The organism is Rhodococcus sp. IEGM 1370, from assembly GCF_033142325.1.
Lineage (GTDB): Bacteria > Actinomycetota > Actinomycetes > Mycobacteriales > Mycobacteriaceae > Rhodococcoides.
Window position 1 is genome coordinate 1 of sequence record NZ_JAWLRY010000027.1, and the last position, 53,918, is coordinate 53,918.

Genomic DNA, 53,918 nt, shown 5'->3' on the forward strand with positions numbered 1-53,918 from the left:
GGGTGGGGACTTTTATCTGGCCACCAGTGGGGACCTCGACCTGGCCACCAGTGGGTACTTTTTCATGGCCACGGACACCACGTACGCCCCGGCTGCGCGAGACGGACGCCACCACCGACAACGCGCATCCTCAATAACGCGCCACGGTGGTCCCTACCCTCTGGCAATCAGGTGGTCCCATCAACCTGGCAAGCGACAGCGGGCGCTCAACCTCCCAGTAGAGCCAAGTCCGGCGCTCCCGCATAGATGCCGTCAAGGCTCAGCAACGGCACCTCCTTGGAGATCGCGCATGCTGCAATCCAGCGATCGCCGGTGTGAATCTTGTCGTGCAGCGCATGACCTACACGCCTGCATGCAGCGGTCAAAGACGCGTAAGCATCCACGACTCCAGTGTCGATCGAAATCGTAGGGGCCGAATCGAGCTTTGCCCGGGTGTGAGCCAATTTGCGCTCACCCCAATTGCCCACCATCGCTCCCGCGAGTACCTCTGCCCTCGTCTGGAAGGCAATCACAACCTGAAGTCCAGCCAGTTGTGCACGGAGTTGTTCGACAGGAAGGCCACGATTCGCAGCCTTGACCGGGTCGATGTACAGGATGCTGAATACGTCGGTATCAACGAGAACAGCACCCCGACTCACGGGCCGGGTCATAGACCGATAGCCGCAAAGAACGCGTCAGCTTCATCGTCGCTCACCCCGTCTATCCCCCCGGGCTCGATACCGGATGCAGCAGCCAGGATGTCTTCGAGGGAGACCGGGTCGGAGACACCTGTCTCCGCTATTGCTTCAGGAAGGGCAACCATCCTGGCGTTCAACAGCCTCTTCAACTGTCCGCCCGCGTCGGCTTCCGGGCTACCGGTAACGGTTACGTACCTGCCGAGCAACGGACCGAGTCCCGAGTCGTCGGCCACGTCGGGGAGAGCGACCTGGTTGCCGGCGTCATCCTCCACCTGAAAGCGGTGTGTATGTAGGTTCGCCGAGTACAGGCGTCCGATAAAGGTTCGGAGTTCGGTCGACACGCCAGTTGCGACCTGCCAGGTCTCGGGTCGAAGTGCAGCCGTATCGAATGTCTGCAAGGTCAGTCCATCGGCTTTGAACTCGACCTCCGGAGCAGCACGACGAAGCGCCGATGCCAATTCGCCAGCCGCGCTCGAAAGCGAATCACTCACCCAGTCCGGCCGATGGTCGAGACCGATCGATTCCACCAACTTCTGGAATGTTGCGTCGAAGCCTTCCTCGTCTGCCAGATCGAAATCCAACGCATCCGCACCAGCTCCTGCGCGGCGAACAAGAAGTTTGGTGCTGCCAGGGGTCAACCCGATGACCAGATTGGCAACCCGGTGCACTCGTGAGGGTGCGCGGCCGAGCCGATCGGCATCGGTCTCGCTTCGGCCGATACTCATAGCAACTGCCTTGAGACCCATTACGAGAGCAATCAGGTCGTTGGCATCCAGCTCGCCCTCAGGTGCAGTCACTCCCTTCAGTCGAAACTCGAACTGAGTGGTCACGGCTATCACCTTCTCACTGGGGCGCATTCTGACGTCTTCGTCCATTGTGCGCGATCGACACATATCCCGCGTCGAAGATCATTGCAGTTGCCTCCGACACGTCCATTGCCGCGAGGCCCCGGTGTCCTAAGGTGACACCCGTGCCGCAGAGCAACCACTATCACCACTTGATGTTCGGCCCTGCTGCGATTGCGCGGCAGAAGGTCGACGGCAGTTACACCGCCTACGGCTCACAGACCGAACGACCAGATGACGGCCCGACGCCTCTCGACACTCGTGAGAAGGCCATGATTCGCGCGCTCGATCAGTTCCAGATCGCCACTGTCGCCGAGACCGGGTGGCCCTACATCCAGTACCGAAGTGGCCCGAAAGGCTTTCTGCAGGTTCTCGACGATCGCACGTTGGGTTTCGCCGATTTCGCCGGTAACCACCAGTACGTGACGGCTGCCAATCTCGATCACGACGATCGCGTCGCACTGCTTCTGGTGAATTACCCTCTGCGCCAACGCCTGAAGCTCTACGGACGGGCACGCACCGTCGAGGCGGCCGACGACCCCGAACTGCTGGACCGGCTGAGAAAGATCGGCGACATGACCGTCGCCGCCACGTGCGAACGAAGCGTCGTCATCGACGTCGAGGCATTCGACTGGAACTGCACTCGCAGCATCATCCCCCGGTACGACGCGGCCTACCTCGCGGAGCTGTCCGAGGTCTACCAGCGCAAGGCAGGCGAGCGGGAACAGGAACTGCTACAGCGCATTTCGGAGCTCGAAGATCAGCTCACGCAGTCTTCGACGCATAGAAGCGACCCAGAAACTCCGTCTTGAATTCTGCGAAGCGTCCCTGATCGATGGAGGCGCGAATGTCGTCGACCAGCTTGACCGTGAAGCGCTCGTTGTGGATGGTGCACAGCGTCGAGGCGAGCATTTCCTTGGCCTTGAACAGGTGATGGATGTACGCGCGGGTGTAGTGCGCGCAGGTGTAGCAGTCGCAGTTCTCGTCGATCGGGGTGAAGTCGCGTCGATGCTTGGCGGTGTTGATGTTGAAGCGTCCCGTCGGCACGTAGATCGCCGCATTACGTGCCACGCGTGAGGGATTGACGCAGTCGAACGTGTCGGCGCCGTTCTCGATGGCGGTGAAGAAGTCGTCCGGCTCGCTGATGCCGAGCATGTGCCGCGGCTTGTGTTCGGGCAGTTCCTCGTTCACCCACCGGGTGATGGTTCCCAGGTTCTGCTTCTCGAGTGCGCCGCCGATGCCGTAGCCGTCGAAGCCGCGACCCGTCTCTCCGGTGATGGTCTCGAGATCGTGTGCGGCCTTGCGTCGTAGATCCTCGTACTGCGCGCCCTGCACCACCCCGAACAGCGCTTGATACGGCTTGTCGGCGCGCTCGACGGTCAGTCGCTCGTGCTCGAGGACGCATCGCTTCGCCCACGCCTGGGTGCGGTCGACCGACTTCTCCTGGTAGCCGCGGGTATTCATCAGCGTGGTCAGCTCGTCGAACGCGAACATGATGTCTGCTCCGAGGCGATGTTGAATCTGCATCGACACCTCGGGGGTGAATCGGTGCTTGGAGCCGTCGAGGTGAGACTTGAACGTCACCCCGTCGTCGTCGACGTGCGCGAGGCGTTCCTTGCCCTCGGCGATGACGTCGTCGGACTGCACGCGCGTGGCGTCCATCGAGATGACCTTCTTGAACCCCACGCCGAGCGACATCACCTGAAATCCGCCGCTGTCGGTGAACGTCGGCCCGTCCCAGTTCATGAACTTGCCCAGCCCACCCGCCTCGTCGACGATGTCCGAGCCCGGCTGCAGATACAGGTGGTAGGCGTTGGCGAGCACCGCCTGCGCGCCGAGCTCCTTCATCGCCTCCGGCAGCACCGCTTTGACGGTCGCCTTGGTTCCCACCGCGATGAACGCGGGGGTGGCGATGTCGCCGTGCGGGGTGTGGATGGTGCCGGTGCGGCCCAGCTCACCGTCGAGCCGGGTGCCGATATCGAAGCCGAAACTGGAGGAACTCACCGCGTCAGTATGCCGCTGCGCGGCAGTGGTGCGGTTAAGTGCCCTCGGCGGCACCTATTCCTGCCACTGCGGCGCCAGCCGCATTCAGGCGGAAGTAGGCACCCTTGGCCGCGAGCAGTTCCTCGTGATTGCCCTGTTCGACGATGCTGCCGTTCTCCATCACCACGATGGTGTCCGCGTCGCGGATGGTCGAAAGCCGGTGCGCGATAACGAAGCTGGTGCGGTCGGTGCGCAGCTTCGCGGTGGCCTTCTGCACCAGCAGTTCGGTACGGGTGTCGACCGAGCTGGTGGCCTCGTCGAGGATGAGGATCAGCGGCTTGGCCAGGAAGGCGCGGGCGATGGTGATCAGCTGCTTCTCACCGGCGCTGACGTTGTTGCCCTCCTCGTCGATGATGGTGTCGTAGCCGTCGGGCAACGAGTGGACGAAGCGGTCGACGTAGCTCACTCGCGCGGCCTCGAGGATTTCCTCCTCGCTGGCACTCGGGTCGCCGTAGGCGATGTTGTCGCGAATGGTTCCGCCGAACAGCCAGGTGTCCTGCAGCACCATTCCGGTGCGAGCGCGTAGTTCCTCGCGGGTCATCTTGCGGGTGTCGACGCCGTCGAGGGTGATTCGGCCGGAATCGATCTCGTAGAACCGCATGATGAGGTTCACCAGGGTGGTCTTGCCCGCGCCGGTCGGTCCGACGATCGCGACCAGATGCCCGGGATCGGCCACCAGCGAGAGGTTCTCGATGAGCGGGCGGTCGGGAGAGTAACCGAACGAGACGTCCTCGAATTCGACGCGTCCTCGGCGCTCGGTTGGACGCACCGCATCGGCCGGGTCGGCGTCTTCTTCCTCGGCGTCGAGGACCTCGAAGATGCGCTCGGCCGACGCGACACCCGACTGCACCAGGTTCACCATCGAACCCACCTGCGTGAGCGGTTGCGTGAACTGACGCGAGTACTGGATGAACGCCTGCACCTCACCGAGCGTGAGCGTGCCCGACGCGACCCGCAGCCCGCCGACCACGGCGATGACCACGTAGTTGATGTTCCCGAGGAACATGATGACGGGCATGATCATGCCGGAGATGAACTGCGCCCGGAAGCTCGACTGGAACAACTTCTCGTTGCGCTCGCCGAATTCGCGCTCCACCTCGGCCTGACGACCGAAGGCCTTGACGATCTCGTGGCCCGTGTACGTCTCTTCGATCTGCGCGTTGAGTTTGCCGGTGTGCTTCCACTGCGCGACGAAGTGCGGTTGTGAACGCTTGGCGATGACGGCGGTCACCGCGAACGACGCCGGAATGGTCAGCACCGCAACGAGAGCCAGCAACGGCGAGATCCAGATCATGACGCCGAGGATGCCCAGGACGGTGAGAATGCCGGTGATCAACTGACTGAGCGTCTGCTGGAGGCTCGTGGAGACGTTGTCGATGTCGTTGGTGACGCGGCTCAGTGTCTCGCCGCGAGCATGGTTGTCGAAGTACTTGAGCGGCAGCCGATGCACCTTCGCTTCGACGCTGCCGCGCAGCAACAGGATTCGACGCTGCAGCGCGATGTTGAGGATGTATCCCTGCGCCCAGGCCAGCACCGCAGAGAGCACATACAGAACCAGGACCCACAACAGCACGGTTCCCACTGCACCGAAGTCGATTCCGGCTCCTGGGGTCAGGTTCGTCCCGGACACCAGATCGGCGACGGAGTCGTTCCCCTCCGCCCGGAGCTGGTCGATGGCCTGGTCTCGGGTCAGACCCGGATCGAGCTCGCGACCGACGACGCCGTTGAAGATGAGGTCCGTCGCGTGTCCGAGGACGCTGGGTGCCGCGACGGTCAGCACGGTGCTGGCGATACCGAACGCCAGCATCACCGACAGGAGCAGTCGCTCGGGAGCGAGCAGGCCCACCAGACGCTTGAACGAACCCTTGAAGTTGCGGGCCTTGGTTCCCGGCTTCACAGTCTTGGAGACGGGGGCGATCTCCTCCTCTTCCGTCTTCTCCACCTGCGCGGTCACAGTGCACCCACTGCGTGCTGCGAGTCGACGATCTCGGCGTAGGTGGGGCAATCGGCCATCAATTGGTCGTGGGTACCCACACCTACCGGCTTTCCGTCGTCGAGTACGAGTATCTGATCGGCGTCGATGATGGTCGAGACGCGCTGAGCGACAACGATCATGCAGGCATCTCTCGTCACTGCCTTCAGAGCCCCGCGCAGATTGGCGTCGGTGGTGAGGTCGAGTGCGGAGAACGAGTCGTCGAACAGATAGATGCTGGGTTTGCGGACCAGCGCGCGGGCGATGGCGAGGCGTTGCCGCTGACCGCCGGAGACCGTCGTACCGCCCTGCGCTACGGGAGTGTCCAATCCCTCCGGCATGGCGCGGACGAAGTCAGCTCCCTGGGCGATCTCGAGTGCCTCCCACAGTTCCGCGTCGGTGGCGTCGGACTTGCCGTAGCGCAGGTTGCTCGCGATGGTGCCCGAGAACAGGTACGGCTTCTGCGGGATCAGACCGATCTCGGAGCGCAGCAGATCCAGATCGAGTTCGCGGATGTCGACTCCGCCGACGCGAACCTCACCGCCGGTGACGTCGATGAGTCGCGGAATCAGGTTGACGAGGGTGGACTTTCCCGAGCCGGTGCCGCCGATGATGGCGGTTACCTTGCCGGCCTCCGCCCGCAGGTTCACTCCGCACAGCACCGGATATTCGGCACCGGGAAAAGAGAATTCGGCGTTCACGAGCTCGACCGTTCCCGGCGAGGCAGCGAAAGTCTTGGGCTTGTCCGGCAACACGACCGACGATTCGGTCGCCAGTACCTCACTGATGCGATCGGCACACACCGACGCGCGGGGAACCATCATCGCGATGAAGGAGGCCATCATCACCGACATGAGAATGAGCATGATGTAGCTCAGAAGTGCTGTGAGAGAGCCGATCTGCATCGTGCCGTCATCGATCGCATGGCCACCGAACCAGATGACGGCAACGCTGGTGACGTTGCTGATGAGCATGACCGTCGGGAACATCAATGCCATGAGCCGTCCGACGCGCAGGGCGGTATCGGTGAGCGCGGCGTTGGCCGACCCGAAACGGTCGATCTCGAAATCCTCGCGAACGAAGGCTCGCACCACGCGAATTCCGGTGATCTGCTCGCGCAGGACACGATTGACGGCGTCGATACGCTTCTGCATCGAGCGGAACGCCGGGACCATCTTGACGATGATCAGGCCCATGGAGATCGCGAGCCCCGGCACCGCGATCATGAGGATCCACGACAACCCGAGATCCTCGCGCAGCGACATCACGATGCCACCGACGCACATGATCGGTGCCATCACCACGATGGTGAACCCCATGACGATCACCAGCTGCACCTGCTGAACGTCGTTGGTGTTGCGGGTGATCAGCGACGGCGCTCCGAACTGGCCGACCTCACGGGCGGAGAACGTGCCGACGCGATGCAGGATGGCACCGCGCAGGTCGCGTCCGACACCCATGGCCGCGCGCGCACCGATGAACACCGCGGCCATCGAGCTGATGATCTGCACTGCCGAGACCAGCAACATGACTCCGCCGGCCGAGAGGATGTAGCCGGTGTCGCCGGTGGTGACGCCCTTGTCGATGATGTCGGCGTTGAGACTGGGCAGGAACAGGGCGGCCAGCGTGGCCACGAGTTGCAGCAGAATCAACGCGACGATCGGCATCTTGTACGGAGCCAGATACGTGCGCAGCAGGGGGATCAGCATGATGACCGAAGATTACTCGTACACATGGATAACAGTCTCTCCGTTCGAGTATTACGGGTAATCTTCGGCCTCTCAGCTGCGACGCGAGTACTACGCGCGCTTCTCCGGGGCCGTCTTCAGCTTGGCACCTTCGATGTCGACGTTGGGCAGAATCTTGTCCAGCCACTTCGGCAGCCACCAGGCCTTGTCGCCCATCAGCGCCATCACCGACGGGATCAGCACCATGCGCACGACGAAGGCGTCGAAGAACACGGCTGCGGCGAGCGCGAATCCGATGGACTTGATGAACGAGTCCGGCTCGGCGATGAAGGCGGCGAACACCGAGATCATGATGACTGCGGCCGAGGTGACCACGCGTGCGCCGTACTTGAAGCCGTTGACGACGGCGTCCTTGGCGGCGGCTCCGTGCACGAACTCCTCACGCATCCGCGAGACGAGGAACACCTGGTAATCCATCGCCAGGCCGAACACCACACCGATGAGGAAGATCGGCATGAAGCTGACGATCGGCTGCGGGTTGGAGATCAGGCCCAGCCCGCCCTCTTGGAAGATGAACACCGTGGCACCGAACGTCGCGAGCACGCTGAGCAGGAAGCCGAGTGTCGCGGTCAGCGGCACCAGGATCGAGCGGAACACGAGCATCAGCAGCACGAACGCCAGGCCGACCACCACTGCCAGGTACGGAATCAAGGCGTCCTGCAGTCGTTCGGAAACGTCGAGCTCGAGCGCCGTCTGACCGGTGACGCCGTACGAGACGCCGTCGCTGGCCTGCACGCCCGGTTCGGCGTTGCGGATGTTGGCCACCAGGTCCTTGGTCTGCTCGCTGTTGGGCGAGGAGGACGGGGTGACGAGGATCTGAGCGGTGTCACCGGCCGGGTTGACGGCGATGATCTGCGCGTTGGTGACGTCGGACTGACCGGTGATGGTCTCGACGACCTTGCCGAACGAGGCAGTCCGGTCGGCCTCGGCAACGCCGGACGCGTCGGCGATGACCAGCAACGGTCCGTTGCGTCCCGGCCCGAAGCCCTCGTCGACGACGTCGTAGGCCTGACGTGCGGGCGTCGACGGGTCGGCGGTGGCCGTGGACGGCAGCGCCAACGACAGGCTGGTGGCCGGTCCCGCGATGACACCGAGCAGAACGATGCCGCCGATGAGACCCAGCGCGGGCCTCTTGACCAGGAACCGCGCCCAACGCAGTCCGTTGGTGGCCTTGGCGTTCGGGTCCTCGGGATCGGTGGTGTTGACGAACTTGACCTTGCCCGCGAAGGCCTTGCCCTTGTAGAGACCGAGCATGGCCGGCAGGAACGTCAGTGCGATCAGGACCGCGATGAACACCGCGAATCCGGCTGCCGCACCCATCTGGGACAGGAACGGAATGCCGACGACGCGCAGCGCGACGAGGGCGATGAGCACGGTCGCGCCGGCGAACACGACGGCCGAGCCTGCGGTTCCCACGGACCGTCCGACAGCTTCCTCGCGGTCGTCGGTGAGCGTCAACTCGTGTCGATAGCGGGCGAGAATGAAGAGCGAGTAGTCGATGGCGACGGCCAAGCCGATCATGATGGCCAGAACCGGCGTGAACGACGACAGGTCGGCGAAACCGGATGCCGTGGTGATCGCCAGACTCGAGATGCCGATACCGACGATGGCGGTGATGAGCGGCAGGCTGGCGGCCGCGGCGGAGCCGAACATGATGAGAAGCACGACTGCGGCGACGGCGAGACCGACGAGTTCGGACGTTCCACCGGGCGAGACGTTCTCCTGTGCGACGGTGCCGCCGAGCAGAACCGTCAGGCCTGCGTCACGGGCGGGCTGCGCGGCCTCGTCGAGCTGGGTGCGGATCTCATCGGTGACGTCGGCCAATTCGACGTTGATCGGCACGGTGACCGTGCCGACGTTGCCGTTGGGGCTCAGCGGTGACGTGGCAGCGGCGTCGGCGGCTACCTGATCGGCCGGGGTGCCTGCCTCCGTTGCCGCTTCGGTGTACCGCTCGATGATCGACTGGTTGGCTGCGACCGGATTGGCCAGTGCCGGAGCGCCTTCCGCAGGCTTGGCCGCGTCGATCTTCTCGATTTCGGCGATGCTGGCATCGATGGCCGAGGTGTACTGCGGGGTGTCCAGCGTCTGCCCGTCGGGTGCCTGGAACACGTACTCGGCACTGACCGCGGTGAGCGGATCCTCGGCGTTGCCGAAGCGCTCCTCCTGCAGGTCCAGTGCGGCTTGGGCGGGCGTACCCGGAATGGAGAACGAGTTGACCGTCGGGCCGGACAGCGTCGCTGCGCCCACCCCGGCGAGAACCAGAATCGCCAGCCACAGTCCGAGGACCATGCCCTTGCGTCGGTACGCGAATCTTCCGATTCGGTAGAGATAGGTGGCCACTGTCAAGCTCCTCGGTTGTGTTCGGACGAGTGGGGGTGGGGTTCGGGAAGTCCCGCGCGGAGTTGGTCGAAGGCGTCCTCGATGAGCGCCCTCGGCGTCGATGCGCCTGCGGAGTCGGTGACCCAGATGTTCAGTGCTGCAGTGACGGCACCACCGACGGCCATCTGGAGCAGGTTGGGGTAGAGATCGGTGTCGATATCGGTGCCGGTTCGTTCGGCGATGGCTTCGCCGAGTTTGCGGGTCAGCGATTGGTGCATCTCGAGCTTGCGGGCCATCAGGGCGGGGTTCGCTTCGATCAGCCGCGCTGCCGCAAAGGTGTCGTCCAGATCCCGGCCGGGGTCCGCGACGAGGTCGATTGCGATGTGCCGCAACGAGTCCCAGATCGGTTCGGTCGCCGGCCTGGCGCGCAGGAGCTCGAACCATTCGAGGGCAGACACCTCGATGTGATGGAGAACTGCTTCTTCCTTGCTGGAGAAGTAGTTGTGGAACGTACGGGTGGAGACTCCCGCTTCGTGCGCGATGGCGTCGGCGGTGACCGCGTCGATGCCGTGCTCCTTGCCCAGACGCACGGCGGCCATGCCGAGTGCGTCGCGGGTTGCGGCCTTCTTCAGATCACGAAGGCCCGTCGGAGAAGTCACGACTACCAACCTACGGAACTTGCACTGTTCTGCAAGTTTGCAGTGATGTGCAATATTGTCGATCGTGCCACACCGAAGATCGGATGTGACTCACGTCATCGACGAGCCCATGCGGTCGGCTCGCTGATGAGCTCCCCCACGAAGTCCGGTAAGTCGTTCTCGACGATGTCCGCCAGCGAGACCGCCTCGAGCACCGCCCGCAGATTGGCGCGTACGGCGAGCCACACCCGGGTGAGCGGCTCGGCCGGGCCGGAGTACTCCGCATCCTCGGGTCGCTGACCGCGCACCGACGCCAACGGGCCCTCCACGGCCCTCATCACGTCGGCAACAGAAATGTCCGACGCCTCCCGCGCCAGCCAGTAGCCGCCGTCGGGTCCCCTTCTACTGCACACCAGATCTGCTCGACGCAGATCGGAGAGCACCGATTCGAGAAACTTGTGCGGAATTCCCTGCGCCAGGGCCAGTGCCTCGGCCTTCGCGGGTCGCTGCCCACCGACCGCCGCGAGTTCGACGAGCGTCCGAACTGCGTAGTCCGCCTTCGCCGTGATGTGCACGCTCAATTCCTACCATTGCAATAGGGAATTAGCGAGCAGTTGCCGGAATGCCCCGAAGCGTCAGGAACCGTCCGGTATCGCCACGACCACCTCGTTGCGACGTAGCGGCGGCAAGGTCCACGGAGGATCGTAGAACCAGGTCATCGGCTCACCGAGCATCTCGATGCCGTGTGCACGCAGCGCTTCGACCAACGCGGCCATCTGTGGTTCGACGTCGCCCCGGCTGCGACCTCCGCTGAAACGCAGCACGGCCACCGTCTCCGCCGGGACCTCCGTCAATGTCACCCGGTCGTCGTCGGGCGTGGGCAGCGTGTCCATCGTCCACTCGGCCGGCATGAAGAACCGGACGACCCAGCCGTCGTTGCCGGGCGTGCTCGACACGGGGGCAGTCATCGCGATCTTCCTTGAGCCTGCGGGCGACTGACTGACGGGAGCGGTCATGGCAACCTTCTGCTTGCCCCCGTTTCCACCGAATATGTACCCGGCGAGCCGACGGAAACCTTCCTGGCGTGCCTCGTCCTCATCGGCGTCGACCGTGGTCTGCGCCGCGATGCGTGGTGAGTAACGGCGGATCTCCACCGCATCGGTCAGTCGACGGCTCGTGTGCGGCGGTTCCTCGGTACCGACCCGAATGCCGACGACACTCAACACGGACTCGCCCACCTGCCCGACCGTGGACGCGATTTTCTGCAACATGTCCGACTCCGCTCCCTCGACCGATGCGTGCGCCCTCCACGGTACGAGCCGTAGGAAAGTAGGGCAGGCAGCGTTACACTCAACCTCTCACTGTCACGCGGGAGGTTCGATGAGCGACTGGATCGGTTCGGCGTGGAATGCACTGCCCGAACCGCTGCGCGACCCCGTCGCGCTGGCCATTCCCGCATTCGCGCTGCTGCTGGCCATCGAGTGGATTGCCGCCGCGAAGCTCGAAGACGGCTCTCGCGGCAGCTACTCCGCCAGGGATGCGCGCGCCAGCCTGAGCATGGGCCTGGTGTCGATCGCGACCACCACGGCATGGAAGGCGCTCGCCCTCGTCGGCTACACCGCCATCTACGTCTACGTTGCGCCGTGGCATCTCCCGGCCGACGCCTGGTACACGTGGGTGATCCTGATCCTGGGCGTCGACCTGCTGTTCTACGGCTATCACCGCATCGCGCATCGCACCCGACTGATCTGGGCAACCCATCAGGCTCATCATTCGAGCGAGTACTTCAACTTCGCCGCAGCGCTGCGACAGAAATGGAACAACAGCGGCGAGGTCATCATGTGGCTACCGCTCCCGCTGCTGGGAATGCCGCCGTGGATGGTGTTCGTCGGCTTCTCGATCAACCTCGTCTACCAATTCTGGGTCCACACCGAGCGCATCGACCGACTGCCGCGTCCGTTCGAGTTCGTCTTCAACACGCCCTCGCATCATCGCGTCCATCACGGCCGCGATCCTCAGTATCTCGACAAGAATTACGGCGGCATCCTCATCGTCTGGGACCGACTGTTCGGCACCTACGCCGAGGAAGTCGAGCGCCCCAACTACGGCCTCACCAAGCCCATCGACACGTTCAACATCTGGACCCTCCAGACACACGAATACCGCAACATCGCACGGGATGTCGCGGCATCGCGGTCATGGAAGGAACGCGTCGGATATCTCGTCGGGCCGCCGGGATGGACGCCTGCGGCCGCGAGAGAACGCGCTACTGCTGACTCAGATTGATCAGGAAGTCGACGGTTCCCGAGCCCTCCACGGTGACGAAGCCGAGCGACGGCGGTTCGATGCCGTAATCGGCCCACGTCGTCGGAATTGCGCCCGACGCGATGAGCGTGTCACCGGACTGCAGCACCTCCATCTGCACCGAGACCGGACGCGTCTGGTCCTTGAGCGTCAATGTGCCCTCGGCGGTGACGGTTTGGGTGGTGCCGTCCTTGGGCAGCGAGGACAGGTCGATCGGCGAGTCGATGTCGAACGTGGCCGTCGGGTAGGCGGCGGTCTCGAAGATGTTGCCGCGGAACTGGCTGTCCCGACGATCGCTGTCGGTGGTGATCGAATTGGTCATCACGACCACCTGTCCCTCGGTGAGGGTGTCGTCGGCGATGACGACGTTGCCCGAGACCTCGGTCGTCGACCCGACCACAGTGACATCGGACCCGTTGAGCAGTTCGTCGACGGTATAGCCCGCGGCGGTGGCGTTGGCAGCGTCACCTGGGGTGACGATCCACCGTCCATCGATGCTCTCGGTGCTGGCGGCCTGCGCGCCCGAGGTGGACACCGATGCTGCCGGTGCGTCGTCTTCCTGGAGCGATGCGTAGATCTTGGGGCCGAAGTACAGCCCGAGCGCCGCCACGACGACAACAACCACTCCGACGATCCACCATTTCTTGGTCATGACTGCCGATGGTAGTTGCAGCTTCAAGCCTATGGGGAGTGAGCGACCTGGTAACTCCCTGAGAGTTTTGTCCGTTTACCCCGTGAACGCGTGTCGGTACCGCCAGGCACAATGGAACGCATGGATCCGGTGGACGCACTTCGAGAGATCGGGTACTGGCTCGAGCGCTCACGTTCGGACACCCACCGCGTCAAGGCCTACCGTAGGGCCGCCGATGTCGTCGAATCCCTCACGCCCACACAGCGATCCGAGCACGAGAAGGACGACAGCTGGTCCTCGCTCGCCGGTATCGGAGCCAAGACCTCGCTGATCATTCGCCAGGCGCTCACCCAGGACGTCCCGGACTATCTCCGTGAGCAGCGAGATGCGGCAGAACCGATCGGCGACAACGAACTTCGCAGCGCATTGAAGGGCGATCTGCACACCCACTCCAACTGGTCCGACGGCGGCAGCCCCATCGAAGAAATGATGCGCACCGCCGCGCGGCTCGGCCACGAATACTGCGCTCTCACCGATCATTCCCCGCGCCTCAAGGTCGCCAACGGCCTCACCGCCGAGCGCCTGCGCGCACAGCTCGACGTCATCGCCGAGCTGAACGAGCGGCTCGCACCGTTCCGCATCCTCACCGGAATCGAAGTGGACATTCTCGACGACGGATCACTCGACCAGGACGAAGGCCTGCTCGCCGAGCTGGACGTCGTCGTGGCGAGCGTGCATTCCAACCTGCGTGCCGACTCCAAGACCATGACCAAACGGATGGTCACCGCCATCGCCAACCCGCATGTCGACGTGCTGGGCCACTGCACCGGACGGCTCGTCGAGGGTGGCCGCGGCACCAGGCCCGAATCGACGTTCGACGCTCCCGTGGTGTTCGAGGGCTGTCGCCAGTTCGGCACGGCAGTGGAGATCAACGCCAGGCCCGAGCGCCAGGATCCTCCGGAGCGACTGATCGACATCGCCCTCGAGCGCGACTGCCTGTTCTCCATCGACACCGACGCGCACGCACCCGGACAGCTCGACTGGCAGGGCTACGGCTGCATCCGTGCCGAAGCGCGCGGCGTCCCCGCCGAGCGCGTGATCAACACCTGGCCGCTCGCCGAACTGCTCGAGTGGACGGCGCAGCGCGCGTGAATCGTCGCCATTTCCTCTCCGGTCTGCTGACTGTCGCGTTGGTCGGCTGCAGTTCGGCCGACACCGACTCCTCACCGAGCACCGCCGAAACGTATTCGGCTGCGCTGCAACCGGTATCGGGCCCGGCCGGGGATCCCGTCCGACTGAAATACGGGTACGACTCGGACAACATCGGCGACCTCTACCTCCCGGACAACAACGCCAGCTCGCTCCCGGTGGTGGTGATGATTCACGGCGGCGGGTGGCAGGAAGACCTCGACCTGTCGTACTTCCAACAGATGTCGACGGCCATCGCCGACGAGGGCATCGCCGTGTGGAACGTCGAATACCGACGTGGCCCGAACAACTGGGCCAACACCCTCTCCGACGTCGACGACGCCACCGAGGCGCTGGCAACCGTCGTACAGGACGCAGCCGAGGGGCGACTCGATCTCGATCGCGTCCACGTCGCCGGACATTCGGCCGGTGGACAGCTGGCCGCATGGGTGGCCGCTCGACACCTGATGCCGGTCGATGCTCCCGGAGCGGAACCGAAGATCAAGCCCCGCAGCGCCACCATCATGGCCGGCGTCTTCGACATGAAGAGGGCGGCCGACATCGGCGGCGACAAGTTCGTGCCTGCCTTCCTCGGCGGCATGCCCAACGAAGTGCCCGGACGCTACAAGATCGCCTCCCCCATCGAATACCTCCCGCTCGACGTGCCGCTGACCGCACTGCACGGTGACGCCGACCAAACCGTTTCGGTGAATCAGAGCCGCGTCTACGTCGACGCTGCGATGAAGGCCGGCAGCACCGACCCCGAGCTCGTCGTTCTGCCCGGAGCGGGACACGGAGCGTTCCTCGACCCGAAGAATCGCGCCTGGTCGACGGCGCTGAGCACCATCACCGGACGTGCGCAGACCCTGCTTTGACGTCGGTGGTTCTGCCGTAGGTGGTACACAGTTGCGATGAACGGAAAAATCGCGACCGGATTGCTCGGGCTGATCGTGGCCGTCTCGATTGCCGGATGTGGCAACGACGCGTCGACCGAGGAAGCGTCGAGCACATCCGCCGCTGCTACGACCACCTCTGCTGTCGCCTCCACGCCGGTCCCGACCAGCACCACGGTCGAATCACCTGCGCCCGCGCCCGCTCCTGCGCCTGTGTCCGAGGTACCGCCTGCTGCCGAGGTACCGCCTGCTGCCGAGCCTGCAGCTCCGACCGACGCGACCTCCGGCGTCACCGGTGAAGCGCTCTACCAGCAAACCTGCACCCAGTTTCTGCCGTCCATCGACGCGCTGGAGCAGACCGGAATCTCCGACCGCGCCGCCTCCGTCGAGGGTCTGCGCACCGAAATGACCACCGCGCCCAGCTGGAACGACGTGCCGCCCGGCGATCAGAACGAAATTCTGCGGGGACTCGACGCCGCAGGGGCGGGACAATGCTGAGCGTCTGAGTCGCGTGGGGTTCGGTTCTGCCCCGCCCCCCGCTCCCCGTCCTGCCTCGGTGATCCCGCGCCCCGCCCCGGTGATCCCGCAAACGCGCGCGCGTTCGCCAGGTGCGCGCGAAATAGACCCGAATCGATAGCGAATCCGAACGCGTCCGACGAATGCGCACGCATCTGCGCAGACTAGGCCGCCAGAGCCGCACCGTCGCCCTCGCTCACCCCCTAACCCCTCCGCCCAGCTCACCCCCGCCGCACCCCACCCCCGTGATCCCGCAAACGCGCGCGCGTTCGCCAAGTGCGCGCGAAATAGACCCCGGATCGATAGCGAATCCGAACGCGTCTGACGAATGCGCGCGCATTTGCGGCAAACCCCGGCCCAGCGCACAAAAAAACTCCCCACCTGCGTGAACAGGTGGGGAGTTTTGGCGGTGGCGGAGGGATTTGAACCCTCGGAGGGGGTGAACCCTCACACGCTTTCGAGGCGTGCTCCTTAGGCCGCTCGGACACGCCACCGCAGAAGACTGTACCGGAATGACGGCCTGAGGCTAAATCGCCTGCTCAGCGCGCAAATCTAGTTGCCGGTGAGCTTGTCCTTGATGTTCGAGGCTGCGTCCTTGACTTTCTCGGCACCGTCCTTGAATGCGGCCGAGGTCTGGTCGCCCTTGCCCTCTGCTTCGAGGTCCTTGTCTCCGGTGGCCGAACCTGCGGCTTCCTTGGCCTTGCCGCCGAGGTCTTCGGTCTTGTTCGAAACCTTGTCGCCGAGTCCCATGAGTGTCTCCTTCACAAGTTCGGAGCGCAGCGTTGCGCTCTGCCCTCTACCCTCCACAAAATCGGACATGCAGGCCACCATGTGACGAGATCGTTATCTCTGACGGGCGAAGAATCGGGTCAACACGTCGGCGCATTCGGCTTCCAATACTCCGCCGCGGACCTGTGGCCGATGGGTGAGTCGGCGATCGCGCACGACGTCCCAGAGCGAACCGACAGCTCCGGTCTTCGGCTCCCATGCTCCGAACACCACCGCTCCGACGCGGGCGAGGACCAGCGCCCCGGCGCACATCGTGCAGGGTTCCAACGTGACGGCCAGGGTGCAGCCTTCGAGTCGCCAGCCGTCACCGTGAACGGCCGCTGCTCGACGCAACGCGATCACTTCTGCGTGTCCGGTGGGGTCGCCCGACGCCTCCCGCGCATTGCAGGCCCGGGCTATCTCACGTCCGGTGGCGTCGAACACGACGGCTCCGACGGGGACATCGGTATCCGATGCCTCGGCCGCAGCCGACAGCGCTGCTCGGATCATGTCCGCGTCGGACATCGGCATCGGTTACCGCCGAAGCTTGTCCACCGCTGCGGCGAACTCGCTTTCGAAACCCAGTCGTTCGGCGATGGACTGCAGTTGCTCGTCCGGATAGTCGTCGGTCTCGGCGACGATGATGCCGAGCACGGCCTCGGGCAGTCCGAGGTCCGCCAACAGGGCGAGGTCGCCCTCTTCGTAGGGCTCGATGTCGTCGAGTTCATCGGGGTCGACGTCGGGGATCTCGATGTTCAACGCATCGAGAACGTCCGCGGCGATTTCGTAGTCCACTGCGGCGACCGCGTCGGACAGTAGGAGTCGGGTGCCGTTCGGTGCTGGACGCAGGATGACGAAGAATTCCTCGTCCACGTCGAGCAGTCCGAACACAGCTCCCGAGCTGCGCAGTTCACGCAGTTCGGTCTCTGCCGCCGACAGACTGGTCAGTGCGTCGTCGGACAGCGGCGTGACGGTCCACTTGCCTTCCTCTCGGACAACAGCAACGCCGAATCCCTCGAGGTCGTCGTATTCCGGTGCGGATGCGCGGTTGTTGTTCGCGCGCTGTGCGGCCATGCGCGCAACGGTAGTCCGGTAGGGGCCTGTATTCGAAGTCCACCTCCCGTCGACGTCACCCACCTGTGCCAATCTGATCCGGTGACTTCTTCCTCGGTGTGCGTTCTGGGTCTCGGATTGATCGGCGGGTCGATCCTGCGCGCGGCTCACGATGCGGGCCGCCAGGTGTGGGGATGGAACCGATCGGCCGACGCGATCGCCGGTGCCATCAACGACGGCTACGACGTCGGTACCGACCTGAAAGCCGTGCTGAGCAGGGCCGCAACACAGGACGCGTTGATTGTCATCGCGGTTCCGATGCCTGCCGTGGACTCGGTTCTGGCGGCAATCGCCGAGTACGCGCCGGCCGCCCCGCTCACCGATGTGGTCAGCGTCAAAGCCGAGGTGGCCTCGGCAGTAGCGGCTCGCGGACTGCTGGCCCGCTACGTCGGCGGGCATCCGATGGCAGGTACCAACCAGTCCGGCTGGTCGGCCACCGATCCCACGTTGTTCGTCGACGCGGTGTGGGTGGTGGCCACCGACCCGGGAGTCGACGCCGACGTGTGGACGCGGGTGGCCCGGCTCGCTCTGGATTGCGGTTCGGTGGTGGTGCCGGCCGAGAGCGTCGAGCACGATCGCGCCGTCGCCAGAATTTCTCACCTGCCGCACCTGCTGGCCGAGGCCCTGGCAATCGTCGGGGCGGCTGGCGGGCCGCTGGCGTTGGGCCTGGCTGCAGGCTCGTTCCGAGACGGGACGCGAGTGGCGTCGTCGTCGCCGAATCTCGTCCGCGCGATGACCGAGGGCAACGCGGCCGCTCTACGAACCGCGCTCGACGAGGCGTTGCATGCACTCACCGAAGCGCGCGAGGAACTGGACGAGAACTCGACGAAAACACTGGTCGACGCCGGAAACGCAGCGCGGCTGCAGTACGAGCAGCACCAGCGTTTCGAGATCACCGACATCACCCCGGGCGAGCCGGGGTGGCGAGAAAGACTGCAGGACGCGGGTCGGCGCGGTGGCGTCGTGCGTCAGATCCGTTCGGCGAGCCCCGGGTAATCGAGGACGAATCCGTCGGCGTCGACCGTGACGGACGACGTGGAGACGGGCGAGATGACGTGGATGCCCTCGGAACCGCTGCTGTAGGTAAGCGTTGCTTCCTGGATGCTGAGGTCGAGCACGTTCACGTACACCGTGGGCACCTCGAGGTCCTGGACCTGGGTGTGCAGACCGAATCGACGGATCGGCAGAGTGTTGAAGAACGGGCTGAGCACCATGTCGACGTCGAGTGCGCCGCTGTAGGTCGAGCGCTGATGGCTGGTGCTGTTCTCCACCATCCAGTAGCCCTCGTCGTCGCGGCTGACGGACGCCTGCCGATCACCGGAGGCGAGCGAGGTGCGCACCGACAGTCGCTTGGTGACGCCGTATTCGTCGGTCACCAGGTCGTAGGACGCGCTGAAAGCGGGGTGATCGCTGCACGCAGCGCCGATGATGCGTCCGGCAGCCTTGATGCGATTGCCGGAGAGCTGTACTCGCACGGACTCCATGCGGGGAACATCGTGGGCTCGCCACGTCAGGATCGAGGGCCAGGTTTTCGCGTCGATGGAATCGGACGCGGGGACGGAGGCATGCTCGGCACCCGATGCTTGAGTGATCACCCACCTACGGTAGGCGACGAGGCCCCCAGAAGATCAAGCGGACGTGCCTTTTCTCGCAGTTCATTAAGGTTGTGCCCGTGACGACAGAGAACACCGGCGGCGGTCAGTTCGATTTCGCGCATTCCGAACAGGCCGCGAAGAGTCGACAGGACAAGGCGACGGCCCTCGCGCGTTACGTGTGGGACCGCGGCATCACCGGTGCCGAACTACTCGACCTCACCGACGCCGTCCGCAGAAAGCTGGCCCGCGCCGCCGATCTCCATCCTCCGAGCACGATGGAAACGTGGACCATCGTGGCCGAGCTGCTCGACCGCAAATCGGCATGGGCGGCCGAACACCCCGGTCACGACGGTGCGACGCCCCAGCACGCGGACGAGAAGATCATGTGGGTCAAGCCGCCGATCACCCCCTGGACCTAGACGAGCGAGTCCTCCCACGCCTCGTGCAGGTGCGCGAAGCGTCCCTCTCCTGCGATCAGGTCCTCGGGAGTTCCGTCCTCCACGATGTTTCCGTCGGCCATGACGAGCACTCGATCTGCGATGGCCACCGTCGACAGGCGGTGCGCGATGATCAGCGCCGTTCGTCCCTGCAGGATCGTCTCGAGTGCGCGCTGCACCAGCCGCTCGCTCGGAATGTCCAGACTCGACGTCGCCTCGTCCAGCACGATCACCGACGGCGCCGCGAGGAACACTCGTGCAAAGGCCACCAATTGCCTTTGGCCCGAGGACAATCGACCACCTCGCTTGCGCACATCGGTGTCGATTCCCTCCGGTAGCGACGCGATGAACTCCGTCAGTCCGACGGCGTCGGCCGCTGCCCGTACCTCCGCGTCGGTCGCGGTGGGGCGTCCGAGTCGAATGTTGTCTGCCACCGAACCCGAGAACAGGAACGACTCCTGTGTCACCATCACGACGTTGCGACGCAGGTCCTCGTCGCTGATCTCCCGCATGTCGATGCCGTCGAGTCGGACGGCTCCGGCCGTCGGATCGTAGAAGCGCGCCAACAGCTTTGCCAGTGTCGACTTGCCCGCTCCGGTGGCTCCGACCATCGCGACCACCTGTCCGGCGGGTACGTGGAGCGAGAATTCCGGCAGCACGACGCGTTCGGGGCCGTAGGAGAAGTGCACGTCGTCGAACGTGATGTCGCCCTTGGCCGTTCCGATCTCCACCGGGTTCTTCGGTGCCGTCACCGACGGTTCTTCCTCGAGCACACCGGAGATCTTCTCCAGCGCAGCTGCGGCGGATTGGTAGGCGTTGAAGACCATCGCCAACTCGTCGAGCGGCCCGTAGAACCGGCGCAGATACAGCACGTACGCCGCGAGCACACCGATGTCCATGTGGCCGTTGATCACTCGCCAACTGCCGAAGACCAGGATGATGGCGAGCGTGACGTTGCCGATCCAGCGCACGATGCCGGTGTAGCTGGCCATGCCGCGTAGCGCTGCGGTGGTGGCGTCCCGGTACTCCGAGTCCTCGGTGCTCAGAATCGCATCGTTGCGGCCCTCGCGCCGGAACACCTGCACCGCGCGGATTCCGCCCATCGACTCGACGAAGTGCACCACGACGCGCGCGATCGCCACCCGTGTTCGACGGTATCCCTGGCGTTGTCGCCGCTGCGACCACCGGGTGACGAGCACCAGCGGAACGAAGCCGGCCAATACGATCATCGCCATCGGAACGTCGAGATACACCAGAATGATCGCAATCGACACCATCGACAGGATGGCCGTCAACGCATCGTTGAGCGCGCTCTCGAGCAGCGTCTGCAGAGATTCGACATCGCTGGTCAGACGCGAGATCAACCGTCCCGAGGTGTATTTCTCGTGGAACGACAGACTCAGCTTCTGGGCATGGTCGAACACCCGTCCGCGCAGGTCGTACAGGATGTTCTGACTCAGCCGACCCGAGACGGTGAGAAACGCGTACGTGGTGAGCATCCCGAGCAGACCGAAGCCGGTGTAGCCGCCGACCGCCCACATCAGCGGACCCCAATCGCCCTGTCCCGCAGCGCCGACGCCGTTGTCCAGCGCGTAGGCGATGAACAGCGGACCGGCAACGTAGGTGATGTTGTCGACCAGAATGATCAGGAAGGACAGCAGGGCCTGCTTCTTGTACGGGCGCACCAACGAGACGAGCAACCGGCGAGAACGCCCTGCCAACACCAGGTTTCCGGTTGCGTCGACCTCCGATTCCTCACCGCCGACGCAGTCCCTCGTGTGTTCCCTGCTCCACAATTCTTCCGTTCTCGAGATAAAGCACGCGGTCGGCCAATGCAGCGGTCGACGGCCGGTGTGCCACCAGCACCGTCGTCGAATGCGCCAACACGCGTCGCAGTTCCTTCTGCACTTTCGCTTCGGTGTCCACGTCGAGCGCGGACAACGGGTCGTCGAGCACCAGCACCCGCGGCTTGCCCAGCACCGCCCGCGCCAGTGCGAGCCGCTGCCGCTGCCCACCGGACAGACTCATGCCCTGCTCACCGATGCGAGTGGCCAGACCCCACGGCAACTGCTCGACGAAATCCGTTGCGTGCGCGATCTCCAACGCCTCGGCAACCTCGGCATCGGACGCGTCGGGTGAACCGAGTGCGATGTTCTCGCGCGCACTGGCAGAGAACAGCACCGGATCCTCGAATGCCACCGTGACGATCGAGCGCAGGTCAGCCAACCGCATCGAGGCCACGTCGATACCGTCGATCGCGATGGTGCCCTCGGTGGCGTCGAACAGTCGGGGGACGAGATTGGTCAGTGCGGTCTTGCCGCTGCCGGTGTTGCCGACCAGCGCGACCGTCTCCCCCGGCTCGACGACGAAGCTGACGTCGGTGAGAAGCGGCGAGGACGCGTCGGGAAAGGTGAATCCGACGCGATCGAATTGCACGCGCCCACGGATCTTTTCGGGTAGATAGACGGGATTGTCCGGATCGGTGACGGTTTCGGGAGTGTCCATGATTTCCCAGTACCGATCCGCTGCCGTGCGCGCGTTGTTCAGCTCTGCCAGCAGGTAGCCGAACGATTCGATAGGCCACAGCAGGAAGGTGACGATCGCAATGGCTGCGACGAGCGTGCCGACCGTCATCGTGCCCTGCACGATCGAGTACGTACCCACCGCCAGGATCGCGCCGATGGTGATGGGCTGCAATCCGACGATCACACCCCAGATGATCGCCAGGTAGCGCACCTTCTTCAGTTCGGTGCCACGCAACGTGCGCGCCTGTCGAAGAAACTGCTTGCCCAAGTGGGCACTTCGACCGAACGCCTTGAGGACGCGAATACCCTGGATGGACTCCTCGACCGTCGTCGTGACATCGCCGGCCTGATCCTGAGCGTCACGGGCCACGACGCGATACAGCGTCTCGAACCTGGTGCAGGCGATCACCAGCGGTATCGACGTCACCAGCATGATCAGTCCCAATTGCCAGGACTGGACGAGCAGTACGCCGATGCCCACGACCAGTGTCACCGCGTTGATGATGATGAACGGGCCGATGAACGCCATGAACCGGCGCAGCGAACCGAGGTCTGCGATGGCACGCGAGAGCAGCTGACCCGATTCCCAGCTCTCGTGAGCCGAGACCGACAACCGCTGAAGCTTGTCGAATACCGTTGCCCGCGCTGATATCTCGAACTGGCTCGACGGCCGCGACACCAGGTAACGACGAACCCAGATACCGAGTGCATCGATGGTGCCGAGCAACAGGACGAAAGCGGCGGGCCACCAGACTGCCGAGAAATTGCGATCGGTGATGGGGCCGTCGATGACGCGCTGCATCACCAGCGGAATCACCAGACCGGTCATGGTCGCGATCAGCGAGACCACGATCGAGGCGATGTAGAACCACTTGTACGGCAGCAGAAACGGCGCGAAACGGCGCAGTGAACTGGTCGTCCGCACTGGGTTCGGGTATGGCTGATCAACCGTTCCGGTTTCGGGATCGAGCACACCCGTAGACACAGTTCTTCTCCTTATTGCTGTGCTCGAATGATTTCATTGCACAGGCTCAGTTTCCAACCGATTTTTGGGCCAGCGCATTCCAGTGTGAAACCTCGAGCAAGGTCGAGGTCAAGCGAATCGACTCTCGAGTAACGTAGGGCCGTCGGGCGAGGGAAGGGCACACGTGAGCGCACGGTCGATGGTCGGGTTGTTCGCGGGGATCGGCGGGCTCGAGCTGGGGTTGGCCGAGGCGGGCTGGTCGACGCAGTTGCTGTGCGAGATCGATCTAGGAGCCGGGGCCGTACTTCGAGCGCGTATGCCCGAGACACCGCTGCACACGGACGTCACCACTCTACGCAGCCTGCCCGGCGACACCGAACTGGTGGCAGCGGGCTTTCCTTGTCAGGACCTGTCCCAGGCCGGACGCACTGCGGGCATCACCGGTGCCCGTTCCGGCCTGGTGGACGAGGTGTTTCGGCTCGTCACGCGGCGGCGGGGTCCGCGATGGCTGCTGATGGAGAACGTGCCGTTCATGCTGCAACTCGGCCGCGGGGCTGCCATGCGACACATCACCGACGCGCTCGAAGACCTCGGTTACATGTGGGCCTACCGCGTCGTCGATGCCAGAGCGTTCGGATTGCCGCAGCGTCGCCAGCGGGTGGTGATGCTGGCCTCGCGCACCGACGATCCGCGCGAGGTGCTGTTCTCCCAGGATGCCGGCCCGTTGCCCGACGGCGATCCGAGCACCCAACCGTGCGGCTTCTACTGGACCGAGGGCATTCGCGGTCTGGGCTGGGCGGTCAATGCGGTCCCGACGCTCAAGGGTGGATCGTCCCTTGGCATCGCCAGTCCCCCGGCGGTTCGTCTGCCGTCCGGGGAGATCGTCACGCCCGGCATCATCGGGGCCGAACGTCTGCAGGGGTTCGATCCCGACTGGACGCTGCCTGCCGTCCAGCAACCCGGCGTGCGCAGCGGGCATCGTTGGAAGCTCGTCGGCAATGCCGTCAGTGTGCGGATGGCGTCGTGGGCCGCGCGGGCACTCGACGATCCGAAGCCGTACGACGCGTCGGGTGATGTAGCTCTACTTCCCGGCCAGGCCTGGCCGACCGCCGCCTGGGGACGCGATCGAACGTCGTTCAAGGTCGCCGTGTCGACCATGCCGGTGCACGAACCCTACGAGGACCTCATCGACTTTCTGGACGACTCCAAGCTGCTGTCGGCGCGGGCCACCGCGGGATTCCTCAAGCGCGCACGGGCCGGCAACCTGCGCTTCGCCGACGGTTTCCTCGACGATCTCGACGCCCACCTCGAGCGCATGGGCGGGTACGCCGAGCGGGTTCCGGTGTGAGCGCAGACCGCCCCGTCACCGACGCGAAAACCAGTGCGAGACTGAGCAAGCAGAAGCGACGCGACACCAAACCCGAGGTGGCGCTGCGGCGGGCACTGCACCGGCGAGGCCTGCGATATTTCGTCGATCGCGCTCCGTTGAAGGGCATGAGGCGTCGAGCAGATCTGGTCTTTCCCAGGCGCAAGGTCGCGGTCTACGTCGACGGCTGCTTCTGGCACAGCTGCCCGATTCACGCGACCGCGCCCCGAAACAACGCGCAGTGGTGGGCCGACAAACTGGCCGCCAACGTCGCCCGCGATCGCGACACGGACAGACGATTGATCGACGAGGGCTGGCGCGTGGTGCGAATCTGGGAACACGAGGATCCCACCGTCGCCGCCGACCGAGTGGTCGACGAACTTTCCGCTGAATAATTCGGGTCATTCCGCAGGCTCCACTCCCGCTTGAAACCATCTCGAGCCCCCGCGCGTCCAACCCCATGATCGGTCGAATCGAGTTCGGGGGAAACGGTGCGTAAAAATTGGTTGCTCGCGGCGGTGGCGCTGGCGATGTCGGTATCGACGAGCGGATGCGCGGTGGTGTTGCTCGGCAACGCTTTTCCCGCAGGCAGTTCGTCGCCGCAGAGCCGGTACGGGTTCGAGATGTCGGAGGCAGACCGATATCTGGCCGATTCGGCAGAATTCGTGCGCAGTCTCGATCCTTGCGGCTTTCTCACCCAGAACGATCTCGCCGCCCTCGGCACAGTGGTGCAGCTGCGGCCCGACGGCGAATTGAGCACGTGCTCGGCCACCCTGAATCCCGCGGGATCGAGCGCCACCGACTCCATCTCCGTCGATCTGAACGGATATCTGCCGAGTTCCGACGACAAGGGCACCGAGCAGATCACGATCGGCGGCGAACAGGTGTATCGCGAGAACGCGTCGCACGGGTCGTGCCGCATCAGCTTCCCGCTCCGCGACGAGTTCGACGGTGCCACCGCGGGGGCCATGGACGGTTACCTCACCGAATCAGGTCGTAGTTTCGCCGCGATCGAGGTGTCCCGCAGTGTGGGGGACGCGTGTACTACAGCGACATCCGTCACCGAGACCGCGCTCTCGCTGCTGGACGATCCACCACTGCGTGCCGATTCCAAGTACAACCTTCCGCTTGCCATGAAAGACCCGTGCGCGGTCCTGGAACACTTGCCCGCAACCTGGACGGTCGACCGCTGGAACCCTGCGTCCGATCCGTACCGTTGCCACTTCACGGCGTCCTCGGCAACATTCGAGGACAACTTGGCGATGCTCGACGTCTCGCTCGGCTACGTCGACGGCGACCTGCGTTCGACGGACCGCGAGCCCATCCAGCAGGGCGGCTACACCGTCGAAACACGCGGTTCCGATTCGGCGTGCTTCGCCGACATCGTGCTGGCCAACCCCGTGCTCGGCATGCCCGAGGAAGACGACACCGCCGCGCGCTATGCCCGCACGGTTCCCACCCTGACCGTCCTGACCGACCACTGCGACTCCGCGGTCGCACTGGCGGTGGCAACTGCCGATGTACTGACTGGCTAGCCTTGGTCGGTGCGTTCGAGAACCGAAGGCGTGGATATCCGCCGTGTCGTAGTGGCGATCTGCTTGGTCCTCGCCGGACTGCTGTATTCCGCGTGGGTGGCCGAATTCTTCCTCGACACCGGACTCGACCCCACCACATCGTTCCTCAGCGAACTCGACGCCCGCGATCAGCCGTACCGCGAATTCTTCTCCACCGCAGACGTCGTCACGGGTTCGCTGATGATTCTCGCCGCGGTCCTCGGCTTCCTGGCAACCCCGCGTCGACGGCTCGTCGTCACCGGCTGGGTGGCGTCGGGCATCTTCGGTATCGCAACCATCGCCGACGCGAAACTCCCCCTCGAGTGTGTCGCGGCCGACGATCCGAGTTGCCCGATCGAACCCAGCGGGCTCTTCCCGCAACTCCACCATCTTCACGCTCTCACCAGCACAATCGCGGTGTTCGCCATCTTCACGGTCATGGTCGCGTTCACGCTGGCTGCGTTTCGGTACGAGGTCTATCCCCTGCTTCGGACGCTCGGTGTCGCGGTGCTGGCAGTCACGACCCTGGCGACGGCATGGCTGTTGATCGCCGACAATCTGCCCGGCGACCACGGGCTCGGCGTCGCTCAGCGGATTCAGGTGGGCGGGATGTCGGCGTATCTGGTGGTGCTGGGGTGTGCGCTTAAACTCGGCGCATGTCTTTCACCGCGACCGAATTGAACGGATCCAAGGTCGAGCAGTACCAGCAGCTCACCGAACAGGCACGCGGCCTGGTGTTCGAGGAATCGAACCTCGTCGCCAACGCAGCCAATCTCTCCGCGCTGGTGTATCACGCTCTGCCCGAGGTCAATTGGGTCGGCTTCTACCTGTACGACGGCACCGAACTGGTCGTCGGGCCGTTTCAGGGTCAGCCTGCATGCGTGCGCATTGCTCTGGACAAAGGAGTGTGCGGCGCTGCCGCGACGACCCGCGAGACACAGCGAGTGGCCGACGTCCACGCCTTCCCCGGCCACATCGCGTGCGATGCCAACACCCGTTCCGAGGTCGTCGTACCCCTGTATCAGGGCGAGACCCTGATCGGTGTGTTCGATCTGGACAGCCCTGTTCCCGACCGCTTCGACGCCGACGATCAGGCCGGCCTCGAAGCGATCGCGGCGGTGTTTCTCAGTTCTCTGAGCTAGACGCGCTCGCCGCTGCCTCGAAGAACCAGGCCATGACCAGGGCACCAGGGTCGACGACGCCCCGCGCGGCCTCACCGACGTAGCTGGCGCGGCCACGGTTGGCGGTAATGTCCTTCGTCGATTCGGCTCCGGCTTTTGCGGCGTCGGCGGCGTCCTGCAGGGTGCCGCCGTCTTTCTCGAGCGCGTCGACGGCGGGGGCGATGGCGTCGACCATCGTCTTGTCGCCCACCCGTGCGCCGCCGAGTTCGGTGATGCTGTCGAGTCCTGCCCTGGCGGCCTGTCCGATAGCCGCGAGATCCGGCTCGGATTCCAGCATCGTCCGATAGAACTGGCGGAACCAGATGCCGAACAGCGCTCCGGACGTACCGCCGGCGTGGCCGAGGTAGGCCTCGCTCACCGCTTCGAATACCGTGGCTGCCGAGTAGCTTTCCTTCACAGCGTCCAGATCGAGCTGTTCGAGGGCGGCCACCATGTTGGTTCCGAAATCGCCGTCGCCTGCCTTGCGGTCCAGCTCGGTCAGGGCCGGTTCCTCGTCGAGTACCCGCTGCGCCCACGACCCGATCCACTCCGAGACGAACGCCGATCGGTCGCCGCTGTCGGACGGCGTGAAGGTCGGTCCGAATGCGCCGCGTTCGGCCACCGGTTTCGCGCCACGGCTCGATGCGTTGGGCCAGCCGGGTGCGTCGGTGGGTGCGTCCCAGAGTTCGAGCATCTCGTCGTCGGCGCGCACCAGGGTGATCGAGGCTCCGCCCATGTTCAGCGCGGTGACGAAACTCCCGACCAGTGAGCGAGAGATCTCGATCCCTTTGCCGTGCAGGTATTCCGAGAGCTCACCGAACAGCAGATGCAGTTCGAGCGGATGCGTTGCCCCGAGCCCGTTGACGATCGCGATCACCGTTTCGCCCGACTTCAATCCGAGCGAATCCACGATGGGCTCGGTCAGCTTCTGAACGATTTCCTGAGCGGGCAGCTGGGACACACGGTCGGTGCCGCGTTCTCCGTGAATACCGATGCCGAGTTCGATCTCTTCCTTGGGCAATTCGAAGGACGGTTCGTCTGCTCCCGGCAAGGTGGGCGGGTTCAGTGCAACCGCCATGCTGCGTGCGTTCTCCGCGGTTCGACGCCCCAGCGCGACCACCGCCTGCAGGCTGTCGCCGCGTTCTGCTGCTGCGCCGCACACCTTTTCGACGACGATGGTTGCTGCGGTGCCGCGTCGACCTGGACCGTCCTCGCTCTCACTGGCCACGTCGTCGTCGACGAGAACGACGTCGGCCGCAATACCGTCTTCCTGCAACAGCTCTCGGGCGATCTTGAAGTTCATCACGTCGCCGGTGTAGTTCTTCACGATGTGCAGCACTCCGCCGCCGGAGTCCACGGCCTTCGATGCCTCGTGTACCTGGAGCGCGTTGGGTGAGGTGAAGATCAGGCCCGGGCACGCGCCGGTGAGCATGCCGCGTCCGATGAAGCCGGCGTGCAGCGGCTCGTGGCCCGATCCCCCACCGGACAGCAGGGCGACCTGACCGTCGGAGATGCGGTAGCGGCGGGTCAGAAATCCGGGATCGGCATGCCACGTGACGTCGTCGGTGGCGGCGACGAAACCGCGGAGGGCGTCGGCGACGAATGTTCGAGGGGAATTGGAGAACATAGCTCCACCCTAACCACCTGCGCCGCGTCCCTTCATCGGTTCTGCAGGACCGATACAGTCGGGGTATGAGTACCGAGACCTGGACGCTCGACGCATCGCACGGCGGGCAGTTGGCTGTCCGGACGGATGTCACCGGAAAGGCATCCAAGATGGGGCATCGCCTCACGATTGCGGTGACCTCCTGGACCGCCACCGTCGAGTGGTCTGGGAACGCACCCACCGCGGTCACCCTGGACGCCGAGGTGGGATCGATCGATGTGATCCACGGCGAGGGTGGACTGACGCCCTTGATCGGACCGGAGAAGATAGTGGCGAAAGCCAACGCGCTCAAGAGCTTCGACGCCGGCCGATACCCGTCGATCACATTCCGATCGACCGATATCACCGCCGTCGACACCGGATTTCGACTGACCGGCATTGCGGAGATCCACGGCGTTTCGAGGGAGGTCACCGTGGATGTGAACGTCACCGACCTCGGAGATCGGTGGCATCTCGTTTCGGAAACTGCTGTGCGTCAATCGGATTACAAGATCACACCGTATTCGCAGATGTTCGGAGCCATGAAGGTGGTGGACGAGGTCACCGTGACGTTCGACGCCGAGTATCGCAAGCCCTGAGTCTTTCCAATTCGCCTGTCATGGTGGACACTACGGCGATGAGTCGAAATCGATGGATGTTCGGATCGTGCTTATCGGCCCTGACGCTGGCCGTAGCGTTGACCGCGGGCTGCAGCAGTCCAGCGACCTCGTCTGCCGATGGACCTCCGGGAGTGAATGTCAACGGCGTGGGAGAAGTGCAAGGTGCGCCGGACATGTTGACGACCCAGATCGGCGTTCAGGCCACGGCCGAGGACGTCACCGCCGCCATCGAACAGGCGAATGCGGCCGTGAGTGACGTCACGGACGCGGTTGTCGCGGCCGGTGTCGCTCGTGAGGACATACAGACTCAGCAGGTGTCGATCGATCCGCAGTACTCCGGCGCACTGCCGGGCGGCACCTCGGCGATTTCCGGATATCAGGCAACCAACACCCTGCAGGTCACGGTTCGCGACCTGTCGAAGGCATCCGCAGTCCTGGGAGACGCCACGTCGGCCGGCGGAAACGCGACCCGCATCTCCGGGGTCTCCTTCAAGATCGACGACGATTCCGAGCTGATCGCCGATGCCCGGTCCAGGGCGTTCGCCGACGCCCGCGATCGCGCCGAGCAGTACGCGTCGCTCGCAGGCGGAGAACTCGGGGACGTTCTGTCGATCACGGAGTCGATCACCGGCCAGGAGCAGCCGAGGTCGTTCGGCGAGTCCGCCAGTTCGTTCGACACGGCAGTGCCCATCGAGCCGGGACAACAGACCGTCAGCGTGTCCGTGTCGGTGAAGTGGGCGTTGAACTAGATCCCGGCGGGCGGTGGCAAGCGGTAGTTCACCGGAGTGGCCGAGAAATCCAGAGGATTGCGGACGCCGTCGGCCGCTGCTCCCGGAACCTGGACGCGCGGTTCGAGCCCGAGCGACTCCGCGAAAGCGAAGGCCTCGTCGATCGAATTGACCGGCCCCGCGGGAACGTTGCGGGCCATCAATTCTCTGTACCATTCGTCCGCCGTGCGCGTCTGCAGCGCCGAGTTCAGGATGTCGACCAACTGATCTCGATGTTCGACGCGAGCAGAGTTGGACGAGAAGCGGTCGTCTGCAGCCAGTTTCGGCATAGCCAGCACATCGGCAAGCTCCGAGAATTGCCGGTCGTTGCCCACTGCCAACGCGAGCGGACGGTCGGCGGTCTCGAACACCTCGTACGGTACGAGCGACGGGTGCTTGTTGCCCATCGGCCGCGGTACGACGCCTGCCCCGAGATAAGCCGAGGACTGGTTGCTCAACGCGGACAGGACCGACGCCATCAGTGAGGTATGCACCTGCTGACCCGCACCGGTGCTCGATCGATGATGCAGTGCCGCAAGGATTCCGCTGAGTGCGTGCAGTCCGGTGACGATGTCGACCATCGCCACTCCCACTTTGGTGGGCGTCGAGGAATCGGGGCCGGTGACGCTCATCAGACCGCCGACGGCCTGCACCACCAGATCGTATCCGGGCAACGCGGAGCCTCCGCCGGTACCGAAGCCGGTGATCGAGCAGTAGATCAGACCGGGATTCGTTGGAGCCAGATTCGAGTAGCCCAGTCCGAGCCGGTCCATCGCTCCGGCTCGGAAGTTCTCGATCAGAATGTCTGCGCCCGAAACGATCTCCTGCGCCTCGGCTACGCCGCCCTCGGATTGCAGGTCGATGAACCTCGACGCCTTGTTGCGATTGACCGAATTGAAATACGTTGCCGTACCGGCAGAGTCGTACGGTGGTCCCCACGATCGGGTGTCGTCACCGATCCCGGGCCTTTCGATCTTGATGACCTCGGCACCCATGTCGCCGAGCATCATCGTCGCGTACGGGCCTGCGAGTACGCGAGAGAAATCCGCGACGACAAGCCCTGCGAGTGGACCGGTGGCATCTGTCATCGGTCCACTGTATGACCTCGAGGTTTACGCGACGGCGAACGACCGCTTCGCCAAGCCGAACTGGAAACCGGTGATGGCTGTGGTCACCGGAGCTTCCGGGTTCTCGGCGGCACCGAGCGTGACGAACAAAGGCGTGAAATGTTCGACGGTGGGGTGGGCATACGGCATACCCGGTGCGGCGCTGCGGAAGTCCGCCAACGTTGCGACGTCACCACGCGCCAACGCGTCGGCCGCCCAGAGATCGAAGTCCTCCGACCAGGTCGGCACGGTGTTGGTGGCGAAGTTCTCGCGCGAGAGGAACGGCAGTCCGTGCGTCATGAATCCGGAACCGATGACCAGCACACCCTCCGCGCGCAATTCTTTGAGCGCTGCGCCGATGGCCATCAGCCGGTCGGGAGCATGCGTCGGCAAGCTCAACTGGAGAACGGGGACGTCGCCGTACGGGTACATCACTTTCAGCGGAACCCAGGCACCGTGATCGAGGCCGCGGGAGCTGTGGCGGTGCAGGTTCTCCGACGCCGGGAGTGCCGCGGCCACCCGTGCGGCCAAAGCCTCCGCGTCGGGCGTCCGGTATTCCATCGAGAAGTAGCGTTGGGCGAAACCGCCGAAGTCGTAGACCAGCGGGGTCGCAGCCGCCGACGCGGACAGGCTCAGCGGGGCCTCCTCCCAGTGCGCGCTGACGATGAGGATCGCCTTCGGCTTGGGCATCGACTGCGACCAGGTGAACAGCTGGTCCATCCAGAGTGCGTCGTCGAAGACCGGGGGTGCGCCGTGGCTGATGTACAGGGCGGGCATCGGACCATCGCTCGGAGTCCACAGTTCCTGTGACCGGCTCGCGGGTGCGGTATCGGCGAGAAATGCGTCGAACGCTGCTCCCGCGACGGGCGGGTTGATCACAGATGTCATGGCGGGTCCCTCGAATGCTTAGGTTGAATCTTCAACTTAGCACCGATTGGGCCCTGCGGCCAGCATGGCTAGGCTCGAGTGCATGCCGAATGCCGTCTATCGCGCACCGATGCCGGACGGCGTCGAGCGCGCCCTCACCTACGGACTGTGTGGAATGGCGGCCGACGACGAACGCTCGCTACGACGCGTCGAGCGCTTCGAGCAGGTTCCGGACGGATCTTTCGTATGGACGCGCACCGAGCGTGGCGAGTTCTTTCTCGGGCGAATTTCCGGTCCTCTACGTGAGGATCGCAGCGCCGACGCGGTGGCGTCGAACATGATCTTCGTGCGGGACTGCGACTGGACGAGCGAACCCGTTCCCGAACCCGACGTTCCCGCGGCGACACTGCAGACTTTCGCGCGCGGTGGCCGCAATTTTCAGCAGACTCACGACCCGCGGGTCGGTGCGGAGTCGGCTAGCGTGTGGCGAGCGCGAGGTCGTTGACCTGGGGATCTACCTGCACGACGGAGTAGCCCTGAATCTCGAACTTGTTCTCGCCCTCGGGCGGTCCGAGGACGGCACGGACGATCAGCGTTGCGGCGGCAGCGACGAGTGCGATCACGATGACCACTGCTGCCACGATCAGCAGGGTCCGTGGGCCACCGAACAGGTTCTTCGAGCTCATGGGTCCATCATGGCCCCTGCGGGATGAGACACGAATCGCGCGTACGGAAGTAATAAAGGTGTTGATCAGATGAGTTCATGGCTACAGTGAATCTGTGACCGATTCACCCGAGCCCGATTTCTGGTCGTTCATCGACACCGCCAACACCACGCTGGCCCGGGACTACGGGTTCGAGCACCAGCTGGCCACCGAGGTACTACTGACCCTGAACCGGGCGTCGAACATCGTCACCTACGACCTCGAAGCGACGGTTCATCGCCCGCGAGGCTGGTCGTGGTCGTCGTTCCGGCTGATGTTCGTCACGTGGTTGTCGGGCCCGATCGAGCCCAAGCGGGCGGCCGAGCTGACGGGTATGAGCCGCGCGGCCGTATCCAACCTGTCCAAGACCCTCATCTCCAGCGGACTGCTCGCCAGTACTCCCGACGAGGAGGACGGGCGTTCGGTGCGCCTCGCCCTCACCGCCCAGGGGCACGACGAGATGGTCGAGGCGTTCGCCGAACAGAACGAACGGGAGAACGCGTGGGCCAGCGCGCTCACCGAACCCGAGCAGCGGATCCTGGTGATGCTGTTGACCAAACTCATCACCCACCGCAGCCAATTCGACGTCCGGGGACGCAACTGAGGGTTGCGTAGATCACGTAAAAATAGTTAATGTGTTTACTACAAGCGGTGAACACAACACAGGAGCGATGGCGTGGCCTATTACCGGCAGCTCGGATCGGTACCGCCGAAGCGGCACACCCAGCACCGAACTCCCGACGGCAACCTCTACTTCGAGGAGCTGATGGGCGAGGAGGGCTTCTCTTCGGACTCGTCTCTGCTCTATCACCGCCACATTCCGTCGGCCATCGTCGACGCCACGGTCTGGGATCTGCCTGACCAGACGACCACCCCGAATCACCCACTGAAGCCGCGGCACTTGAAGTTGCACGAGCTGTTTCCGGACTCCGTCGTCGCCGACACCGACGTCGTCACCGGTCGCCGGCTCGTCCTCGGCAACGCCGACGTCCGACTCTCCTACGTCGTCGCATCGAAAATCTCACCGCTGTATCGCAATTCGATCGGCGACGAGATGGTCTACATCGAATCCGGTTCAGCCACCGTCGAAACCGTGTTCGGAACCCTCGAGGCGCGGCAAGGCAACTACGTGCTCATTCCGCGTGCCACGACGCACCGCTGGATTCCCGACGGCACCCTGCGCGCCTACGCCATCGAGGCCAACAGTCACATTGCACCGCCCAAGCGCTTTCTGTCGAAGTTCGGCCAGCTGCTCGAGAACGCTCCGTACTGCGAACGCGATCTCCGCGGCCCCACCGAGCCTCTTCTGGCCGACGGCAGCGACGTCGAAGTGCTTGTCAAACATCGTGGTTCGACGGGCATCGTCGGAACCCGATACGTCTACCCCAACCACCCGTTCGACGTGGTGGGATGGGACGGTTGCCTGTATCCATACACGTTCAACATCTCGGATTACGAGCCGATCACCGGCCGGGTGCATCAACCACCGCCTGCGCATCAGGCATTCGAGGGGGCCAATTTCGTGATCTGCAATTTCGTGCCGCGCAAGGTCGATTACCACCCATTGGCAATTCCGGTGCCGTACTACCACTCCAACGTCGACTCCGACGAGATCATGTTCTACGTCGGCGGCGACTACGAAGCCCGCAAGGGCTCGGGCATCGGGCAAGGCTCGATCTCGGTACATCCGGGCGGTCACGCTCATGGGCCGCAACCCGGTGCCTACGAACGTAGTATCGGTGCCGAGTTCTTCGACGAACTGGCCGTCATGGTCGATACGTTCCGCCCCCTCGAACTCGGCGAGGGTGCGCTCGCGTGCGAGGACACCGGCTATGCGTGGACGTGGGCAGGCCGGGGGCCGAACCGATGATCCCTCCGTTCTTCCGTCGCCTGTGCGACGACGCCGCCGCTTTCCCTCCCGGCAATGCGCCGCTCGATGTTGCTGTGGCACAACACCTCGAGTATCGGGGCAGTACATTCGCGGGCCTCGTCGGCCCGTTGGTCGTCCCGATGGACCGGGTGGGCGAGCTGGACCTGGGTGCTCGGATGGAGGTGGCGTTGACCGCACCTGCCGGGCCGGGCAGTGTGGAGGCAGGCCTACGCGCCGCCGACCGCACGGCGGGCGTGACGGTCGTGTCCATCGAAGTCGCAGTCCCCCAGGGCACCGACATCGATGTGCTCCGCAACATCACTCAGGACATCGACATCTATGTCGAGATTCCCCGGGACTCCCGAAAAGACGACATCTTCGACGCCGTCGACGAGTTCGGGTATCGCGCCAAGTTCCGGACCGGTGGCGTCACGGCCGACCAGTACCCAGACGAACACGAGCTCGCCGCGTCGATCTACCAGGCGGCACAGCGAGAGATTCATTTCAAGGCCACCGCCGGTCTGCATCACGCGGCGCGTAACACCGATCCCCACAACGGTTTCGAGCAGCACGGCTTCCTCAACGTGATTCTTGCGGCCGAAGCAGCGCACAGCGGCGCTCGCGTCGGCGAGCTCGAGAAGATCCTGGCGATCCGAGACGCAGACGTCCTCGCCGGGCTCGTCGCCGGGATCGAGGGCCAACGCGCCTTCGCCTCCTTCGGCACCTGCAACATTCGTGAACCCCTGGACGATCTCATCCGACTCGGACTCGTCCCACCTCTGTGACCTAGGAGCGCCGCTCATGACGCACATCGACATTCCCGCCGATTCCGAGTTCGGAATCGACAACCTCCCCTATGGCATTTTCAGCACTCCGGGCACGGATTCCCGTGTCGGAGTCCGCTACGGCGACAACGTGATCGATCTATCCGCAGCTCTGGGTGATCCAGAATTTTCTTCGGCAAGCCTGAACGCGTTCATGGCCCGCGGACGCGGTCGGTGGGTGGAGGTCCGCTCGTCGGTCACCGACATGCTCGCCGGTGGCACGACCCCCGCGGAAGCAATCGTGCCCGTTTCCGACGTGACGATGCACCTGCCGTTCGAGGTGGCCGACTACGTGGACTTCTACGCCTCCGAGCATCACGCAGCCAACCTCGGCCGGCTCTTTCGCCCCGACGCCGAACCGCTGCTACCGAATTGGAAGCACCTGCCCGTGGCGTACCACGGTCGGGCCGGCACGGTCGTCGTCTCCGGCACCGACATCACCCGGCCTCGCGGCCAACGCAAGGCACCCGACGAGGCGTCGCCCACCTTCGGTCCGAGTCGGCGACTGGACATCGAGGCCGAGATGGGCTTCGTCGTCGGCGTTCCGTCCGACGGGCCAATATCGCCGGATCGGTTCTCGGACCACGTGTTCGGAGCCGTCATCGTCAACGACTGGTCGGCTCGCGACATCCAGGCCTGGGAGTACGTTCCGCTGGGGCCGAACCTCGGCAAGAGTTTCGCGACCTCCATCTCGCCGTGGGTGGTACCCCTGCTCGCGCTGGAGCAGGCACGAACCTCGACGCCGGTTCAGGACCCCGAGCCGCTCGAGTACCTCCGCGAATCTCGTTCCTGGGCTCTCGATATCGACCTGACCGTCGTGTGGAACGGGCATGTCGTCTCGCACCCGCCCTACAGTGCAATGTACTGGTCGCCGGCTCAGATGCTCGCGCACGAGACCGTCAACGGTGCAACATCGCGAACCGGCGATTTGTTCGCCTCGGGCACCATCTCGGGACCGGAGAAGAATCAGCGCGGCGCGTTCATCGAATTGACCTGGGGTGGAAAAGAACCGGTGTCACTCGGCGCGGAGACTCGCACCTTCCTCGAAGACGGCGACGACGTGGTCATCGCCGCCAGCGCCCCTGGGCCGAACGGTGCCCGAATCGGATTCGGTGACGTTCGAGGTCGGATCGTGTCGGCCTGACAGGAGTCGAGGGAACTACCACAGATTCTGAAGTAGCGGTAGGCCCCCGCGGTGGATTTTTTCTCCGCCAGCCGTGGCCCTCGGGTGGAAGCCCGCGACTGCCGAACCCCGGAAACTTGCTTGTGTCGCGAGGTAATCGAACACCGCAAGAAACCCGGGAGTGCAGTGAACGTCATGGTCCGAAACACGTTGAGCCGACGAATCTTGTTGGTGGGGTTGGCGTCTGCGCCGATTGCCCTGTCGGCGGGATGCGCTGCGAGTAGGTCTACTCCGGGGTCCGCCCCGTCCGGTGTCGAGGCCGCGACGTCCGATGGCGGCCGCCGGCCACTACCGGTGCCGCCCCTGCTGGACTCCACCGTCGACGCCGCCGGTGTCCGCCACTTCACGCTCACCGCACAGGCCGGCAGCACCGAGATGTTGCCGGGTGTGCTGACCCCGACATGGGGTTTCGACGGTTCGATCCTGGGGCCGACCATCCGGACCCGGCGCGGCGAAACGGTCGCGTTCACCATCGACAACGCCCTGCCGGAAGACACCACCGTGCACTGGCACGGTGTGCACGTCCCGGCGCGATACGACGGCGGACCCCACCAAACGATCACACCGGGTGGACGCTGGGAGCCGACGTGGACTGTGAACCAGCCGGCGGCGACGCTGTGGTACCACCCCCACCCGCACGGTGCCACCGAGAAACATGCGTACCGGGGACTGGCCGGTATCTTCCTGGTCGACGACGAGGATGCCGACTCTCTCGATCTGCCGAAAACCTATGGTGTGGATGACTTCCCATTGATCATCCAGGATCGCCGGTTCACTGCAGACGGTGCTCTCGACGAGTCCGACCCGACCGATGCAGGCCTCCTCGGCGACACGATCATCACGAATGGAATCACCGGCGCGCGCTTGCAGGTGAGCACCGAACTGGTGCGACTGCGAATCCTCAACGGTTCCGGAGGGCGAATGTACAACCTCGGATTCGCCGACGACCGCGATTTCACGATGTTGGCCAGCGACGGTGGACTGCTCAGCGAGCCGCTCCCGCTGAGCCGCATCACCCTCAGCCCCGGAGAACGAGTCGAGATCGTCGTGGCGGCGGGCGGTAGTTCTCCGATGATGCTGCGCGCGTTCCCGTTCGACGATCAGCCAGAAATCGACCGCGACATCGCATCCGACTACGGACTGACCGATTCCTTCGACGTGCTCGAGCTCCGACCGGTCCCCAACCCCGAACGATCCCGGGCGTTGCCGGCTGTGCTCGCCGATATCCCCCGCCTCGAACCGGCCACCGCAGTCGCCGAGCGTAGATTCGAACTGCAGTGGTTCATGATCAACGGCGAGCAGATGGACATGAATCGCGTCGATTTCACCTCGGCCGTCGACACCACCGAGGTGTGGACGATCCACAACGCGGACAACTGGCCGCACAACTTCCACGTGCACGATGTCCAGTTTCAGCTCCTCGACATCAACGGTGCGAAGCCTCTGCCTGCGCTGGCGGGGTGGAAGGACACTGTCTACGTTCCTCCCGGCACTACGATCCGGTTGATACTGCGGTTCACCGAGTACACGGACCCGACGTTTTCTTACATGTTCCACTGCCATCTGATGAGGCACGAGGATCAGGGCATGATGGGCCAATTCCTGGTCCTCGGACCGAACCAGACTGCAACCCCGATGCAGATGCCTGCAGACACACCCATGCAGCACGGCGGCCATTGAGCGCCGTCGACCGATCGTGCACTGTCGATGTCAACTGCGCCGGTAGGCCCACACCGCCAGCCGTACTCTGTTGTTGCACTCGGTCTTTGCCATCAGATTCGCCACGTGTGTCTTGACCGTCGAGACCCCCAGATGCAGACAGTCCGCGATCTCCTGATTTCCCAAGCCCTCACTGACAAGCCTGAGAACCTCGATCTCCCGCGGGCTCAGCTCGACGTTCTCGGTGCGCTCGACAGCACGCCCCTCCTCGACTGCCCGGTTCACGAGCCTTCGCAACAGGTATGGGGAGAACGGGAGTTCGCCGTCGGCGACGCGACGGATGGCGTCCAACAGTTCGGCCGGTTCGGTGTCCTTGACGAGAAATCCTGCTGCTCCGGCCGCAAGAGCCGGGTAGAGGTGGTCGTCGTCGTCGAAAGTGGTGAGCACCAGCACCTTCGGTGCCGAGCCGGAACCCAGGATATGTCTGGTGGCCTCGATTCCGTCGAGGCCCGGCATCCTCAGATCCATCAGGATGACATCCGGTGACATTTCGGCGGTCAGACGAATCGCCTCCGCACCGTTGGCACCTTCGCCGACGACATCGATATCCTCGGTCGACTCACAGAGCATCCGCAGCCCGGCCCGGACCAGGCGCTGGTCGTCGACGATGAGTAGGCGGATCATCGTCCACGCTCCGAATCGGAGAAGGTGAGTCCGGCACGGACGGACCAGCTCCCGTCCTCGGCGCCGACCGCGAGCGTGCCCCCGGCGAGCGCGACACGCTCGGCCATGCCGGTCAATCCGTGCCCGGCAGGGTCGACGGCCCCGGAAGGGTCGTCGAGACGGCTGACTACGGACGCGATCACGCCGTCGTGCTCGCGGACGACCGAGACAGTCACGGGTTGATCAGGATCCGCGTGCTTCATGACATTGGTCAACGACTCCTGGACGACCCGGAGCAGGGTGAGCCTTCCGATCGTGTCCAGCTCGCCGAGGTCGGTATCCACCTCGGCGTCGACGGTGATCCCCGTGGCGCGGGTGCGCTCGATTGCTGCAGCGATCTCGGTGGACACAGCATCGGCCTCCACCGACGCGACCTCTCCGGGCGAGGGATCCCGAAGCGCTACGAGAAGTCTGCGGATGTCGTCCAGCGCACCCGACGCGGTGGCGTGGACGTCGTCGAGCACACTTCGAACGCGCGGGTCGGCCTCGGCCACGACATGCTGTGCGACACCGATCCGCAACACGATCGATGCCATGTGATGGGCCACCAGATCGTGCAACTCCCGGGCCAACGCGGCGCGCTCGGCCAGGCGGGCCCGCGCCGAATCCTCCAGCCTTCGCATGTCGGCGTCGGCGGCTCGCGCCCGATACGTGGCGGCCAAGCGGCGCTGGGCACGCAAATACAGCCCGAACAGCAACGGCAAGCCGACAACGGCAAGAGTCTCGACCGCAGTGGCGGGACGCCAGAAGGTCGAGGACTCACCGGCGGCAATCCCCCACAGAACCGCGACCGTCCACCACCCACTGGCCACGATCACCGGGGCGGACCGTCTCGAACGCATCGCCACCTCGGCCAGGCCAGCCGCACCGAGATAGGGAACCAGCTCCGACAATCCCCACGCGTGAGCGAGGAACATCGGCACCGCCAGCGCTGACAGCGCGAGCGAGACCGGTAGCGGCCACCGTCCGCCCATCAGAAAGACGACCGCAGCGGCCAGCGCCGCTGACCAGTACCAGAGCGGCACCTGGTACTGGTCCGGAAAGTTGCTGGCCAGCAGCAGCAACGGCACCAAAGCCAACGGCACCCAGCGCACGAACGGCAGCAAGTTGCGGCGCGGGGACATCTCGATCACCCCTTCGGTCGGCGAGGACGAGCCGAACTCAATGTTGCCCATGCCGGATCAACCCCTTGGACGCTGCAGCTGCCACGGCAGAGGTTCGTGAATCCACGCCCAACTTCGTGTAGATATGGGCCAGATGGGACTTGACGGTCGCCTGGCTCAGGAACAGCCTTTGACTGACCTGCACGTTCGAGTGGCCGTCTGCCACCAATTGCAGTACTTCGATCTCACGCAATGTCAATGTGCTGCCGGGTGTCCGCATCCGGTCCATCAGTCGAGATGCGACCGCGGGCGCGAGAGCCGACCCTCCCGCTGCTGCAGTGCGCACAGCTGCACAAAGATCATCAGGCGGTGCGTCTTTGAGTAGGTAGCCCACCGCGCCGGCTTCGATAGCGGCGAGGATGTCGGCGTCGGTGTCGTAGGTCGTCAGTACCAGTACGTGCGGTGCGCCGGGAGAGGCGGCAATGGCGGCAATAGCGTCGACGCCGTGCATACCGGGCCCGAACTGCAGGTCCATCAGAATCACGTCGATCTCGAGTTCGGCGGAGAGTTCGATCGCCTGCTCGGCCGTCGTCGCCTCGGCGATGATCACGAAGTCCGACTCGGTCTCGAGCACCGCACGCAACCCTGCGCGCACTATCGGATGGTCGTCGGCCATCAGTAGACGGATCATGTTCGCACCTCCAACGGCACAGTGACGGCGACGGCAGTGCCCTGGCCCGGTCTCGACTCCACCACCAGGGTGCCCTGCAGCGAGCGAGCACGTGACCTCATCCCCGGTAGTCCGAATCCGCGATCCCCAGCGCTGATGGTGTCGGGATCGAAGCCGACACCGTCGTCGACGACATCGAGCGCCACCTCGGTGTCCATGAAGCTCAGAGTTACTGTCACCCGGGTCGCGTCGGCGTGCTGCGTGGCGTTCGCCAGAGCGGACTGAGCGATGCGCAGCAAAGCGACCTCGTGTGCTGTGTGGAGGGGTATCGGTAGACCGGACAGCTGCCAGTCGACCGGTAGCCCTGCAGCTGCAGAGGTGCCAGCACACAATCGTTCCAACGCCGAAGGCAGCGAGCCGTTCTCGAGATCCGGCGGGGTCAGCGCACGAACGAAGCGACGAGCCTCCTCGAGGTTGCTCGACGCCGTTTCTCGGGCGTGTACGACATGCCTGTTCGCCTCGTCCGGCCGTTCGGGGAGTAGACGTTCGGCCGCGCGGAGCAGCAAGTGGATACTCGACAGCCCCTGAGCCAGGGTGTCGTGGATTTCACGGGCCAGCCGTTCACGTTCGGCGAGAACCCCGGCTTCGTGCTCCGCTGCTGCCAGCTCTCCGCGCGCGGCGGTCAGCTCCTCGATGAGCGTGCGCCGCTGTTCGCTCTCGCGGTAGAGCGCTTCGTAGCCGAGAACGACCGCGATCGCGACTGCGGCACCGAGCGAGGGCCCGACTACTGCCCCGACCTCGAAACCTCCTCGATGCCAGCAGAATCCAGCGATCGCCGTGAGGGTGGTCCAAACAACCGCCGTCAGGCCCCACGTCGTCGGCAGGAGATGGAGCTGAAGAAAGAACAACGGGAACGCGAGGTAGACGGCTTCGGGGCTCACCACGAGCAATGCCGTCCACACCATCCCGACCGCCAGTAGCCATCCAGCGGCAGTTGCACCGGAGTGACGCACTCTCGGCCAGGTAGCCCCCACCGCGTACACCACGCCCAGGGCGACGGCGAGCACGATGACCGCAGTCAGGTGCGGTACGCGCTCCTGGACCGCACGTACTACCGACAGCGTGAGCAGTGCCGCCAGCATCAGATGTAAGCACCCGCGCAGGATGCGCATGACAGGGGTGAGCGACGACGGATCCATAACGACGTCCAGGTTATGCGGTTCGCACCCGACCGACATCGGCCAAAAGGTGTAGCGGACGGTGATCCTTCCGACTCGCGAACTGCACTCTCCCGGTCGATGCCTGCGAGCCCAGGCTGGGGCGAGAGTTGAACACAGTTGCCGGATACCTGATTCGGTCGTCCGCAGAGAAAGGCAGAAAACGTGTTCGTCGCCTGGAGAGACCTACGATTCGCCAAGGGTCGGTTCGCCCTGATGGGAACCGTCATCGTCCTGATCACGATGTTGGTCGGTCTGTTGTCCGGACTCACTGCGGGCTTGGGCAGAGAAAGCACATCGGCGGTCACCGATCTGCCGGCTGACCATCTGACGTTCTCGGCACCGACGGAACGCAACTCGGTGTCGTTCACCGACAGCACCGTCACCGAATCCACCTGGCAGCAGTGGGCAGCAGTGGATGGGGTGCAGCGAGCGGAACCGCTCGGCATCACGACCACCAAAGCCGAGGCCGGCTCACTCAGCGCCTCGATCTCTGCGCTCGGCGTGCAGCCGGGCTCGACTCTGGCACCGGAATCGGACCTGATCCGCACCGGCAGCGCAGTGCTGTCCACGTCGGCCGCAGAGGAACTGGACGTCGGAATCGGCGAGGACTTCGTGCTCGGTGGACAGCGGCTGACGGTCGCAGCTGTCGACGGCGACGCCTCCTACAGTCACACCCCGGTGATCTTCATGGATTTGGGGGCCTGGCAGACATTGTCCGGTGGAGCCCCCGCAGGCCCACTACGCGCGACCGTGATCGGATTGAGTACCGACACCGATGTCGACCTCGCTGCGGCCGACGAACGGATCGGCACCGACACGGTGCCCACCGCGGACGCCAAGTCCGCCGTCGGCTCCTACAGCTCGGAAAACGGTTCGCTGCAACTGATGCGCGCGTTCCTGTTCGCCATTTCCGCACTTGTCATCGGGGCGTTCTTCACCGTGTGGACCATCCAACGCAGTGGGGACATCGCAGTTCTCAAGGCTCTCGGAGCATCCACCGCATACCTGCTCCGAGATGCCCTCGGTCAGGCGGTCGTGCTGCTGACCGTCGGCACCGTCGTCGGGACGGGTTTGGCCGCAGGAGTGGGCAGCCTCGTCGGCGGCACTGTGCCATTCGTCCTCGACCTCGGCACCGTAGTGCTACCCGCGCTGTTCATCGTCCTCCTCGGCGCAGTCGGCGCGGCTCTGTCCATCAATCGAATTACCTCCGTTGACCCCCTCACTGCACTCGGGAGCGCACGATGACCCTGCATCTGACCGATATCACTCTCACCTACCCCGACGGCGACGGACTGCGTAGATCTGCACGTCGAGAAGGGCACGATGACCGCCGTGATCGGCCCGTCCGGCTCCGGTAAATCCAGCTTGCTCGCCGTAGCGGCCACCTTGATCACCCCTGACAGCGGTCGCGTCGTGATCGACGGAACACCCACTGCCGCAATGACTCGCAGAGAATTGACAACACTACGGCGCAACAAGATCGGGACTGTCTTTCAACAGCCGAACCTGCTGCCGTCGCTGACCGCCATCGAGCAGTTACAGGTCATCGCCCACCTCGGTGGTCACTCCCCCCGCGGTGCCGAAATATCCGCACTCACGCTCCTCGACGCTGTCGGCCTCGGCGAGCACGCGCACAAGAGGCCGCATCAACTCTCCGGTGGGCAACGACAGCGGGTCAATATCGCCCGAGCCTTGATGAGCAACCCTGCAGTACTACTGGTCGACGAACCCACAAGCGCACTCGATCACGAGCGAGGAGCAGCGATTCTCGATTTGATCGCCACCTTGACCCGTACCAACGGCACCGCGACCGTTGTGGTCACCCATGACCGCGCACATCTGTCCGACATGGACGAAGTAGTCGAAATCGTGGACGGGCGGCTACTCGTCGACGTTTCGTCAAATTAACGTGGCGAGCCGAAGGACCCTGCCCGCCAACCTCACTCACGAGTGGGTCGGTAGGCGGGGGCCTTCGGCGTTCGATCGGGTTCTGCCGTGTTCAGCAACGGCATCGCTCGAAACTCGACCAGTTCCGACAGCACGACCACACTGGTCGACCGCGCAACCGTGCGAGATTGGTTGAGTACGATCAGAGTTCGCTGGAGATCGTCATGTGAGGCAGCCGCGACCCGGCACAGCACATCTCCCGAACCTGTGGTCGCGAAGGCCTCCAGCACGCCGGGTATCTGCTCCAGAACTGCGATGACGTCGCCGAGTGCGCCTTGGGCGATCTCCAACGTGACGAACGCCTGCACCCCGTAACCTGCTGCGGCCAAACGGATCCTCGGCTGATAACCGGTGATGACGCCGCTGTCCTCCAGGCGCTGCAGACGGGCCGACACCGTCGCACGTGCAACACCGAGCGTTCGCGACAGCTCGAGCACGCCGATTCTCGAATTGTCATACAGCGCAGCGAGCATCGCTCGGTCCAACTCGTCCAAAGCGTATTCCACCATGCACCTCCCGTTTGCTATACGAATCGTATAGCAACTCCCACCTTTCACTGCTCTATCTGTGCATCACATATAGGCGGAAGACTGTCGATTGACACCCCCACACCTCAATGTTGGGCTGATCGGAACAGTTCGCCCTCACTCGGATCCAACGGGAGACTTCATGAGCCTCGACAGCATTCTCAACGACGACGAAAGATTGGCCGATCTCGACGCCGATCAGCTTCGACAGCTCGTCGGACTCGTCGAGTACGACGACAAGCGAGATCCCTTTCCGGTCAGTGGCTGGGACGCCATCGTGTGGGTGGTCGGCAACGCGACGCAGACCGCGCACTTCTTCCAGTCCGCGTTCGGCATGGAGCTCGTTGCCTACTCCGGCCCGACAACGGGCCAACGTGACCACCACGCGTACGTGCTCAAGTCCGGCGCAGTGCGTTTCGTCATCAAGGGAGCCGTCGATCCCGACAGCGATCTGGTCGCCCACCACACCCGCCACGGCGACGGCGTCATCGACATCTCACTGGCCGTCCCCGATGTGGATCGATGCATCGAGCATGCGCGAGCGCAGGGCGCTCGAGTACTGCAGGAGCCGACCGATATGTCCGACGAGCACGGCACGGTGCGGATTGCGACCATTGCCACCTACGGCGACACCCGGCACTCGTTGGTCGACCGATCCCGATACACCGGCGCGTACCTCCCCGGCTACGTGCCGCGGACGTCGGCACTGCAGCGACCGGTAGGCGCACCCAAGCGGATCTTTCAGGCTCTCGATCACGTGGTGGGCAACGTCGAGTTGGGCAAGATGGACGAGTGGGTGAACTTCTACCACCGGGTCATGGGATTCACGAACATGGCCGAATTCGTCGGAGCCGACATCGCAACCGACTATTCGGCGTTGATGAGCAAGGTCGTCTCCAACGGCAACCACCGCGTGAAGTTTCCGCTGAACGAGCCGGCCGTCGCCAAGAAGCGCTCGCAGATCGACGAGTACCTCGACTTCTATCGAGGACCGGGCGCACAACATCTGGCGCTCGCGACCAACGACATCCTGTCTTCGGTCGATGCCCTGCGCACAGCGGGCGTCGAATTTCTCGCCACCCCCGATTCGTATTACGAGGACCCGGAACTGCGGGCCCGCATCGGCAACGTTCGGGTACCGATCGAAGAACTGCAGAAGCGTGGAATTCTCGTGGACCGAGACGAGGACGGGTATCTGCTGCAGATCTTCACCAAGCCTCTGGTCGATCGCCCGACGGTGTTCTTCGAGCTGATCGAACGCCACGGCTCGCTCGGCTTCGGCATCGGCAACTTCAAGGCCCTGTTCGAGGCCATCGAGCGTGAGCAGGACGCTCGCGGCAACTTCTGAGATGTGATCTGTTCGACGCCGCCCACCTTCAGCGTTCGGTGGGCGGCGCAGTTCGTCCCAGACCACCTCGGTCCTCGTCGAAGATCAACCACGTGCGCGTCGCCCGGACGCCGTCGAGCGACTGCAGGCCCTCCAGCACCACTTGCCGCAAACTCTCGTTGTCGGGAGTCCTGATGAGTACGAGCACGTCGAAATCGCCACCGAGCAAACTGAAGTGGTCTACGAACTCCATCGACCGCAACCCCTCGGACACACTGCGCCACGAATCCTGACGGATGGACAACGCGATGAACGCGGAGGTCCCTAGCCCGGACGCCCCGTGGTCGACCTGCACGGTGAATCGCTCGATGACACCGGAATCCTTCAGTCGGTCGACGCGCGTATAGGTATGTGCACGAGAGAGATTCAACCGATCGGCCAGCACCCGCATCGAGACCCGTCCATCCGAGGTCAGCTCGGCGAGGATGCGACGATCCGTGTCGTCCAATTCCACACGTCTCGAGACGTCGTCCATTCGTCCGCTCCTACCTGGTGGTTCGTTGAGCCGATCGGACACATTTCATGTCTGAGCTGAGATCGGCAGCCATATGTCTGCAATTCTACGACGATCGGCCTTCTTCCTCACCGAACCGACCAGAATCGCCGTACAAGCCGATTTCAGGAGAGTGCGACATGACGACCGTCGAGAAGGTTCCGGCAACGTCCTACCAACAGTTCATGCCTGCCGACCGTCCCGTGCAATATCTCGCACCCGATGGGACGGGCGTGGACAGTGCCGCCCGCTACGCACACCCGTCCAACGAGCGCCTGCTCGAGATGTACCGCTCGATGGTCCACGGTCGCCGATTCGACCAGCAGGCAACGGCATTGACCAAGCAGGGTCGGCTCGCGGTGTACCCGTCCTCGCGCGGACAGGAGGCGTGTCAGATCGCCGCCGCCTTGTGCCTGGGTGAGCAGGATTGGATGTTCCCGACGTACCGCGACTCGATGGCTCTCGCGGCGCGAGGCGTCGACCAGGTGGAGTTGCTCGGCATGCTCGCCGGCTACTGGCACTGCGGCTACGACCCGACCGCCTACAAGGTCGCTCCCCAATGCACGCCTCTGGCAACACAATTGCTGCATGCGACCGGCTTCGCATACGCCGAGGCCAAGCAGGGTCGCGACACCATCGCCCTCGCGTTCTGCGGCGACGGAGCCACCAGTGAGGGCGATTTCCACGAGGCCCTCAACTTCGCCGCGGTGTTCCGGGCCCCGGTCATCTTTCTGGTGCAGAACAATGGCTTCGCGATCAGCGTTCCCCTGGCTCGCCAGACTGCGGCTCCGTCGCTGTCGCACAAGGGAGTCGGGTACGGCATCGGCAGCGAGCAGGTCGACGGAAACGACCCGATCGCGATGATGGCCGTGATGGACGAGGCCGTGAAGTACGTCCGTGCAGGCAAGGGACCTGTTGTCGTCGAAGCGCATACCTACCGCATGGATGCCCACACGAACGCCGACGACGCCACTCGTTACCGCAAGGCAGACGAGGTCGAGGGATGGTTGGCCCGAGATCCACTCTCGCGCCTCGATTCCTACCTCGAGGCCCAGGGTCTTCTCACCGACGAGCTGCGCGAACAGATGACGGTATCCGCCGACGCCGATGCCGCGGTACTTCGCGCGGGCATGAACGTCGAGCAGGACGTCGACCCCGAGGATCTGTTCCGGTTCGTCTACTCCTCCCCCACCCCCGGCCTGACCGAACAGCGAAATCAGGTCGCCGCCGAAATCGCAGCAGGAGAACTGTCATGACCACGATGACCATGGCCGGGGCCCTCAACGCCGCCCTGCGCGACGCGTTGACCGAGGACGAGAAGGTCGTCGTCTTCGGCGAGGATGTCGGCACGCTCGGCGGCGTCTTTCGCGTCACCGACGGACTGACCCGAGACTTCGGTGACGATCGCTGCTTCGACACCCCGCTCGCGGAGTCGGGCATCGTCGGATTCGCGATCGGAATGGCGATGTCGGGTTACAAGCCCGTCGTCGAGATGCAGTTCGACGCCTTCGCCTACCCGGCTTTCGAGCAGATCGTGTCCCATGTCGCCAAGCTGCGCAACAGAACTCGCGGCTCGCTGACCGCACCGATGGTCATTCGGATTCCGTTCGCCGGCGGCATCGGCGGCGTCGAGCATCACTGCGACTCATCCGAGGCCTACTACGCCCACACCCCGGGGTTGAAGGTCGTCTCCCCGTCCACCGTCGCCGACGCGTACTCACTGATGCGCGACGCCATCGCAGATCCCGATCCGGTGATCTTCCTCGAACCGAAGCGGCTGTACTTCTCCAAGGACGACATCGAGCTGACCAAGACCGAGCCGATCGGCACCGCTGTCGTGCGCCGCGCCGGTACCGACGTCACACTTCTCGCGTACGGTCCCACCGTGTCTGTAGCCATGCAAGCCGCAGAGTTCGCGGCCGAGGACGGCCGGAGCGTCGAGGTGATCGATCTGCGGTCGCTCAATCCGTTCGACGACGAGACCGTCGCAGCCTCGGTACGCAAGACCGGACGCTGCATCGTGATTCAGGAAGCACAGGGCTTCTCCGGTGTCGCCGCGGAGATCGCCTCACGGGTATCCGAGCGCTGCTTCCATCACCTGCACGCTCCGGTACTTCGAGTGACGGGACTCGACATTCCCTACCCTGCACCGAAACTCGAGCACTTCCACCTGCCATCCGCCGACCGTGTGCTCGATGCCATGGACCGACTGCAGTGGAACGATGCGCCCGACCTCAGCAAGGCGGTCACGGTATGAGCATGCAGGTATTCCTGCTCCCCGACCTCGGCGAAGGACTGACCGAGGCCGAGATTGTCCAGTGGAAGGTCAAGCCCGGCGATACGGTCACCATCGATCAAGTCGTCGTCGAAGTAGAGACCGCGAAAGCGTCCGTCGAGGTGCCCTGCCCGTTCGAGGGTGTTGTCGGCGAACTGCATGCGGCCGAGGGCACCTCGCTGGCCGTCGGCGCTCCCCTGATCAGCATCGCCGGTGGTGCCGTCGCCGATGTGTCCGCGGCCCATGAGCGTTACCGCGAAGAGGAAAAGGCTGGCTCGGGCAATGTGCTGATCGGCTACGGCACCGGCCACGGCCCGACCGGTCGTCGTCGGAGAGCGGCTGCGCCGCATGTGAGCGGAAACTCGACCCAGGCTACGCATAGGAGTGGAGCTCGCGGAGCGACCAGCGAACAGAGCCACTCACATGCACCGAAGGTGCTCTCCCCGATCGTTCGCAGCATGGCGTTGCAGGGTGGGCTGGATCTGGCGAGTATCGATACCGCCGGCGGCCACGGCGTTATCACCCGCGCGGACGTCGAGCGAGCCTTGGCCGGTGCGACCGTTGCGTCCTCGCCGGAGGGCGTCACGCGAATCCCGATCACCGGGATTCGTAAGACCATCGCAGACAAACTCTCTCGCAGTCGCTCGGAGATTCCCGAAGCCACCGTCTGGGTCGACGTCGACGCGACGGCTCTGCTGCAAGCCCGACGCGACCTCGACGCCTCCATCGACGGCGTGAAGGTGACTTTGCTGGCGGTTCTGGCCAAGCTGACGATGATCGCGCTGTCCAAGTTCCCCGAGCTCAACAGCACGGTCGATACCGCTGCGGGTGAGATCCTGCGCTACGAGAACGTCGGACTCGGTATTGCCGCGCAGACCGATCGAGGACTGATGGTTCCCGTTGTGCCACAGTCCGATAAGGCCGATCTGAAGGAGCTCTCCGAGCGGTTGGCCGAGCTGACCGAACTGGCACGTACCGGTTCTCTCCCTGCAGCTCGCTTGAGCGGCGGAACGTTCACGCTCAACAACTACGGAGTATTCGGTGTCGACGGCTCGGCCGCGATTATCAACCACCCCGAGGCCGCGATTCTGGGGATCGGACGCATCATCGACCGCCCGTGGGTGGTCGACGGCGCACTCGCCGTCCGCAAGGTGGCGCAGCTGTCGTTGGCATTCGATCACCGCGTGTGCGACGGCGGAGTGGCCGGCGGGTTCTTGCGTACCGTGGCCGATTTCGTCGAGAACCCCGTCGTGGCATTGGGATCCGTCCGATGAGCGACGTCGATGTTCTCATCCTCGGCGGTGGATCCGGCGGGTACTCCTGCGCCCTGCGGGCCGAACAGCTCGGCCTGTCGGTCGCTCTGATCGAGGAGGACAAGCTCGGCGGCACGTGCCTGCACCGCGGATGTATCCCCACCAAGGCTCTGCTGCACACCGCCGAGGTGGCCGACGCGGTCCGCGGTTCGGCGCATGTCGGCGTCACCGCATCGCTGACAGGTGTGGATATGCCTGCGGCACTGGACTATCAACGCAGCGTGGTCGCTGGTCTGTACTCCGGACTGCAAGGCTTGTTGAAGCGTCCGAGCATCGAAATCGTCTCGGGCCGTGGACAGGTGGTCGGTCCTCGTACCGTCGAGGTGGACGGTCGACGCATCACCGGGTCTTCGCTGGTCCTCGCGACCGGATCGTATTCGCGCACCATCCCGGGCATCGAGCTTGGACCTCGGATTCTCACCAGCGACGACGCATTGGCGCTCGACCGTATCCCCGAGTCCGTCGTCGTACTGGGCGGCGGAGTCATCGGTATCGAATTCGCCAGTATCTGGGCTTCTTTCGGTGCCAAGGTCACCGTCGTCGAAGCCCTCGATCGCATCGTTCCCGGTGAAGACGAGTGGTCCTCGAAGCAGTTGACGAAGGCACTACGTAAGCGCGGCATAGACATTCGTACCGGCACCAAGGTCGAGTCCGTCGCCGACTCTCCCGACGACGTTTCGGTGGCATTGTCATCCGGAGACACCCTCACCGCGGATCTCGTCCTGGTGTCCGTGGGACGTGGACCCCGTACCGACGGTCTCGGTCTGGCCGAGCAGGGCATCGTCACCGAACGCGGCTTCGTGACTGTCGACGACAACCTGCTCACCACCGCGGACGGCGTCTACGCCGTCGGCGACATCGTGGCGGGATATCAGTTGGCTCACCGCGGTTTCCAGCACGGCATGTTCGTTGCCGAGCACATTGCCGGCCTTTCGCCCGCACGCATCGACGGCGATCTCGTTCCGCGCGTGACCTATTCGCATCCCGAGGTTGCGTCCGTCGGTCTCACCGAGAAGTCCGCGGAGGAGAAGTACGGCACCGTGACGTCGGTGGTCTACGACCTCGGCGGCAATGGCAAAAGCCGCATTCTGGCCACCGCAGGCGGAGTCAAGGTAATTCGCGCCCGAGACGACGGTCCCGTAGTCGGCGTCCACCTCGTCGGCGATCGAGTGGGCGAACTGATCGGTGAGGCGCAACTCGCGGTCGCGTGGGAAGCATTGCCGTCGGAGGTCGGTAGTTTCGTGCACGCCCACCCCACGCAGAACGAGGCACTCGGTGAGGCGATGATGGCGCTGTCGGGACGACCGTTGCACGCACACAGCTGATCACCGCAATTTATCGTTCTAACGAGTTCGGTTGCACCCCAATTGGGCTATGGAAGTGCAAAGTACGAGGCCATTCTCAGTGTGACAATTGTCGTCGCGCTGTTTGTCGCACCGTTTCGAGATGGCTGTGATCGATCATTGGCTCGCCTGTGGTGGCGACTACCCATGGGGAACCGGGATCGCTGAGGTCGACCTCATTGAGAAAGTTTATTTCTGGATGCCAGCCCGCCGAAGTCCAACGTCGCTCGCCAGACGCGAGCATCGGTGGTATTGGATGTCCCGCCCTGACATAGAGGAGAGCCCGGCGATACTCAAATTGGTCGTTCAAGGTTTCCCACTCGACCTCATCGAAACACACATCTTCGAAAACTGGGTATAGAAGCTGACGGGCGTATCTACTCATACTGAACTTGAGTCCAACATGGCCGTGAACTGTCTGGGCGTCTAGAACCTCGTGTTCGTCCAACAGATCGAGTGCAGTTCTGCTCCCTGGAGCCGTACCGCGACGGGATGCCTCAGGGTCGTGCCAGGACGCCCTTCCCATCGCCATCCAGAGCCGGGTAAGAGGCTGATCACCGCCGGGGTGATCGCGGCTAGCAAGAACAGAACTCAGTCCGATGGTTCGGAGCGTCAACATTGCGGGCAGATGCCGGGCTTTGCTGAAACGCTCCGGCGGAAGTTGTTGAATAATCTGCCCTGCCGGCATCATCGCAGGGCGGCGTATGCGCATCATTTGCTGAAGCGCACCGTTCCAGACGTCGCTATATGACCCGTCACGGTCGTGAATTGCCCCTCGCCGCAATAGCTCTGCAATGGGCGTACTCATTCGCAGGAGGTCGTCGTAATAGCTCAGTAGAGCCGATTCGCTCGTGTCATCTGCTGGTATCCCGAGGGCGTTCACGGCCTTATCGAGGTGCCGGGTTCGGCTCTGAACCATCTGTAGAAGTCTGCCGCGTTGGGTGGGGTCATACATCCACTCCACGATTATGTCGTTGTCCACCTCTGGGCGTGGCGGAGGTTCGGGTTGCGAAGTGGGGTCGCTGCGGTGCGGGCTAATAGCGGCAGGTGCTGAGAAGTCGCCTGCATTGTTGAAGTTGCTGTTCTCCAGGTGAACTGTCAACCCGGCTGTGCGCAACCGTTGGCCAAGCCTCAGGCGACTTTGATGGGAGTCGTCAATAGATACGTAGTTGACGCTTTGGAGGTCCGAGTTCCAGCGCACTCGTCCATGGTGGACGAGGACAGTTCGTTTCTGGTCGATGCCTATAGCCATTCCAGCTTCAAACATGACGTTTTGCCTTGCTTGTCCGGTCAGATCACGTTCATCGCTTCCGTCGCCATCGATTAGAAAACTCTCCTTGCACTGGCCTAGGTCATCCGCTGTGAAGAGGACAACAACCCCGTGCGCGATACGCATGCCAGCGTGGACGATTTCCAACGTGCTGGGCGAACCGCTCTTGGCCGCGGCAGCGGCCTCCTCCCAGTCGATTACCCGGAGGTCGAATGCTCTAAGCAGGTCCGTCATAGCAGACTTGATCTTTTTATCGCGTCCGTGCACCAAGAAAACGTTTCTAGCATTCGCTGGCTCGACAATCATGGTCGTCCCCTCGGTCGTAGGCGTGGCCAAATCTCGTGTAGTTGGTAGCGTGTACGCCCCTGTCATACCCGAAGGATTCGGTGCAGGAGGGGGCGATGTGGCTATGGCAGTCTCCTCGCAAAGCCTGCCATCGAGATCGAGATCGAAACCGTAGGTTTGAAGAACAGAACGTATGTCTGCCACAGCCCTTTTAATCAGTCGCTCATCATCTTCGGAAGAGCCGTCGATCGCACGTATGAACGCACCGTTTTCGATGCTCAAAAGCTCAAGTACTCGCTCGGCCGCGTCGACGGCCGCTTCTTGCGACGCGGACTCAAACGCTGAACGCATCCGGGCTTGCTTGTTCGGTCCCTCCCACGGCAAGCCGACCGTCGACATCACTGCCCCGATCTTAGAATCGGACGGTGGCAAGTACCCTTCGACAAGAGTTGCCAGCGGCCCGCCGAGTCGCTGGCCCAGTGAGCGTCGCGTACGTCTTGCTTTGGAAGTCACGATGTTCAGGATGCCTCATATGACGCGATCAGTCTGCCAAAGGCGTCCGCGCCTACGTTGTTAACTCCATAGGCCCGTTCTCAGAGCCACCCGGCCATCGTCACAGTTCTCTCTGTGCAGTTGACCTGATCAATCTTGAATCTGTCCAGGTTGCCTCGACCCGCGGCGCGACGAACAGAAGGTTGCACTCTCGGTAGATTGGTCGCTACGTCGTTTCTGAACTTTTTAATGCTGCGTCGAGTTTACGAGTTCTTCGATCAAAAGGTGTCCGCCTGGCAGGTCCCCGATAGTCGGACCACCGTGTTCTAGAGCCACGGTGTGATTGATTTCAGTCGATCTCGCAACCCTC

53 protein-coding genes, 1 tRNA gene and 1 pseudogene are annotated in these 53,918 nt (G+C 64.0%); 27 read left to right on the plus strand and 28 right to left on the minus strand.

Features of this window, described 5'->3' with window-relative positions:
* Positions 1–206: 206 nt before the first annotated feature.
* Together R4P47_RS22800 and R4P47_RS22805 are read right to left on the minus strand one after the other, a co-directional pair.
* The gene (locus tag R4P47_RS22800) at positions 207–638 is read right to left on the minus strand and encodes a PIN domain-containing protein (protein ID WP_317785843.1); all 432 of its coding nucleotides are present in this window, start codon (positions 636–638) and stop codon (positions 207–209) included.
* An 8-nt stretch (positions 639–646) separates the two neighbouring features.
* Positions 647–1,507, minus strand: coding sequence for a hypothetical protein (locus R4P47_RS22805; protein WP_317785844.1), 861 nt, complete (start codon positions 1,505–1,507; stop codon positions 647–649).
* A gap of 140 nt (positions 1,508–1,647) precedes the next feature.
* Here R4P47_RS22805 and R4P47_RS22810 point away from each other — a divergent pair, with 140 nt between their 5' ends.
* Positions 1,648–2,334, plus strand: a complete 687-nt coding sequence (locus tag R4P47_RS22810) for a pyridoxamine 5'-phosphate oxidase family protein (RefSeq protein ID WP_317785845.1) — start codon at positions 1,648–1,650, stop codon at positions 2,332–2,334.
* On the opposite strand, the gene tgt is transcribed toward R4P47_RS22810, so the two are convergent.
* The 7 genes from tgt to R4P47_RS22845 form a co-directional block, all read right to left on the minus strand.
* Positions 2,288–3,526 carry a tRNA guanosine(34) transglycosylase Tgt gene (tgt, locus tag R4P47_RS22815; RefSeq protein WP_094668999.1) on the minus strand — a complete coding sequence of 413 codons (1,239 nt, stop codon included), beginning with the start codon at positions 3,524–3,526 and terminating at the stop codon, positions 2,288–2,290. The genes R4P47_RS22810 and tgt overlap by 47 nt on opposite strands.
* Before the next feature lie 34 nt (positions 3,527–3,560).
* Positions 3,561–5,507, minus strand: a complete 1,947-nt coding sequence (locus R4P47_RS22820; protein WP_317549082.1) for an ABC transporter ATP-binding protein — start codon at positions 5,505–5,507, stop codon at positions 3,561–3,563.
* Between the two features lie 8 nt (positions 5,508–5,515).
* Complete coding sequence (locus tag R4P47_RS22825) at positions 5,516–7,246, minus strand: ABC transporter ATP-binding protein (RefSeq protein WP_317785846.1); 1,731 nt, start codon at positions 7,244–7,246, stop codon at positions 5,516–5,518.
* A gap of 90 nt (positions 7,247–7,336) precedes the next feature.
* The gene (locus R4P47_RS22830; protein ID WP_317785847.1) at positions 7,337–9,625 is read right to left on the minus strand and encodes an MMPL family transporter; all 2,289 of its coding nucleotides are present in this window, start codon (positions 9,623–9,625) and stop codon (positions 7,337–7,339) included.
* Positions 9,626–9,627: 2 nt separating this feature from the next.
* Positions 9,628–10,272 (minus strand): TetR/AcrR family transcriptional regulator, encoded by a 645-nt coding sequence (locus R4P47_RS22835; RefSeq protein WP_411567381.1) that lies wholly within the window; start codon positions 10,270–10,272, stop codon positions 9,628–9,630.
* A gap of 86 nt (positions 10,273–10,358) precedes the next feature.
* Complete coding sequence (locus R4P47_RS22840) at positions 10,359–10,817, minus strand: RrF2 family transcriptional regulator (RefSeq protein WP_300519677.1); 459 nt, start codon at positions 10,815–10,817, stop codon at positions 10,359–10,361.
* A 60-nt stretch (positions 10,818–10,877) separates the two neighbouring features.
* Positions 10,878–11,513: a heme-binding protein gene (locus tag R4P47_RS22845; protein ID WP_317785849.1), complete on the minus strand. Its 636-nt coding sequence runs from the start codon at positions 11,511–11,513 to the stop codon at positions 10,878–10,880.
* Positions 11,514–11,622: 109 nt separating this feature from the next.
* On the opposite strand from R4P47_RS22845, the gene R4P47_RS22850 reads away from it, so the two are divergent.
* The gene (locus R4P47_RS22850; RefSeq protein WP_317549026.1) at positions 11,623–12,528 is read left to right on the plus strand and encodes a sterol desaturase family protein; all 906 of its coding nucleotides are present in this window, start codon (positions 11,623–11,625) and stop codon (positions 12,526–12,528) included.
* Here the strand turns inward: R4P47_RS22850 and R4P47_RS22855 are convergent.
* A complete protein-coding gene (locus R4P47_RS22855) occupies positions 12,509–13,198 on the minus strand; it encodes a YceI family protein (RefSeq protein WP_300519657.1) in 690 nt (229 codons plus the stop codon). The two genes, R4P47_RS22850 and R4P47_RS22855, sit on opposite strands and share 20 nt — an antisense overlap.
* Positions 13,199–13,318: 120 nt before the next feature.
* Here R4P47_RS22855 and R4P47_RS22860 point away from each other — a divergent pair, with 120 nt between their 5' ends.
* From R4P47_RS22860 to R4P47_RS22870, 3 genes are read left to right on the plus strand one after another with little or no spacing between them, the layout of a single operon-like run.
* Positions 13,319–14,329, plus strand: a complete 1,011-nt coding sequence (locus R4P47_RS22860; protein WP_317785850.1) for a PHP domain-containing protein — start codon at positions 13,319–13,321, stop codon at positions 14,327–14,329.
* Entirely contained in the window at positions 14,326–15,240 is a 915-nt protein-coding gene (locus R4P47_RS22865) for an alpha/beta hydrolase (protein WP_317785851.1), read from the plus strand. The genes R4P47_RS22860 and R4P47_RS22865 overlap by 4 nt, the downstream gene beginning before the upstream one ends.
* 36 nt (positions 15,241–15,276) lie before the next feature.
* Complete coding sequence (locus R4P47_RS22870) at positions 15,277–15,756, plus strand: hypothetical protein (protein WP_317785852.1); 480 nt, start codon at positions 15,277–15,279, stop codon at positions 15,754–15,756.
* 422 nt (positions 15,757–16,178) lie between these two features.
* On the opposite strand, the gene R4P47_RS22875 is transcribed toward R4P47_RS22870, so the two are convergent.
* The 4 genes from R4P47_RS22875 to R4P47_RS22890 form a co-directional block, all read right to left on the minus strand.
* Positions 16,179–16,268 (minus strand) — tRNA-Ser (locus R4P47_RS22875).
* A 58-nt stretch (positions 16,269–16,326) separates the two neighbouring features.
* Positions 16,327–16,524, minus strand: a complete 198-nt coding sequence (locus R4P47_RS22880) for a CsbD family protein (RefSeq protein WP_149407217.1) — start codon at positions 16,522–16,524, stop codon at positions 16,327–16,329.
* A gap of 93 nt (positions 16,525–16,617) precedes the next feature.
* Positions 16,618–17,067, minus strand: a complete 450-nt coding sequence (locus R4P47_RS22885) for a nucleoside deaminase (RefSeq protein ID WP_411567382.1) — start codon at positions 17,065–17,067, stop codon at positions 16,618–16,620.
* Between the two features lie 9 nt (positions 17,068–17,076).
* Positions 17,077–17,616 (minus strand): tRNA adenosine deaminase-associated protein, encoded by a 540-nt coding sequence (locus R4P47_RS22890; protein WP_068054716.1) that lies wholly within the window; start codon positions 17,614–17,616, stop codon positions 17,077–17,079.
* A gap of 63 nt (positions 17,617–17,679) precedes the next feature.
* Here R4P47_RS22890 and R4P47_RS22895 point away from each other — a divergent pair, with 63 nt between their 5' ends.
* Positions 17,680–18,651: a prephenate dehydrogenase gene (locus R4P47_RS22895; RefSeq protein WP_411567384.1), complete on the plus strand. Its 972-nt coding sequence runs from the start codon at positions 17,680–17,682 to the stop codon at positions 18,649–18,651.
* On the opposite strand, the gene R4P47_RS22900 is transcribed toward R4P47_RS22895, so the two are convergent.
* Positions 18,624–19,139, minus strand: a complete 516-nt coding sequence (locus R4P47_RS22900) for a putative glycolipid-binding domain-containing protein (protein WP_068054710.1) — start codon at positions 19,137–19,139, stop codon at positions 18,624–18,626. The two genes, R4P47_RS22895 and R4P47_RS22900, sit on opposite strands and share 28 nt — an antisense overlap.
* 188 nt (positions 19,140–19,327) lie before the next feature.
* On the opposite strand from R4P47_RS22900, the gene R4P47_RS22905 reads away from it, so the two are divergent.
* Complete coding sequence (locus R4P47_RS22905; RefSeq protein ID WP_149407214.1) at positions 19,328–19,669, plus strand: hypothetical protein; 342 nt, start codon at positions 19,328–19,330, stop codon at positions 19,667–19,669.
* Here the strand turns inward: R4P47_RS22905 and R4P47_RS22910 are convergent.
* Both R4P47_RS22910 and R4P47_RS22915 read right to left on the minus strand, forming a co-directional pair.
* Complete coding sequence (locus tag R4P47_RS22910) at positions 19,666–21,411, minus strand: ABC transporter ATP-binding protein (protein ID WP_317785855.1); 1,746 nt, start codon at positions 21,409–21,411, stop codon at positions 19,666–19,668. The genes R4P47_RS22905 and R4P47_RS22910 overlap by 4 nt on opposite strands.
* 31 nt (positions 21,412–21,442) lie before the next feature.
* Positions 21,443–23,197, minus strand: coding sequence for an ABC transporter ATP-binding protein (locus R4P47_RS22915; protein ID WP_411567383.1), 1,755 nt, complete (start codon positions 23,195–23,197; stop codon positions 21,443–21,445).
* 178 nt (positions 23,198–23,375) lie between these two features.
* On the opposite strand from R4P47_RS22915, the gene R4P47_RS22920 reads away from it, so the two are divergent.
* The 5 genes from R4P47_RS22920 (at position 23,376) to R4P47_RS22940 (ending at position 27,237) form a co-directional block, all read left to right on the plus strand.
* Positions 23,376–24,524, plus strand: a complete 1,149-nt coding sequence (locus R4P47_RS22920; RefSeq protein ID WP_188078778.1) for a DNA cytosine methyltransferase — start codon at positions 23,376–23,378, stop codon at positions 24,522–24,524.
* Complete coding sequence (locus R4P47_RS22925) at positions 24,521–24,937, plus strand: very short patch repair endonuclease (protein WP_149407210.1); 417 nt, start codon at positions 24,521–24,523, stop codon at positions 24,935–24,937. The genes R4P47_RS22920 and R4P47_RS22925 overlap by 4 nt, the downstream gene beginning before the upstream one ends.
* A 96-nt stretch (positions 24,938–25,033) precedes the next feature.
* Positions 25,034–26,077 carry a hypothetical protein gene (locus tag R4P47_RS22930; RefSeq protein WP_149407209.1) on the plus strand — a complete coding sequence of 348 codons (1,044 nt, stop codon included), beginning with the start codon at positions 25,034–25,036 and terminating at the stop codon, positions 26,075–26,077.
* A 9-nt stretch (positions 26,078–26,086) separates the two neighbouring features.
* Positions 26,087–26,776, plus strand: a complete 690-nt coding sequence (locus R4P47_RS22935) for a DUF998 domain-containing protein (protein ID WP_317549019.1) — start codon at positions 26,087–26,089, stop codon at positions 26,774–26,776.
* Positions 26,752–27,237 carry a GAF domain-containing protein gene (locus tag R4P47_RS22940; RefSeq protein WP_317785857.1) on the plus strand — a complete coding sequence of 162 codons (486 nt, stop codon included), beginning with the start codon at positions 26,752–26,754 and terminating at the stop codon, positions 27,235–27,237. The genes R4P47_RS22935 and R4P47_RS22940 overlap by 25 nt, the downstream gene beginning before the upstream one ends.
* Here the strand turns inward: R4P47_RS22940 and dhaL are convergent.
* Positions 27,221–28,882, minus strand: coding sequence for a dihydroxyacetone kinase subunit DhaL (gene dhaL, locus R4P47_RS22945; protein WP_317785858.1), 1,662 nt, complete (start codon positions 28,880–28,882; stop codon positions 27,221–27,223). The two genes, R4P47_RS22940 and dhaL, sit on opposite strands and share 17 nt — an antisense overlap.
* A 65-nt stretch (positions 28,883–28,947) precedes the next feature.
* On the opposite strand from dhaL, the gene R4P47_RS22950 reads away from it, so the two are divergent.
* Both R4P47_RS22950 and R4P47_RS22955 read left to right on the plus strand, forming a co-directional pair.
* A complete protein-coding gene (locus R4P47_RS22950; protein WP_149407206.1) occupies positions 28,948–29,499 on the plus strand; it encodes a YceI family protein in 552 nt (183 codons plus the stop codon).
* Positions 29,500–29,555: 56 nt separating this feature from the next.
* A complete protein-coding gene (locus R4P47_RS22955; RefSeq protein ID WP_317785876.1) occupies positions 29,556–30,269 on the plus strand; it encodes an SIMPL domain-containing protein in 714 nt (237 codons plus the stop codon).
* Here R4P47_RS22955 and R4P47_RS22960 read toward each other — a convergent pair.
* Together R4P47_RS22960 and R4P47_RS22965 are read right to left on the minus strand one after the other, a co-directional pair.
* A complete protein-coding gene (locus tag R4P47_RS22960; protein WP_317785859.1) occupies positions 30,266–31,375 on the minus strand; it encodes a CoA transferase in 1,110 nt (369 codons plus the stop codon). The genes R4P47_RS22955 and R4P47_RS22960 overlap by 4 nt on opposite strands.
* Positions 31,376–31,399: 24 nt before the next feature.
* A complete protein-coding gene (locus R4P47_RS22965; protein ID WP_317785860.1) occupies positions 31,400–32,281 on the minus strand; it encodes a class III extradiol ring-cleavage dioxygenase in 882 nt (293 codons plus the stop codon).
* An 82-nt stretch (positions 32,282–32,363) separates the two neighbouring features.
* Here R4P47_RS22965 and R4P47_RS22970 point away from each other — a divergent pair, with 82 nt between their 5' ends.
* Positions 32,364–32,765, plus strand: a complete 402-nt coding sequence (locus R4P47_RS22970; RefSeq protein WP_317785861.1) for a GAF domain-containing protein — start codon at positions 32,364–32,366, stop codon at positions 32,763–32,765.
* Here the strand turns inward: R4P47_RS22970 and R4P47_RS22975 are convergent.
* On the minus strand, positions 32,737–32,946 hold the full coding sequence (locus R4P47_RS22975) for a hypothetical protein (protein WP_094634107.1): 210 nt from the start codon (positions 32,944–32,946) through the stop codon (positions 32,737–32,739). The two genes, R4P47_RS22970 and R4P47_RS22975, sit on opposite strands and share 29 nt — an antisense overlap.
* Positions 32,947–33,040: 94 nt before the next feature.
* On the opposite strand from R4P47_RS22975, the gene R4P47_RS22980 reads away from it, so the two are divergent.
* The 5 genes from R4P47_RS22980 (at position 33,041) to R4P47_RS23000 (ending at position 38,521) form a co-directional block, all read left to right on the plus strand.
* Positions 33,041–33,568, plus strand: a complete 528-nt coding sequence (locus R4P47_RS22980) for a MarR family winged helix-turn-helix transcriptional regulator (protein ID WP_317785862.1) — start codon at positions 33,041–33,043, stop codon at positions 33,566–33,568.
* Between the two features lie 72 nt (positions 33,569–33,640).
* Positions 33,641–34,834 carry a homogentisate 1,2-dioxygenase gene (locus R4P47_RS22985; protein ID WP_317785863.1) on the plus strand — a complete coding sequence of 398 codons (1,194 nt, stop codon included), beginning with the start codon at positions 33,641–33,643 and terminating at the stop codon, positions 34,832–34,834.
* Positions 34,831–35,619, plus strand: coding sequence for a hypothetical protein (locus R4P47_RS22990; protein ID WP_317785864.1), 789 nt, complete (start codon positions 34,831–34,833; stop codon positions 35,617–35,619). Before R4P47_RS22985 ends, R4P47_RS22990 begins: the two co-directional genes overlap by 4 nt.
* A 16-nt stretch (positions 35,620–35,635) precedes the next feature.
* Positions 35,636–36,802, plus strand: a complete 1,167-nt coding sequence (gene fahA, locus R4P47_RS22995) for a fumarylacetoacetase (RefSeq protein WP_317785865.1) — start codon at positions 35,636–35,638, stop codon at positions 36,800–36,802.
* 174 nt (positions 36,803–36,976) lie between these two features.
* Positions 36,977–38,521: a multicopper oxidase family protein gene (locus R4P47_RS23000; RefSeq protein ID WP_317785877.1), complete on the plus strand. Its 1,545-nt coding sequence runs from the start codon at positions 36,977–36,979 to the stop codon at positions 38,519–38,521.
* Between the two features lie 30 nt (positions 38,522–38,551).
* Here R4P47_RS23000 and R4P47_RS23005 read toward each other — a convergent pair whose 3' ends face one another.
* The 4 genes from R4P47_RS23005 to R4P47_RS23020 are packed head-to-tail and all read right to left on the minus strand — an operon-like array spanning position 38,552 to position 42,195.
* On the minus strand, positions 38,552–39,184 hold the full coding sequence (locus R4P47_RS23005) for a response regulator (protein WP_094634103.1): 633 nt from the start codon (positions 39,182–39,184) through the stop codon (positions 38,552–38,554).
* Positions 39,181–40,398, minus strand: coding sequence for a sensor histidine kinase (locus R4P47_RS23010; protein WP_317785866.1), 1,218 nt, complete (start codon positions 40,396–40,398; stop codon positions 39,181–39,183). Before R4P47_RS23010 ends, R4P47_RS23005 begins: the two co-directional genes overlap by 4 nt.
* Positions 40,385–41,017: a response regulator transcription factor gene (locus R4P47_RS23015; RefSeq protein ID WP_317785867.1), complete on the minus strand. Its 633-nt coding sequence runs from the start codon at positions 41,015–41,017 to the stop codon at positions 40,385–40,387. Before R4P47_RS23015 ends, R4P47_RS23010 begins: the two co-directional genes overlap by 14 nt.
* Positions 41,014–42,195, minus strand: coding sequence for a sensor histidine kinase (locus R4P47_RS23020; protein ID WP_317785868.1), 1,182 nt, complete (start codon positions 42,193–42,195; stop codon positions 41,014–41,016). The genes R4P47_RS23015 and R4P47_RS23020 overlap by 4 nt, the downstream gene beginning before the upstream one ends.
* Positions 42,196–42,378: 183 nt before the next feature.
* Here R4P47_RS23020 and R4P47_RS23025 point away from each other — a divergent pair, with 183 nt between their 5' ends.
* On the plus strand, positions 42,379–43,461 hold the full coding sequence (locus R4P47_RS23025; protein ID WP_317785869.1) for an ABC transporter permease: 1,083 nt from the start codon (positions 42,379–42,381) through the stop codon (positions 43,459–43,461).
* Positions 43,458–44,124, plus strand: a pseudogene (locus tag R4P47_RS23030) (ABC transporter ATP-binding protein). The gene R4P47_RS23025 and the pseudogene R4P47_RS23030 overlap by 4 nt, the downstream one beginning before the upstream one ends.
* Before the next feature lie 32 nt (positions 44,125–44,156).
* Here the strand turns inward: R4P47_RS23030 and R4P47_RS23035 are convergent.
* Positions 44,157–44,672 (minus strand): Lrp/AsnC family transcriptional regulator, encoded by a 516-nt coding sequence (locus tag R4P47_RS23035; RefSeq protein WP_317785870.1) that lies wholly within the window; start codon positions 44,670–44,672, stop codon positions 44,157–44,159.
* Positions 44,673–44,832: 160 nt separating this feature from the next.
* Between R4P47_RS23035 and hppD the strand changes: the two genes are divergently transcribed.
* Positions 44,833–46,038, plus strand: a complete 1,206-nt coding sequence (gene hppD / locus R4P47_RS23040) for a 4-hydroxyphenylpyruvate dioxygenase (RefSeq protein ID WP_317785871.1) — start codon at positions 44,833–44,835, stop codon at positions 46,036–46,038.
* A 28-nt stretch (positions 46,039–46,066) separates the two neighbouring features.
* On the opposite strand, the gene R4P47_RS23045 is transcribed toward hppD, so the two are convergent.
* Positions 46,067–46,552 (minus strand): Lrp/AsnC family transcriptional regulator, encoded by a 486-nt coding sequence (locus tag R4P47_RS23045; RefSeq protein ID WP_037187587.1) that lies wholly within the window; start codon positions 46,550–46,552, stop codon positions 46,067–46,069.
* A gap of 158 nt (positions 46,553–46,710) precedes the next feature.
* On the opposite strand from R4P47_RS23045, the gene pdhA reads away from it, so the two are divergent.
* The 4 genes from pdhA to lpdA are packed head-to-tail and all read left to right on the plus strand — an operon-like array spanning position 46,711 to position 51,483.
* Positions 46,711–47,826: a pyruvate dehydrogenase (acetyl-transferring) E1 component subunit alpha gene (gene pdhA, locus R4P47_RS23050; RefSeq protein WP_317785872.1), complete on the plus strand. Its 1,116-nt coding sequence runs from the start codon at positions 46,711–46,713 to the stop codon at positions 47,824–47,826.
* Positions 47,823–48,827: an alpha-ketoacid dehydrogenase subunit beta gene (locus R4P47_RS23055; RefSeq protein WP_243610427.1), complete on the plus strand. Its 1,005-nt coding sequence runs from the start codon at positions 47,823–47,825 to the stop codon at positions 48,825–48,827. The genes pdhA and R4P47_RS23055 overlap by 4 nt, the downstream gene beginning before the upstream one ends.
* Positions 48,824–50,119, plus strand: coding sequence for a dihydrolipoamide acetyltransferase family protein (locus R4P47_RS23060; RefSeq protein WP_317785873.1), 1,296 nt, complete (start codon positions 48,824–48,826; stop codon positions 50,117–50,119). The genes R4P47_RS23055 and R4P47_RS23060 overlap by 4 nt, the downstream gene beginning before the upstream one ends.
* Positions 50,116–51,483 carry a dihydrolipoyl dehydrogenase gene (gene lpdA, locus R4P47_RS23065; protein WP_317785874.1) on the plus strand — a complete coding sequence of 456 codons (1,368 nt, stop codon included), beginning with the start codon at positions 50,116–50,118 and terminating at the stop codon, positions 51,481–51,483. The genes R4P47_RS23060 and lpdA overlap by 4 nt, the downstream gene beginning before the upstream one ends.
* A 76-nt stretch (positions 51,484–51,559) precedes the next feature.
* Here the strand turns inward: lpdA and R4P47_RS23070 are convergent, their stop codons facing one another.
* On the minus strand, positions 51,560–53,569 hold the full coding sequence (locus R4P47_RS23070; RefSeq protein WP_317785875.1) for a nucleotide-binding protein: 2,010 nt from the start codon (positions 53,567–53,569) through the stop codon (positions 51,560–51,562).
* Positions 53,570–53,918: the final 349 nt, after the last annotated feature.

Excerpts from the sequence above, each read along its gene's own strand:
- R4P47_RS22825 (WP_317785846.1), bottom strand. The coding sequence starts at position 7,246 with ATGCTGATCCCCCTGCTGCGCACGTATCTGGCTCCGTACAAGATGCCG.
- R4P47_RS22845 (WP_317785849.1), bottom strand. The coding sequence starts at position 11,513 with ATGTTGCAGAAAATCGCGTCCACGGTCGGGCAGGTGGGCGAGTCCGTG.
- R4P47_RS22850 (WP_317549026.1), top strand. The coding sequence starts at position 11,623 with ATGAGCGACTGGATCGGTTCGGCGTGGAATGCACTGCCCGAACCGCTG.
- R4P47_RS22855 (WP_300519657.1), bottom strand. The coding sequence starts at position 13,198 with ATGACCAAGAAATGGTGGATCGTCGGAGTGGTTGTTGTCGTCGTGGCG.
- R4P47_RS22860 (WP_317785850.1), top strand. The coding sequence starts at position 13,319 with ATGGATCCGGTGGACGCACTTCGAGAGATCGGGTACTGGCTCGAGCGC.
- R4P47_RS22870 (WP_317785852.1), top strand. The coding sequence starts at position 15,277 with ATGAACGGAAAAATCGCGACCGGATTGCTCGGGCTGATCGTGGCCGTC.
- R4P47_RS22880 (WP_149407217.1), bottom strand. The coding sequence starts at position 16,524 with ATGGGACTCGGCGACAAGGTTTCGAACAAGACCGAAGACCTCGGCGGC.
- R4P47_RS22885 (WP_411567382.1), bottom strand. The coding sequence starts at position 17,067 with ATGTCCGACGCGGACATGATCCGAGCAGCGCTGTCGGCTGCGGCCGAG.
- R4P47_RS22890 (WP_068054716.1), bottom strand. The coding sequence starts at position 17,616 with ATGGCCGCACAGCGCGCGAACAACAACCGCGCATCCGCACCGGAATAC.
- R4P47_RS22900 (WP_068054710.1), bottom strand. The coding sequence starts at position 19,139 with ATGGAGTCCGTGCGAGTACAGCTCTCCGGCAATCGCATCAAGGCTGCC.
- R4P47_RS22920 (WP_188078778.1), top strand. The coding sequence starts at position 23,376 with ATGGTCGGGTTGTTCGCGGGGATCGGCGGGCTCGAGCTGGGGTTGGCC.
- R4P47_RS22940 (WP_317785857.1), top strand. The coding sequence starts at position 26,752 with ATGTCTTTCACCGCGACCGAATTGAACGGATCCAAGGTCGAGCAGTAC.
- dhaL (WP_317785858.1), bottom strand. The coding sequence starts at position 28,882 with ATGTTCTCCAATTCCCCTCGAACATTCGTCGCCGACGCCCTCCGCGGT.
- R4P47_RS22950 (WP_149407206.1), top strand. The coding sequence starts at position 28,948 with ATGAGTACCGAGACCTGGACGCTCGACGCATCGCACGGCGGGCAGTTG.
- R4P47_RS22955 (WP_317785876.1), top strand. The coding sequence starts at position 29,556 with ATGTTCGGATCGTGCTTATCGGCCCTGACGCTGGCCGTAGCGTTGACC.
- R4P47_RS22960 (WP_317785859.1), bottom strand. The coding sequence starts at position 31,375 with ATGACAGATGCCACCGGTCCACTCGCAGGGCTTGTCGTCGCGGATTTC.
- R4P47_RS22965 (WP_317785860.1), bottom strand. The coding sequence starts at position 32,281 with ATGACATCTGTGATCAACCCGCCCGTCGCGGGAGCAGCGTTCGACGCA.
- R4P47_RS22970 (WP_317785861.1), top strand. The coding sequence starts at position 32,364 with ATGCCGAATGCCGTCTATCGCGCACCGATGCCGGACGGCGTCGAGCGC.
- R4P47_RS22975 (WP_094634107.1), bottom strand. The coding sequence starts at position 32,946 with ATGAGCTCGAAGAACCTGTTCGGTGGCCCACGGACCCTGCTGATCGTG.
- R4P47_RS22990 (WP_317785864.1), top strand. The coding sequence starts at position 34,831 with ATGATCCCTCCGTTCTTCCGTCGCCTGTGCGACGACGCCGCCGCTTTC.
- fahA (WP_317785865.1), top strand. The coding sequence starts at position 35,636 with ATGACGCACATCGACATTCCCGCCGATTCCGAGTTCGGAATCGACAAC.
- R4P47_RS23000 (WP_317785877.1), top strand. The coding sequence starts at position 36,977 with ATGGTCCGAAACACGTTGAGCCGACGAATCTTGTTGGTGGGGTTGGCG.
- R4P47_RS23005 (WP_094634103.1), bottom strand. The coding sequence starts at position 39,184 with ATGATCCGCCTACTCATCGTCGACGACCAGCGCCTGGTCCGGGCCGGG.
- R4P47_RS23010 (WP_317785866.1), bottom strand. The coding sequence starts at position 40,398 with ATGGGCAACATTGAGTTCGGCTCGTCCTCGCCGACCGAAGGGGTGATC.
- R4P47_RS23015 (WP_317785867.1), bottom strand. The coding sequence starts at position 41,017 with ATGATCCGTCTACTGATGGCCGACGACCATCCGATAGTGCGCGCAGGG.
- R4P47_RS23020 (WP_317785868.1), bottom strand. The coding sequence starts at position 42,195 with ATGGATCCGTCGTCGCTCACCCCTGTCATGCGCATCCTGCGCGGGTGC.
- R4P47_RS23035 (WP_317785870.1), bottom strand. The coding sequence starts at position 44,672 with ATGGTGGAATACGCTTTGGACGAGTTGGACCGAGCGATGCTCGCTGCG.
- hppD (WP_317785871.1), top strand. The coding sequence starts at position 44,833 with ATGAGCCTCGACAGCATTCTCAACGACGACGAAAGATTGGCCGATCTC.
- R4P47_RS23045 (WP_037187587.1), bottom strand. The coding sequence starts at position 46,552 with ATGGACGACGTCTCGAGACGTGTGGAATTGGACGACACGGATCGTCGC.
- pdhA (WP_317785872.1), top strand. The coding sequence starts at position 46,711 with ATGACGACCGTCGAGAAGGTTCCGGCAACGTCCTACCAACAGTTCATG.
- R4P47_RS23055 (WP_243610427.1), top strand. The coding sequence starts at position 47,823 with ATGACCACGATGACCATGGCCGGGGCCCTCAACGCCGCCCTGCGCGAC.
- R4P47_RS23060 (WP_317785873.1), top strand. The coding sequence starts at position 48,824 with ATGAGCATGCAGGTATTCCTGCTCCCCGACCTCGGCGAAGGACTGACC.
- lpdA (WP_317785874.1), top strand. The coding sequence starts at position 50,116 with ATGAGCGACGTCGATGTTCTCATCCTCGGCGGTGGATCCGGCGGGTAC.